Below are 40,501 nucleotides of genomic sequence, written 5' to 3'. Positions count from 1 at the left end.
GGGTGCCGGGTCGGTGGACCTCGCCGGAGCGGCTGCGCCGGTGGGTGCCGGGTCGGTGGACCTCGCCGGTCCCGTTGCGCTGGCGGATGTCGGTTCACAGGGCCTCGCTGGGCTTGCAGCGCCGGTGAGTGCTGGTCCACAGGACTCCGCCGGACCCACTGCGCTGGCGGATGTCGGTCCACAGGGCCTCGCTGGGCTTGCTGCGCCGGTGAGTGCTGGGCAGGTGGACTTCGCCGGGCCCGTTGCGCTGGCGGATGCCGGTCCACGTGACCTCGCTGGGCCCTCAGCTCCGGTGGGTGCCGGGTCGGCGAACCTCGCCGGACCCGCTGCGCCGACGGATGCCGGTCCCCGCCACCTCCCCGGCCGGACGGACCCTGCCGCGCTGGCCATCACCGGGCCGCGGGATCCCGCCGAACGCTGGGTGGCCCGACACTGGCGAACCGTCCTCGGCGCCGAACCCAGCGTCCACGAGCACTTCGGCGGCGACCTCGCGCAGGCCCGCCGGCTGCGGGCGATCTTCGCCGAGCACCTCACCGCCGTTCCCGGCCACGACCGGCTCTTCGCCACCCCGACCGTCGCCGGCATGGCCGATCTCCTGCGGGCCGAGCTCGAAGGGCACGGTGGCGGGCCCGTGCGGCTGCTGCGCGATGGTGTCACCGGGCCGCCCGTCTTCCTCTTCCACCCGGCCGGCGGCACCGCGAGCGTCTACCGGGAACTCGCCCGGCTGCTCCCCGAAGGCCCGCCGGTCTACGCGTTCGAACGCCTCGACGAACAGCACACCGTCGAAGGCAAAGCCGCCCGGTACGCCGAGCTGATCCGGGACATCCAGCCCGCCGGCCCCTACCGGCTGGGCGGCTGGTCGTTCGGCGGCTGTCTCGCCTTCGAGACCGCACGTCACCTGGAAAACGCCGAACTCGTCTTCCTCATCGACACCATCCTGCCGCTGCCCGCCACGGGCACCGCGGCCGACGCACTGCTCGACCGCTTCGACCGGTTCGCCGGCCACATCTCGCGGACCTACGGCGTGCCCTTCGACGTTCCCCGCGAAGAACTGGCGCGGCTGGACGAGGACGCGCAGATCCGCTGGGTCATGGCCAAGCTCGCCGAGCAGGTGCCGGACATGGGCGCCGGCGTCCTCAAGCACCAGTACGCGTCCTATGTGGACGCGCGGGTGGCCGAGCGGTACACGCCGGAGCGCTACGACGGCCGGGTGGTCCTGCTGCGCGCTCAGGACCCGCATCCGCTCACCACCGCGCTGGACCCGCGGTACCTGCGCACCGACGACGCGCTCGGCTGGGACGCCCACTGCGGCGCCCTCGAAGTCGTGCGGGTGCCCGGCGACCACGTGTCGATGATCGATCCACCGCACGTGGCCGTGCTGGCCGAACGGCTCGGGGCGGTGGTGCGGTGATGGACGAACTGACCCCGACCACCGCCTTCCGGATCGCCGATCTCGCCGCCCGGCAGGACGAAGCCGTGCGGATCGCCGAAAAGCGGGCCGTCGACCGGCAGCACGCCAAGGGGAAGCTGACCGCGCGCGAACGGATCGGGCTGCTGCTGGACCCGGGCTCCTTCGTGGAGGTGGACCAGTTCGCGCGGCACCGGTGCGCGGAGTTCGGAATGGACGCGAACCGGCCGTGGGGCGACGGCGTCGTCACCGGGCACGGCACCGTCGACGGCCGCCAGATCTGCGTGTTCTCCCAGGATTTCAGCGTCTTCGGCGGCAGCCTCGGCGAGGTGTCCGGGGAAAAGGTCCTCAAGCTGATGGACCTGGCCATGACCATCGGCTGCCCGGTCGTCGGGATCAACGACTCCGGCGGCGCCCGGATCCAGGAAGGCGTCGTCTCGCTGGCGTACTACGCCGAACTCGGCCGCCGCACCGCGCACGCCTCCGGGGTCATCCCGCAGATCTCGATGATCATGGGCCCGTGCGCCGGCGGGGCGGTCTACGCACCCGCGATGACCGACTTCACCGTGATGGTCGACGAAACCTCGCACATGTTCGTCACCGGCCCGGACGTCGTGCACGCCGTCACCGGTGAGCGCGTCACCGCGCAGGAACTCGGCGGGGCGGCGGTGCAGAGCGAGGTCGCCGGCAACGCCCACCACCGGGCCGCCGACGAACAGGACGCCGTCGACTGGGTGCAGACGCTGCTCGGCTACCTGCCCGCGAACAACCTCGACCCCGGGCCCGCGTACGCCGACGAAACCAGCCCCGGGCTCACCGCCGCCGATCTCGAGCTCGACCGGCTGGTACCCGACTCGCCGCACCAGACCTACGACATGGCCGAGCTGATCGCCGCGCTGGTCGACGACGGCGAGTTCACCGAAGTGCACAGCGCCTTCGCGCCCAACATGATCTGCGCCTTCGCGCGGGTGCAGGGCCGCACGGTCGGCGTCGTGGCGAACCAGCCGCGGCACCAGGCCGGCGTGCTCGACATCGACGCGTCGGAAAAGGCCGCGCGGTTCGTGCGCTTCTGCGACGCCTTCTCGATCCCGCTGCTCACCCTGGCCGACGTGCCCGGCTACCTGCCGGGCACCGAGCAGGAGCGCGGCGGGATCATCCGCCGCGGGGCCAAGCTGATCTACGCCTATTCCGAGGCGACCGTGCCGAAGGTGACCGTGGTGGTCCGCAAGGCCTACGGCGGCGGCTACGCGGTGATGGGCTCCAAGCACCTCGGCGCCGACGTCGTGCTGGCCTGGCCCACCGCGGAAATCGCGGTGATGGGCGCCGAAGGCGCGGTGCAGGTGCTCTACCGGCGCGAGCTGGCCGCTCTGCCACCCGAAGAACGGGAGGCCGCCCGCCGCCGGTTCACCGACGAGTACCGCAAACGCCACGGCGGCCCGTACCTGGCCGCCGAGCGCGGGTACGTCGATCAAGTCGTCACGCCGTCGCAGACCCGCCTCCAGGTGGCGCGGGCCCTGCGGATGCTGCGCACCAAACGCCAGAGCCTGCCGGCCCGGAAACACGGGAACATCCCCCTCTGAGGAGTCCATATGAAGCGGATCGCCTTGCTGGCGCTGTCCGTCGTCCTCCTGATCGCCGGTGCCGGCGTGGCGCCCGCCCAGGCGAGCCCGGCCGTGGCCGACGACGGCGCGAAGGTCGTCCAGGAGACCTGGGTGGACGCCCGGACCGTCGACCTGCAGATCAGCTCGCCGGCCCTGGGCACCACCGGGATGGTGCGGCTGATCGTGCCGTCCGGCTGGGCCGCGCAGCCCACGCGGACCTGGCCCGTGCTGTACCTGCTGCACGGCTGCTGCGAGCCGGTCGACTACCGCTCGTGGGACCAGTTCACCGACGTCAAGGCGTTCACCGCGGCCAAGGACGCCCTGGTCGTGATGCCGACGGACGGGGCGGCCGGGATGTACACGAAGTGGTGGAACTTCGGCCTCTGGAACACCCCCGACTGGGACACCTTCCACACCGCCGAAGTGCGCCAGATCGTCGAGCGCGGCTACCACGGCGGCACGCGCCGCGCGGTCGCCGGGCTGTCGATCGGCGGGTACGGCGCGATGGCGTACGCGTTCAAGCACCCGGGGATGTTCGGCGCGGCCGCGTCCTACAGCGGGGTGCCGAACACGCTCTACCCGGGACTGCCGGTCTGGATCATCAGCATCCTGGCGCGCGCCGGCGTCTACAACTACCTCAACCTCTGGGGCGACGCGTTCGGCCTGCCGGCGATCTGGTCGGCGAACAACCCCTACGACCACGTCGACCAGCTGCGCGGCACCGCGCTCTACGTCTCCTGCGGCAACGGGCAGACCGGCCCGCTCGACCCGCCGAATCAGGCGGACTTCCTGGAGTCGACGGCGGAGATGTCGTCCCGCAGCTTCACCGACCGCCTGCGGACCGCCGGGATCCCGGTGACCGTCGACTACTACGGGGCCGGCACTCACAGCTGGCCGTACTGGCAGCGGGCCTTGCACCAGTCCTGGCCGGTCCTGGCCGGCGCGCTCGGACTCCCGGCCTGAGCGCATTCCCTTTCCCCGATGGAGGTTGTGGTGAAGCATGCCCGATGTCGTGCCGTGCTTTCGGCGCTCCTGACCTGCTGCCTGGTGGCACTGGGCGTCGCGGCCGCGAGCCCGCCCGCCGGCGCGGCACCCCTGCTGCCCGGACCGTTCGACGACTCCTTCTACACCCCGCCGTCGCCACTGCCGGCCGGGAAACCGGGTGACGTCATCCGGTGGCGGCCGGCGGTGCCGTTGCTGAACGCCCTCAACGCCGACGCCTGGCAGGTCATGTACCTGTCGACCAACGCGCTGGGGAGCCGGAACGCGGTCACCGGGACGATCCTCGTGCCGAAGGGCGTGGACCCGGCCAAGGCGCCGATCGTCGGCTACGCGGTCGGCACGCAGGGCCCGGCGTTCAAGTGCACGGCGTCCAAGGCGATGGAACGCGGCACGCTGTACGACCAGCCCGCCATCAACGACTCGCTCTCCAGCGGCTACGCGGTCGCGGTGACCGACTACGAGGGCTATTCGCCGGCGACCGTGCCGACCTACATCACCGGGCAGTCCATGGGGCCCGCGGTGATCGACTCGGTGCGGGCGGCGCAGGATCTGCCGGCCACCCGGCTTTCCCGGGGTGCCAAGGTGATCTTCCAGGGTTACTCGCAGGGCGGCGGTGGATCGATGTGGGCCGGGGAGAAACAGCCCACCTACGCCCCCGAACTGAACGCCGTCGGCGTCGTCGCGGGTGGGGTGCCGGCCGACCTGACCGAAGTCGCGAAGGGCCTCGACGGCTACCTCGGCTTCGGGTTCCTGGCCTTCGCCGCGGTCGGGCTCGATGCCGCGTACCCGGAGCTGAGGCTGGATTCCTTCCTCAACGACACCGGTCGCCAGCAGCTGGCCGACGCGAAGAAGAACGCGTGCACGGCGGAACTGCTGCTGAACTACTCCTTCAAGAAGATCAGCGACTTCACGACGTCGAACCCGCTGGGGACACCGCAGTGGCAGGCGCGGCTGGCGCAGAACAAGCTCGGCGCCCACCCGCCGCGGGTGCCGGTGTTCCAGTACCACGCGAGCACCGACGAGATCGTCAACACCCCGCAGGCGGAGGCGCTGCACCGGGCGTACTGCGCGGCCGGGGTGCGGGAGCAGTGGACCACCTACGTCGCCGAACACGCCACCGGAATCCTGGCCGGCAACGCGGATGCGCACCAGTGGATCGTGAAGCGGTTCAACGGGGAAACCGCCCCTTCGAACTGCTGAGGAAATCCGGGAAGGCCACCTCGGATTTCCGAGGTGGCCTTCCCGGATATTTCGTGGAATCAGACCTTGCCCGCGACGAACCCGGCCGCGTCGTTGGCCTGGTTGCCGTAGCTGAGGTGGGCCAGGATGTTGGTGCCGCCGAACTGGCAGATCGGGTCGCCGAGGGCGCAGTAGTCCTTGGTGCGGCTCTGGTAGGTGCCCGTGACCGAACGGCCGATCGCGCGGATCGGGTTGCCGAACAACACGATGGCCGCGATCCGCGGCGCCAGGTCCGCGGGGATGGTGGCGACGATCGGGCCGCCGACGACGGCGCCGTCGCTGCTGATGCCGATCGAGTTGTCGACGACGTTGGCGCCCTGGGAGTAGCCGACGAGGACGAACCGCTGGGACGGGCAGGCCGCGGCCTGCGACCGCACGTGGTTGACCAGGTCGGTGTTGCCGCGCTGCACCGACGCCGGTTCGCCGAGGTCGGCCGGGTAGTCGACGCGGTAGCTGCTCACCGACCGCGGGCGCAGCCGGCTCTGCACGGCCGAGAAAACCGGGTCGCCGACGATGAAACCCAGCGTGCCGGGTTCGCCCGTGCCGCGAGCCACCGGGACGTCGATGTCGGTGCACGGCGCCGCCGAAGCGACCGGCGCGGCGGCCACGGTGAGCCCGGCGACGGCGAAGCCCACCGCGGCGGCGGCGGAAAGCAGGCGTTTCTGGGGGACGCGAATCATGGCTGATCACACCTCGTTGTGGGAAAAGGGGTCGGCAAGCGCTTTCCGTGGGGGACGGAAATGCATGCGGCGCTTGCGGTGATCGCAGCGTCGCAGTGGTTGCCGAACCCGGCAAGAGGTGATTTCCCGGTGCGCCGGGAATTGTTCAGCCGGTGACAAACGGTCCGAGGTGGACGCTCAGGTGGCGCACTGCCCGGCCGGGTGCGGAGCCCCCGAAGGACGGTCGAGGCGCTCCAGCAACGCGGGATCCAGCCCGCGCAGCGCGGCCATCACGAACCCGGCGGCCAGCTCACCCGCGGCGATCGGGTCGAGCCCGGGGGAGTGGGACACGTGCATCGCGGCCCGCCCGACCAGGCCCACCATCATCGCCCCCAGCAGGTCCGCGCCGGGGCCGACCGGGCGCCCGTGGGCGAGCAGGTGGTCCCGGACCTGGCCGACCACGTGGGTGGCGATCGAGTCGGCCAGCGCGCGGCGCTCGTTCGACATCTCGTCGACGGCCGAGTCGAACAGCAGCCGGAAACTCTCCGGGTGGGCGCCGGCGTAGGCGAACATGGCCATCACCGACAGCCGGACGCGCTCCTCCAGGGGGCGGTTGTTCGCCGTTTCGTACGCGCTGATCACCCAGGCCCGCAGCGCGGCGACCTCGCGCCGGACGGTGGTGCGGAACAGGGCCGCCTTGTCGCCGAAATGCGCGTAAAGCGTGGGCTTGGTGGAGTCGGCGCGGTCCGCGATCAGCCCCATGGTGGCCTGGGCGTACCCCCGCTCGGCGAACACCGCGCGGGCGGCGTCGAGCAGCTCGTCGTCGGTGGGCCGGGCGGCCGGGCTGCGGCGAGCGCTGGATCGATCAGGAGGACTCTGCCGGCTCATGGAGGTGTACTGTAACGGCTCCTTGCTTTACTGTCCGGTAAAGCACGCTCCGTGATATCCGGGGCTTCGCCCCGGCCGGGGGGTCCGCCACCCGGACCCCCGAAGAGTTGCGATCGCCGTCCCCCGGTGGAGGAACCCTGGTGTCCCGCGACAGTGCCCGTCAACCCGTCCCCGCTCCCCGGGACGCCGGCGACGAGGTTCTCCGGCGCAAAGAGCTCGCCGCGCTGATGCGTCCGGCGCTCCCGGCGCTGGTGGACGGAATCGTCCGGGAGGTGCTGCGGGCCGTCCCGATCTACGCCCGGCCGGGCGACGGGACCTACGGCCGCAAGACCCGGCACGGCGTCGAGTGCGCCGTCGCGCTCTTCGTCGACCTCGTCGAGGATCCACTGGCCTCGCGCGACCGGCTGTACGAGACGTGCCGCCGGCTCGGCGCGGGCGAGGCCCGCGAAGGCCGCACCCTCGACGACCTGCAGGCCGCCTACCGGGTGGGCACCCGGGTCGGCTGGCGCTGGATCATGCGGCTGGGCCGGCGGCAGCGGCTGTCCTCCGCGGTCATGGCGCAGCTGGCCGAGATGCTGTTCGGCTACGCGGACGAGCTCGCCCGGATGTCGAGCCGGGGGCACCGCGAGGCGTGGGCGGAACTCGAGGGCACCCGGGCGGGCCTGCGGCGGCGGCTGCTGCGGCTGCTGACCGGCCCGGGTACGATCCCGGACGCGGTCCTCGCCGAGCTCGCGTCGGCAGCGGGCTGGCCGGTGCCCCGCGAGGTGGCGGCGGTGGCCGCCGAGACGACGGTGAGCACCTCCTGGGGCTCCGACGTCCTCGCCGACCTCGACTCCCCGCAGCCGCACCTGCTGGTGCCCGCCCCGGTCGACGCGCGGACCCTGACGCGGCTCGGCACCCGCGTCGCGGTCGGGCCGCCGACGGACCTCGGCGCGGCGGAGCACTCCCTGCGCTGGGCGCGCACCGCGCTGCGGCTGGTGGCGGACGGCGCGCTCCCGGACCGGCCCGTGACCTGGTGCACCGACCACCTCACGGACCTGTGGCTGCTGTCGGACTCGCCGCTGGCCGAGCAGGTCGCCCGGCAGGAGCTGGCCCCGCTCGGGCAGTTCCCGGAGCGGACCCGCCGCCGGCTGGGCGAGACCCTGCTGTCCTGGCTGCAGAACGGCGGCAACTCCGAGAAGATCGCGGTCGACCTTTCGGTGCACCCGCAGACGGTCCGCTACCGCGTGCGTCAGCTCAAGCAGGCCTTCGGTGAGCGCCTCGACGACCCGGACGCGCGGTTCGCCATGCAGGCCGCGCTGCGCGCGTCGGGCCTGCGGGTCACCCGGAACGAGTTCTCCTCTCCCGACGAGTAGGCGGCTTCCCGGCTCGGCTCCCGACCTTGTCCCCAGCGAGAACATGTTCTAGTTTTGGGGACGGAAGGTGGTGCGCCGGTGAAAACGGAGCTGGGCTTGGCCGGGACGGTGGTCCTGATCACCGGGGGCGTCCGCGGCGTGGGCCGGGGGATCGCCGACGTGTTCCTCGCCCACGGGGCCCGGGTCGTGGTCTGCGCCCGGCGGGAAGCGCCCACCGAGGCGGAGTTCGCCGCGTGCGACGTCCGCGACGAGACGCAGGTGGCGGCGCTGGTCGAGGGGATCGTCGAGCGGCACGGCCGCCTGGACGTGGTGGTGAACAACGCCGGCGGGGCGCCGTACGTGTCGGCCGCGGAGGCGTCGCCGAGGCTGCACGAGAAGATCGTGCAGCTCAACCTGCTGGCGCCGCTGCTGGTCGCGCAGCACGCCAACGCGGTGATGCAGCGGCAGGATTCCGGCGGCTCCATCGTGATGATCTCCAGCGTGAGCGGCACCCGTCCCTCACCGGGAACGGCGGCTTACGGCGCGGCGAAGGCCGGGCTGGACAACCTGACCGCGAGCCTGGCGGTCGAGTGGGCGCCGAAGGTGCGCGTGAACGCCCTGGACGTCGGGATGGTGCGGACCGAGCAGGCGCACCTGCACTACGGCAGCGAGGCGGCGGTCGAGGCGGTCGGGAAGACCGTCCCGCTCCGCCGGCTCGCCGAGCCGGCGGAAATCGGGCACTGCGCCGCGTTCCTGGCCTCCGGCCTGGCTTCCTACGTGTCCGGCGCGACCTTGCGCGTGCACGGCGGAGGTGAGGTCCCGGCGTTCCTCGCCGCGGCCGACGTCAACCATCGGGAGGATTCGTGAGCGGGTTGTGCCAGGACCGCGCGGTCGTGGTGACCGGCGCCGGCCGCGGCATCGGACGGGCGCACGCGCTGGCGTTCGCCGCCGAGGGCGCGCCGGTGGTGGTGAACGACGTCGACGGGGACGCGGCCGCCGGCGTCGTCGCCGAGATCGGGGCACTCGGCGGGAAGGCGGTGGCCGACACCTCGGACGTGGCCGACTGGGCCGGGGCCCGCGAGCTGATCGGCGCGGCGCTCGCGAACTTCGGCCGCTTGGACGTGCTGGTCAACAACGCGGGGTTCGTCCGGGACCGGATGCTGGTCAACCTCGCCGAGGACGAGTGGGACGCGGTCGTCCGCGTGCACCTGAAGGGGCATTTCGCGCCGTTGCGGCACGCTGCGGACCACTGGCGGGCCGAGGCGAAGGCCGGGCGGACGCCGAGTGCGCGGGTGATCAACACCAGTTCGGGTGCCGGGTTGCTGGGCAGTGTGGGGCAGGGCAACTACTCGGCCGCGAAGGCGGGGATCGCCGGGCTGACCGTGGTGGCCGCCGCGGAACTCGGTCGTTACGGCGTCACCGTCAACGCGATCGCGCCGGCCGCGCGGACCCGGATGACCGAAGCGGTGTTCGCGTCGATGGCGCGTCCGGACGAAGGTTTCGACGCGATGGCACCGGAAAACGTCTCGCCGCTGGTCGTGTGGCTGGGCAGCGCGGAGTCCGCGGACGTCACCGGCCGGGTGTTCGAGGTCGAGGGCGGGAAGGTTTCCCTGGCTCAGGCGTGGCGGCACGGCCCGGCCGTGGACAAGGGCGAGCGCTGGGACCCGGCGGAGCTCGGCCCGGTCGTGAAGGAACTGCTCGAGCAAGCGCCCGAGCCCGAACCGGTCTACGGAGCGAGCTGATGGGCATCCTGACCAAGCGCGACGGCCACGTCGAGGTCGTCACGGTCGACTTCCCGCCGGTGAACGCGCTGCCCGTGCAGGCCTGGTTCGACCTCGCCGACGCCATCACGCAGGCGGGTCGTGACCCCGAGGTGCACGTCGTGATCCTCCGTGCGGAAGGCCGGGGGTTCAACGCGGGCGTCGACATCAAGGAGATCCAGCGCAGCGCCGGGTATGACGCGCTGGTCGGCGCCAATCGAGGGTGTTACGCGGCTTTCGGCGCGGTCTACGACTGCGCGGTGCCGGTGGTCGCGGCGGTGCACGGCTTTTGTCTCGGCGGCGGGATCGGCCTGGTCGGCAACGCCGACGTGATCATCGCTTCGGACGACGCGACCTTCGGGGTCCCGGAAGTCGAGCGCGGCGCCCTCGGCGCGGCGACGCACCTGGCGCGGCTGGTGCCGCAGCACCTGATGCGCACGCTGTACTTCACCGCCCGCAAGATCACCGCGGCCGAACTGCACGCCCACGGCTCGGTCTACCAGGTCGTGCCGCGCGCGGAGCTGGACGAGGCCGCCCTCGACGTCGCCCGGGACATCGCGAAGAAGGACCCGAGGGTGATCCGGGCGGCGAAGGAGGCCCTGAACGGCATCGACACCCAGCAGGTGCACCGCAGCTACCGCTTCGAGCAGGGCTTCACCTTCGAACTGAACCTGCTCGGCGCGTCCGACGAAGCCCGCGAGGAGTTCTTGAATGGCCGATAAACGCACGACCGCCGACGACGTGGCGGCCGAGCTGGAGGACGGCATGACCATCGGGATCGGCGGCTGGGGTTCCCGGCGCAAGCCGATGGCGCTCGTGCGGGCGATCCTGCGCACCCCGGTCAAGGACCTGACCGTCGTCTCCTACGGCGGCCCGGACGTCGGCCTGCTCTGCGCCGCGGGCAAGGTGAAACGGGTCGTGTTCGGGTTCGTCACCCTGGATTCGATCCCGTACGACCCCTGGTTCGGCCGCGCCCGCGAGACCGGCGCGATCGAGGTCACCGAGTACGACGAGGGCATGTTCGGCACCGCGCTGTCGGCGGCGATGCAGCGGCTGCCGTTCCTGCCGACCCGCGCCGGGCTCGGCTCCGAAGTCATGCGCGCCAACCCGCACCTGCGCACCGTGCGCTCGCCCTACGACGACGCCGAAGAGCTCGTCGCGGTGCCCGCGCAGCGGCTCGATGTCGCGCTCGTGCACCTCAACCGGGCCGATGCCCGGGGCAACGCCCAGTACCTCGGCCCCGACCCCTACTTCGACGACCTGTTCGCCCTGGCCGCGGACAGGTGCTTCGTGTCGGTGGAGAAGGTCGTCGAGACGGCCGAGCTGACCGCGGGTGGACCGGTGCAGTCGCTGCTGCTCAACCGCGGTGCCGTCGACGGCGTCGTGGCGGCGCCGCGCGGAGCGCACTTCACCACGGCGGTGCCGGACTACGGCCGGGACGAGCGGTTCCAGCGGCATTACGCGGCCTGCGCCAAGGATCTCGACGCGTGGCCGGGCTTCGTGGACCGGTTCCTCTCCGGCGGCGACGAGCAGTATCTGTCCGAAGTGGACAAGTTCGAGGCGGAGGCGGCATGAGCGCGACCCGGGCCGAGATCGCCGTGGTGGCGGTGGCCGAGCTGTTCCGCGGCGACGGCGAGATCGTGGCCAGCCCGATGGGCTTCATCCCGCAGCTGGGCGCGAAGCTCGCGCGGCTGACGTTCGAGCCGGACCTGCTGATGTCCGACGGCGAGGCCTACCTGATGACGACCGACGGCGTCGTCGAAGGCTGGCAGCCGTTCCGGAAAATGCTGGACACGATCGTGCCGCACGGACGCCGTCACGTCGTGATGGGGGCGAACCAGATCGACCGGTACGGCAACCAGAACATCTCCGCCATCGGCGACCACGCCCGCCCGAAGAAGCAGCTGCTCGGCGTGCGGGGCGCGCCGGGCAACACCGTCAACCACCGCACCAGCTACTGGGTGCCCCGCCACTCCACCCGCGTGTTCGTGGACGCGGTCGACGTGGTGTCGGGCGTGGGATACGACAGTGCGGCGAAGGCGGGGCCGTCGGCCGAGAAGTACCACGACGTGCACCGGGTCGTTTCGAACCTGGGTGTGTTCGACTTCGCCACGCCCGATCACGCGATGCGGGCGGTGTCGCTGCACCCGGGCGTCACCCGTGACGAGGTCACCGCCGCGACCACCTTCGCGGTCGATCTGTCCACAGGGGAGACGAGCCGGGAACCCACCGCGGACGAGCTGCGCCTGATCCGGGAAGTGCTGGACCCGAAGAGCCTGCGGGACAAGGAAGTCCCGGCGTGAAGACGGCCCTGACCCGGCTGGTGGGGGTCGAGCACCCGATCGTGCAGACCGGGATGGGCTGGGTCGCCGGGCCGCGGCTGGTCTCGGCCACCGCGGAAGCCGGGGCGCTGGGCATCCTGGCGTCGGCCACGATGACGTACGGCGAGCTGGAAGCGGCGATCGCCGAGGTCAAGAAGCGGACGGAGAAGCCGTTCGGCGTGAACCTCCGCGCCGACGCGGCCGACGCCGGCGAACGCGTCGACCTGCTGATCCGCGAAGGCGTGAAGGTCGCTTCCTTCGCGCTCGCCCCGCGGAAGGAGATGATCGCGAAGCTGCGGGACCACGGGATCGTCGTCATCCCGTCGGTCGGCGCCGCCCGGCACGCCGAGAAGGTCGCCGCCTGGGGCGCGGACGCCGTCATCGTCCAGGGCGGCGAAGGCGGCGGGCACACCGGGGGCGTGGCCACCACCCTGCTGCTGCCCTCGGTCCTGGACACCGTCGACATCCCGGTCGTCGCCGCCGGCGGCTTCTTCGACGGCCGCGGGCTCGCCGCCGCGCTCGCCTACGGCGCGGCCGGCGTCGCGATGGGCACCCGGTTCCTGCTGAGCAAGGAGAGCACGGTCCCCGGCGAAGTCAAGCGCCTCTACCTCGAACAGGGGCTCACCGGGACCGTCGTCACCAAGCGTGTCGACGGCCTCCCGCACCGGGTGCTGCGCACCGACCTCGTCGAGCGGCTCGAACGCACCGGCCGGATCCGCGGCCTGGCGCAAGCGGCCCGCAACGCGCTGCGGTTCCGGAATATCACCGGACTGTCCCCGGTTGCCATGGTCAAAGAAGGCCTGGCGATGAAGCACGGCAACGATCTGACGTGGAGCCAGCTGGTCATGGCGGCCAACACCCCGATGCTGCTGCGGGCGGGGCTGGTCGACGGCCGGACGGACGCCGGAGTGCTAGCGTCGGGACAGGTGGTGGGCATGATCCACGACCTGCCCACGGTGGCGCAGATCGTCGAAGGCGCAGTGGCCGAGGCGGGTGAGATCCTGCGGCGGCTCGGCCGGCAAACGGGAGGATGAGAGAGCGGTGTTGAAGGTCGGATACAAGGCTTCGGCGGAGCAGTTCGGGCCGAGGGACTTGGTCGAGTACGCCGTCCGCGCCGAAGAGGTCGGCCTTGATTCGGTGTGGGTGTCCGATCACTTCCTGCCGTGGCGGCACGAAGGCGGCCACGCTCCGTGGGCATTGGCGTGGATGCCGGCGGTGGCCGAGCGGACGAAGCGGGTGCAGATCGGCACGAGCGTGCTGACTCCGACGTTCCGGTACAACCCGGCGGTGATCGCCCAGGCGTTCGCGACGATGTCGCTGCTGTCGAACGGCCGCGTCATCCTCGGGGTCGGCACCGGCGAGGCGCTGAACGAGATCGCGGTGTCGGGGCGGGAGTGGCCGGAGTTCAAGGAGCGTTTCGCCCGGCTGCGTGAGTCGATCAAGCTGATCCGTGAGCTGTGGACCAGCGACAACGTGAACTTCAAGGGCGACTACTACGAGCTGGTGGACGCCAAGATCTACGACCGGCCGGAGCAGCCGGTGCCGGTGTACGTCGCCGCCGGTGGCCCGGTCGTCGCCAAGTACGCGGGCCGGGCGGGAGACGGGTTCATCTGCACGTCCGGCAAGGGCATGGAGCTCTACACCGACAAGCTGATGCCGGCGGTCAAGGAAGGCGCGGAGGCGGCCGAAAAGACCGTCGAGGACGTCGACCGGACGATCGAGATCAAGCTGTCCTACGACCGCGACCATGAGAAGGCGCTGGAGAACACGCGGTTCTGGGCGCCGCTTTCGCTGTCGGCGGAGCAGAAGCACAGCGTCTCCTCGGCCGAGGAGATGGAGCGGCTGGCCGACGAGCTGCCGATCGACCAGGTCGCCAAGCGGTGGATCGTGGCGTCGGACCCGGACGAGGCGGTGGCGCAAATCAAGCCGTACCTCGACGCGGGCCTGAACCACCTGGTGTTCCACGGCCCGGGCCACGACCAGGAGCGGTTCCTGACCCAGTTCTCCGAGGACGTGCTGCCGAAGCTGCGCGCCCTCGGCTGAGTTCACAGCCGTTCGATGATGGTGACGTTGGCGGTGCCGCCGCCTTCGCACATCGTCTGCAGGCCGTAGCGTCCGCCTCGGCGCTCCAGCTCGTGCAGGAGCGTGGCGAGGAGCTTGGTGCCGGTGGCCCCGATCGGGTGGCCGAGGGCGATCCCGCCCCCGTTCACGTTGACCCGGCCGGGGTCCGCGCCGGTTTCGTCCAGCCAGGCCAGGACGACGCTCGCGAAAGCTTCGTTGACCTCGAATAGGTCGATGTCCTCGATCTTCAGCCCGGCGTTGCGCAGCGCGTGCGCGGTTGCCGGGATCGGGCCGGTCAGCATCCACACCGGGTCCGCGGCGCGCACCGACAGGTGGTGGATGCGGGCCCGCGGCGTCAGGCCGTGGTCCTTGACGAACGTCTCCGACGCCAGGATGGCCGCGCTCGCACCGTCGGAGATCTGGCTGGCCACCGCCGCCGTCAGCCGCGAACCCTCGCTCAGCGGCTTCAAACCGCGCATCCGTTCCAGTGACGTGTCCCGGCGCGGGCCCTCGTCGTGCCGGAAGCCGTCGACCGGGGCGATCTCGGCGTCGAACCGGCCTTCGTCGATCGCGGCGAGCGCTCGCCGGTGGCTGCGCAGTGCGTATTCCTCCATGGCCGCGCGGCTGATGTCCCAGTGCTCGGCGATCATGTCGGCGCTGCGGAACTGCGACACCTCGGCACTGCCGTAGCGCTCCTGCCAGCCCTTCGAGCCGGAGAACGGGTCGTCGAAGCCGTACTCGCGCCCGGCCAGCATCGCCGCGCTGATCGGGATGCGGCTCATGTTCTGCACGCCCCCGGCCAGCACCAGGTCCTGGGTGCCGGACATCACGGCCTGCGCGGCGAAGTGCACGGCCTGCTGGCTCGACCCGCACTGCCGGTCGATCGTCACGCCGGGCACGTGGTCGCCGAACCCGGCGGCGAGCCACGCGGTGCGCGCGATGTTGCCCGACTGCGGGCCGAGGGTGTCGGTGCAGCCCAGGATGACGTCGTCGACCAGGTCCGGGTCGACGCCCGCGCGCGCGACGGCGGCCTTGATGACGTGCGCGCCGAGGTCGGCCGGGTGCCACCCGGACAGTGCGCCGCCGCGCCGGCCGACGGGGGTGCGGACCGCGTCGAGGAGGAAGGCTTCGGGCACGGGGGCTCCTAGGGGTGCTGGCTGGAGACGGAGACGACTTCGCCGGTGAGGTAGCTCGCGTAGTCGCTGGCGAGGAAGACCATGACGTTGGCGACCTCCCACGGTTCGGCCGCGCGGCCGAACGCTTCGCGCTTGGTGAGGTCTTCGAGGAGTTCGTCGCTGGTGACCTTGGCGAGGAAGGGGTGCATGGCGAGGCTGGGGGCGACGGCGTTGATCCGGACGCCGTGTTCGGCGGCGTCGAGGGCCGAGCAGCGGGTGAGGGCCATGACGCCGGCTTTGGCGGCGGCGTAGTGGGCCTGGCCGGCTTGGGCGCGCCAGCCGATCACCGAGGCGTTGTTGACGATCGCGCCGCCACCGCCTTGGGCGACGAACTGCTTCAGGGCCGCGCGGGTGCAGCGGAACGTTCCGGTGAGGGTGATGTCGAGGACGCGTGACCATTCCTCGTCGGCCATGTCGATGATCGACTTGGTGCCGCCGAGCCCGGCGTTGTTGATCAGCACGTCGATGCGTCCGAAGTGGTCGACGGCGCCGTCGATGAGGGCTTGGACCTGGTCTTCCTGGGTGACGTCGCAGGGGATGGCGTGGACTTCGCCGAGTTCGGCGGCCTTCTCCTTGAGGCGGCGTTCGTGCCAGTCGCTGATGACGACGTGGGCGCCTTCTTCGAGGCAGCGTTTCGCGACGGCGGACCCGATCCCGGTGCCGGCCGCCGCGGTGACCACGACGACTTTGCCGGTGAGAAGGTCGTGGCCGGGTGGGTAGGACGGGATCACGGGCGGGCCTCCCGGGGCAGGCCGAGGACGCGCTCGGCGATGATGTTGCGTTCGATTTCGTCGGAGCCGCCGTAGATGGTGTCGGCCCGGGTGAACAGGAACAGCCGCTGCCACTCGTCGAGTTCGTCCCCGTCGGAGGTGAGGGACCGCGCACCGCGGGCACGCATGGCCAGTTCGCCCAGCCCCCGGTGCCACTGTGCCCACAAGAGCTTGCCGACGGCGACTTCCGGCCCGGCGGCCTGGCCGAGGGTGCGCAGGGCGTGGGCGCGCAGCACGCGCAAGCCGATGCGGGCGCGGGCGAGGTCGGCGCGCAGGAGCGGGTCGTCGTAGGTGCCGAGGCGTTGGGCTTCGGCGGTGATGTCGTCGAGTTCGCGGCGGAACCCGATCTGCTGGCCGAGGGTGGAGACGCCGCGTTCGAAGCCGAGGGTGGCCATCGCAATCTTCCAGCCCTCGCCGGGTTCGCCGACGACGAGGTCGGCGGGGGTGCGGGCGTCGTCGAAGAAGACTTCGTTGAACTCGGAGGTGCCGGTGAGCTGCTGGATCGGGCGGATGGTGACGCCGTCCTGGCGCAGGGGAACCAGCAGGTAGGACAGGCCGTGGTGGCGCTGCGAACCGGGTTCGGTGCGAGCCACCACGAAGCACCAGCCGGCCACGTGGGCGAGGGAGGTCCAGATCTTCTGGCCGTTGATCACCCATTCGCCGTCGCGCAGCACCGCGGTGGTGGAGACGGCGGCGAGGTCGGACCCGGCGCCGGGCTCGGAGTAGCCCTGGCACCACAGTTCCTCGACGGCGACGATCTTGGGCAGGAACCGCTGTTGCTGTTCCGGGGTGCCGAACGCGATGAGCGTGGGGCCGAGCAGCTGTTCACCGATGTGGTTGACCCGGGCCGGGGCCCCCGAAGCGGCGTATTCCTCGTGGAAGGCGACCTGCTCCGCCAGGGACAAGCCCCGGCCGCCGTGCTCGACCGGCCAGCCCACGCAGGTCCAGCCCGCCGCGGCGAGGTGGCGCTCCCAGGCGAGGCGCAGGTCGAACTCCTCGTGCTCCCGCCCCGGGCCGCCGAGGCCGCGCAGACGGGCGAACTCGCCGGTCAGGTTGCCGGCGAGCCAGTCCGCGACCTCACGGCGGAATCGCGACGGTTCCACGCACGCCTCCTTGCTGCCGGGCCGGTCCGGCACCTAGGGTAATGAGAACACGTTCTACTTTGTCGGTCCAGAGGAGGCTGTGGTGGGACAGACCACGATCCCGGCCGTCGTCCGTGATGCCGCCGCGAAGTTCGGATCCGCGGAAGCACTGGTCGACGGCTCGGTGCGGCTCGGCTACGACCAGCTTCTGGAACGTGTTCAAACGGTCGCACGGGCGTTCGCCGCGTGCGGGGTCCAGGCGGGCGACCGGGTCGCGGTCGCCCTGCCCAACACCTGCCACTGGGTCTTCGCGGCGCTCGGCGCCCTCTACGCGGGCGCGGCCCTGATCCCGGTCAACACCCGCTTCACCGCCACCGAAACGGTCGACCTGCTCGTCCGCGGCCGGGCCACGGCGCTCGTCGTGGCCGCCGACTTCCTCGGCACCGACCGCCACGCCGCGATCCGGGAGACCGGTGCCGCGCTGCCGGACCTCGGCACGGTCGTCCGGGTGCCGCTGCAGGAGCCGCACCGGCCGGTCGAGGGGACGCTGGGCTGGGACGAGTTCCTGGCCCGGGCCGAGCGGGTCTCGCCGGCCGAAGCCGAGGCGCGGGCGGACGCCGTCGGCCCGGACGACGTCAGCGACATCCTCTTCACCTCCGGCACCAGCGGCCGCTCCAAGGGCGTGCTGTCGGCCCACCGCCAGACGGTCGAGGTCGCCGCGGCGTGGGCGGACTGCGGCCAGGTCACCGCGGACGACCGGTACCTGGTGATCAACCCCTTCTTCCACAGCTTCGGCTACAAGGCCGGCATCGTGGTGGGCCTGCTGACCGGCGCGACGATCGTCCCGCAGGCCGTGTTCGACGTCCGCGCGGCGCTGAAGGCGATCGAGCGGGAGCGGATTTCCGTGGTGCCGGGCGCGCCGACGGTCTTCCAGTCGCTGCTGCACGAGCCGCGCAAGGGCGATCTGTCGTCGCTGCGGCTCGCGGTCACCGGGGCGGCCACCGTGCCCGCGTCGCTCGTGCGCCGGATGCGGGCCGAGCTCGGATTCGAAACCGTGCTGACCGCCTACGGCCTGACCGAAGCCGTCGTGGTGACGATGTGCCGTCCGGGCGACTCCGCGGAGCTCGTGGCGAGCACGTCGGGCCGGGCGACGGCGGGCTTCGAAGTGGCGGTCCAGGGTTCGCCGGGGGAGATCGTGGTGCGCGGGCCGAACGTGATGCTCGGGTACCTCGACGACCCGGAGGCGACGGCGAAGGCCGTCGACGAGCGGGGCTGGCTGCACACCGGTGACGTCGGCGAGCTCGACGCCGGCGGCAACCTCACCATCACCGGCCGGCTCAAGGACATGTACATCTGCGGCGGCTTCAACGTCTACCCGGCCGAGGTCGAACACGCCCTGACCGAGCTGGCCGGCGTCCGCGACGTCGCCGTCGTCGGCGTCCCGGACGAGCGGCTCGGCGAGGTCGGCAAGGCGTTCGTCGTCGGAGCCGGGCTGACCGAGGAGGCGGTCATCGCCTTCTGCCGCGAGCGGCTCGCCAACTACAAGACCCCGCGGTTCGTCGAGTTCCTGGACGAACTGCCCCGCAACGCTTCCGGCAAGGTGCTGAAGCGGCTGCTGACCGAGGAGACGGCATGAGTGAATCGGTGGTCCGCTACGAACGGCGCGGGCCGGTCGCGGTGGTGACGATGAACCGGCCGGAGTACCGCAACGCCCAGAACTCGGCCATGACCTACGCCCTGGACGACGCCTTCACCGACGCGGTGAACGATCCCGAGGTCAAAGTCATCGTGCTGGCCGGCGAAGGGAAGCACTTCTCGGCGGGGCACGACATCGGCACGCCCGGGCGCGATGTGGACGTCCCGTTCGACCGGCGGGCGGTGATGTGGTGGGACCACACCGATCGCGTCGGGGGTGATCAGCGGTTCGCGCGGGAGTCCGAGGTGTACCTGGGGATGTGCCGCCGGTGGCGGGAGATCCCGAAGCCGATGATCGCCAGCGTCCAGGGCGCTTGCATCGCGGGTGGGCTGATGCTGGCCTGGGTGTGCGACCTGCTCGTGGCTTCCGATGACGCGTTCTTCGCCGATCCGGTGGTGCGGATGGGCATTCCGGGGGTCGAGTACTTCGCGCACCCGTGGGTCCTCGGGCCTCGCGCGGCGAAGGAGGTCCTGTTCACCGGCGAGCGCTTCACGGTCCAGCAGGCGAAGGAATGGGGCATGGTCACCCGGATCGTGCCGCGTGCCGAACTGGAAGAGCGCACGCTGGAGTTGGCCGAGAAGATCGCCGGGATGCCGTCGTTCGGGTTGGCGCTGGCGAAGAAGGCGGTCAACCAGGCCGAGGACCTGATGGGTCTGCGGTCCGGCATGGACTCGGTGTTCGGCCTGCACCACCTCGCGCACGCCCACAACGCGGAGACCTCCGAGGATTCCCTCGGTGGGCAGTCCGCGCGGTCGATGCGCGACGCGAACAAGGGGGCCTGATGGACCTCGACATCGACGAGGCGTCGGCCGCCTTCCGGGACGAGGCCCGGGAATGGCTCGCGACACACGTCCGCTCGCTGCCGTCGATGGACACCGCGGAAGGCTTCGAAGCCCACCGCGCGTGGGAAGCCGAGCTCGCGGAGGCGCGCTGGTCGGTCGTGTCGTGGCCGGCGGAGTACCACGGCCGGGACGCGTCGATGCTGCAGTGGCTGTTGTTCGAGGAGGAGTACTACGCCTCGGGGGCGCCGGGGCGGGTGTCGCAGAACGGGATCTTCATGCTGGGCCCGACGTTGTTCGCGCACGGTACGCCGGAGCAGCGCGACCGGATCCTGCCCGCCATGGCGACCGGCGAGCAGGTGTGGGCGCAGGCGTGGTCGGAGCCGGAGGCGGGCAGCGACATCGCCGCGTTGCGCAGCACGGCGGTCCGCACCGGCGGCGGCTGGCTGCTGTCGGGCCAGAAGACGTGGAGTTCCCGAGCCACTTTCGCCGATCGTGCGTTCGGGCTGTTCCGGACCGATCCCGAAGCCCAGCGTCACCACGGCTTGACGTACTTCATGGCCGATCTGAAGGCCGAGGGGGTCACCGTGCGGCCGATTCCGCAGCTGGACGGTGAGCCGGGGTTCGCGGAGATCTTCTTCGACGACGTGTTCGTGCCCGACGAGGACGTGATCGGGGAGGCCGGGCAGGGCTGGCGGGTGGCGATGACGACGGCGAACAACGAGCGCGGGCTGTCGCTGCGCAGTCCGGGCCGGTTCCTCGCCGCGGCCGATCGCCTGGTGGACCTCTGGCGGTCCCACGGCGCCGCGGAGTCCACAAAGGACCGGGTGGCGGACGCCTGGATCGGGGCGCGTGCCTACCAGCTCTACACCTTCGGCACCGTGAGCCGCCTGACCGAGGGCGGCGAGCTGGGGCCGGAGTCGAGTGTGAACAAGCTGTTCTGGTCCCACCTCGACGTCGAACTCCACGAAACCGCGCTCGACGTCCTGGGCCCGGAAGCGGAGACGAACGCGGACTGGGTCGACGGCTACCTGTTCTCCCTCGCCGGCCCCATCTACGGCGGCACCGACCAGATCCAGCGCAACACGATCGCCGAACGGCTGCTGAAGCTCCCGAGGGAGGCCCGCCGATGAGATTCCTGCTCTCGCCGGAGCAACGGCAGTTCGCCGCGACGCTGCACGAGCTGCTGGGCGGGGCGGACACCGCGGCCGCCGCCCGGGCGTGGGCGGCGGGGGAGCACGACCGCGGCCTCAAGCTCTGGCACGCCCTCGCCGACGTCGGCGTCTTCGCGCTGCTGGTCGACGAGGAGCACGGCGGTCTCGGTGCCGGCCCGGTCGACCTGGTGGTCGCCTGCGAAGCGCTCGGCTACCACGCCGTCCCCGGCCCGCTCGCCGAGTCGGCCGCGGTCGCCCCGGCGTTGCTGACCGGGCACCGGCTCACCTCGCTGGCCGAGGGCGACCTCGTGGCCACCGTCGTCGCCCCGCCGGAAGTCCCCTTGGCTCTCGACGCCGACATCGCGGGCGTGGTCCTCGACCTGACCGGCGCGCACCTCACCGGCGCCGGGGCCGAGCCCGTTCGTTCGATCGATCCGCCGCGGCGGTTGTTCCGGGTCCCGGCCGCGGCCGGCCGGTCGGGCGGCCTCGCGTTCGACCGCGGTGTCCTCGCCGTGGCCGCCCAGCTCCTGGGGGCGGCCCAGTGGCTCCTCGACACCTCGGTGGCGTACGCCAAGCAACGCAAGCAGTACGGCCGGGCCATCGGCGAGTACCAGGCGATCAAGCACCTCCTCGCCGACGTCGTCACCCGCCTGGAACTGGCCCGGCCGCTGCTCTACGGCGCGGCCGTGGCCGGGGAGACCTTCGCCCGCGACGTCTCGGCGGCGAAGGTCATGGCCGGGGACGCCGCCCTCCTCGCGGCGCGGACCGCCCTGCAGGTGCACGGCGCCATCGGTTACACGGCCGAGCACGACCTCGGCCTCCGGCTGACCAAGGTCCGGGCCCTCGCCGGGGCCTGGGGGACCGGGTCGTTCCACCGCGCGCGGGTCCTCCGATGACCGACCCGATGGAGACCGAGGAAGCCCGGGCGCTGCGAGACGCCGTCCGGGCCCTGCTGACGCGCCGGTCGGGGCCGGAGGCGGTGCGGGCCGCGCTGGAGTCGCCGCTGGGCTACGACGACAAGCTGTGGTCGACGCTCTGCGAACAGATCGGCGTCGCTGCTCTGGCGATCCCCGAGCGCTACGGCGGCGCGGGCGCCGGACTCGCCGAGGCGTGCGTCGTGCTGGCGGAACTCGGCCGGACGCTCACCCCCGCGCCGATGCTCGGCTCGGCGGTGCTGTCGGCTCAGGCCCTGCTCCTGACCGGCAACGACGAAGCGTGCGAACGGCTGCTGCCGGGCATCGCCGCGGGCACGACCCTGGCCGCGCTGGCCTGGTCCGGCGCGGACGGCCGGTGGACACCGGCCCTGAGCGCGTCGGACGCCGGCCTCGACGGCCGCGCCTGCTACGTCCTGGACGGCGACGTCGCCGACGTCCTGCTCGCCGTGGCCCGCACCGACGACGGGACCGGCCTGTTCGAGGTGCCCCTCGACGGGGTCCGCCGGGAGCGGGTCACCAGCCTGGACCCGGGCCGGCGCCTCGCGGTCGTCGAATGCGCTGCGGCACCCGCCCGCCGCCTTGACACCGGCGGGTTCGCCGAGCCACTGCGGCAGCTGCGGGCCACGGCGACGGTCGCCGTCGCCGCGGAGCAGGTCGGCGCGGCCGCGCGGGCGTTGGAGCTGACGGTCGAGTACACGAAGCAACGCCGCCAGTTCGGCCGCCCGATCGGATCGTTCCAGGCGCTGAAGCACCGGATGGCCGACGTGCACGTCCACGTCGAGGCGGCGCGCTCGGCGCTCTACGCAGCCGTGGTGGACGGCGACGCCGAGGCCGTCGCGACCGCGAAGGTGGTGTGCGGCGAGGCGTTCGAGCACGCGGCCGCGGAGATGATCCAGCTGCACGGCGGGATTGCGATCACCTGGGAGCACGATGCTCACCTGTACTTCAAGCGGGCGCATGGGACCGCGCTGCTTTTCGGTGATCCGGGCTCGTGGCTCACCCGCTGAGCCGGGTGGTTGAGTCGGGTAGTGCGCGGTTGGCTTCGTCCGGGCCGCGGGTGACCAGGCGGCAGGCCGGGCAGGCGGCGAGGTGCTCGGCGGCCGCGTTCGCCGGGGATTGCCCTGCTTTCGGCGATCCGGGCCTCCGGCTCAGCCGGTGCGCAGGGTGGCCGGCCGGGTGGTTCGCGGTTGGCTTCGGTCAGGCCGCAGGCGACCAGCCGGCGGGCTCGGCAGCTGGCGAGGTGCTCGGCCGCGGGCTTCCCAGGCCCGCGGGATCAGCCGGTGAGCCGGGCGGCCGAGCCGGGTAGTTCGCGGTTCGCCTCGTCCAGACCACGCACGACCAGCCGGCAGGCCGGGCAGCCGGCGACGTGCTCGGCGACCGTGTTCGCCTGGGATCGCTCTGCTCTTCGGTGGCACCCGCGGGCTTCCCGGGCTCGCGGCCCAGCCGGTGAGCCGGGCGGCTGATCTTTCAGGCCGCGGGCGACCAGCGGGAGGCCCGCGAGCAGGCGAGGTGCTCGACGACCGCGTTCGCCCGGGACCGCCTGCTTTTCGGTGATCGGGCCCACGGCTTAGCCGGTGAGCCGGGCGGCCGAGCCGGGAAGTTCGCGGTTCGCCTCGTCCAGGCCGCGCGCCACCAGCCGGCAGGCCGGGCAGCCGGCGACGTGCTCGGCGACCGTGTTCGCCTTCCGCGGCGGCAGGGCGCCGCGGACCCAGGCGCCCATCCGGCGGCGGGGTTCGCGGCAGCTCGGCTCGTCCGGCTCGGGCACCTGGACCTGCAGGTAGGCCTGCCGCAGCCCTTCGCGCGCCCGCATGGCCAGCGCCGCGACGCTGTTCGGCGACAGGCCGAGCGAGGGTGCTACCTCCGTCGGGGTGCCGCCCTCGGCCTCGGTCCGCCACAGCACCGTGCGCCACCGGCCGGGCAGGGTGCAGTAGGCCGACCACACCAGCCGGGCGTTCGACCGGCGGAGGGCGAGTTCGTCGGCGCCTCCGGCGGGGGCTTCGGGGAGCGTGGCCCGCAGCTCCACCCGGCTGCGCTGCTTGCTCCACCGCGCCACCAGGTTGCGCAGGGTCACCACGAGGTAGGGCCGCAGATCGCCGTGCGGCCCGCCGCCGGCGCGCACGACGGTCAGCACCCGGGCGAACGTCTCGGCCACGAGGTCGTCGCGCTCGGCGGGCTGCCGCGCCCACGCTCCGGCGGTCCGCCACAGCGGCTCGGCGTGCCGGCGGAAGAGCCGCCCGGCGGCCTCGAGATCCCCGGCCCGCAGGGCGGCGAGCAGCACGGAGTCCGGCTCGTCGTCGGCTGGTTCCATGGCGGTCTCCCCGGGTCAGGTACGCTCCGTGCCATCGGGTACCCAAAGTGAAGAGGACATCCATGTCCGTAATCGCCGGTCGGCCCGATCGGGTGGTTAAGCTCGGCCGGCGATTATCGGCACTTCAGGAGGGCAGGCCGGGTGGACGACCGAAGGTGGCAGCGGGATCGGCCGGTCCTCGCCCGTCTCCGTGACGAGTGGACCGCGGCGCTGACCCGCGCCGGGATTTCCGCCGAGACGCTCGCCATCGAGTTCGAACCCTCGGCCGAACCCGGGCCCGGCATCCTCTGGAACTGGTGGGTCGAGTTCTCGCTCGGCGACGTCACCTTCGACGCGATGATCGCGGACGGACTCGACACGATGGCGTTCGAGGACGAGACCGGCTACTTCGACGACGACGTGGCGCCGGGCGACGTGCCGGACTACCTCGCCGGCCGGGTCCGGGGCCTCAAACCGCGAAGACCTGGGCGTCGTCGGCGAAGGCCTTGAACTCCAGGGCGTTGCCGGCCGGGTCGAGCAGGAACATCGTCCACTGCTCGCCGGCCTGCCCCGCGAAGCGCACGTACGGCTCGATCACGAACTCCGTTCCCGCTGCCCGCAGCCGGTCGGCGAGGGCCTGGAACCGCGGCACGGTGAGGATCAGCCCGAAGTGCGGCACGGGCACGTCGTGGCCGTCGACCGGGTTGTGGACGCGCTCCGGCCCGGCCGGGGCCAGGTGCGTGACGAACTGGTGGCCGTGCAGGTTCCAGTCGACCCACGTGTCCGCGCTGCGGCCCTGTTCGAGGCCGAGGACTTCGCCGTAGAACCGCCGGGCCGCGGCCAGGTCGTCCACCGGCATGGCCAGGTGGAACCGGGGGATGGACGGGGTCATCGGGCTCCTTTCGTCGAGACTCATGTCGGAATGTTAACATTAGGACATGAGTGGTTCGCTGGTTCCCGCCCGGCGCCGCGGGCTGGCCGACGAGGTCGCGGACCGGATCCGCGACGCGATCTTCGACGGCGTCTACGCCCCCGGCAGCCAGCTGCGCGAAGTGGAGCTGGCCCAAGTGCTGGGCGTCAGCCGCGGGCCGGTGCGGGAGGCGTTGCTCAGGCTGGAGCGGGAAGGTCTCGTCCGCAGCGAGTGGCACCGCGGTGCCACGGTGACCGCCCTGTCCGGCGAGGACGTCGCCGAGCTGGACAGCCTGCGGGCGGCCCTCGAGCACCTCGCCGTCGAGCTGGTGGTCGAGCGCGCCGCCGACGATGCCCTGACCGCGCTCGAGGCCGTGGTGCGGCGCATGGAACGAGCGCACGACGAGCACGAAATGGTCCGGTGCGACCTCGAATTCCACGACGCGGTCTACGCGGCCACCGGCCACCGGCGGCTGCTCGAGGCCTGGCAGGCGATCCGCTCGCAGGTGCACCTGTTCCTGCTGACCCGGATCGGCGTCGCCACCGACGGCTACCTCGCGGGCATCCCGGCCGAACACCGGGAGCTCGTCGCAGCCCTGAGCGCCCGGGACCGCGAGACGGCGCTCGCGCTGTTCGCCGAGCACCGCCGCCACGCCTTCGAAATCCTCAATGGACGGACGACCCAGGACGTCAGAGCACCAGGTCCGCCGCCGTCTTGATCTCCTGGGCTTCGCTCGTCGACTCCAAGCCGCCAAGAGGATCGGCGGCCTCGAGGTCGCCGAACGACAGACCGGTCAGCTCGGCGATCCGGCGGACCGGCACCTGGTACGTGCGGTAGGCGCCGTAGTCGAACTCGACCGCCGCCTCCAGCCCGTGGATGAGCTCCTCCTGGCTCAGCAGGTACGCCGTCGCCGAGAGGGCGCCGCCGGACTTGACCATCGCGACGACCTTCCAGAACTGGCGCGGCAGCTGCACCCCGCGGTACTGGTCGTCGTCCGCGGCCAGCACCGGGCCGGTCACCACGTTGACCTTGAGGTCGAAGTTGTCCGCGTTGGTCAGTACGTAGTCCTCGAGCCCGGCCCAGGTCGTTTTGTTCTGGTTGAAGTCCTTGTGCTGCGGCGAGCAGTTCGTGAAGTGGAACGTGTCGTCGTTGCCCAGCTGCGCGATCGCCTCCGTCGTGCCCCACGCCGGGTCGAGGCGGCGGACCAGGTGCCCGCGGTCCAGGGGGTTGTCCCGGTAGATCTCCTCGCCGATCTGCTCGGTCACGGCCACGCGCGGGTCGAGCGACCAGTGGTCGGCTTCGCGCCGCAGCGACCGGCTGGTGCGCCCGTCGATGTTGACCGCGGTGAACATCGCCAGCCGCCGCTCGCGGTGCATGACGACGCTGAAGTGGTGGTACGGCAGGACGTACTTCGGCTCGCCGGTGGCCTGCCGGTTGAGCGCGGCCAGCGGGAGGAGCGCGTCGGACAGGCCGGGCAGCGGCACGGCGTGCCCGGGCAGGAAGGCCGGGTCGTAGCCTTCGCGGTTCGAATAGTCGGGATCGATCCGCACCGTGGCCGCTTCGGCGCGCAGCCGGATGTCGAACGGCATCGAGAGCGACAGGACCGGTGCGGCGCCGTCGGCGGCCGGCCGCGCGCGCTCGGGGCGGGTGGCCAGCCGGTCGAGCAGCGCCTGCTGCGCCGGCGCGAACCGCTGGTCCCGCAGGAACTTCAGCAGCTTGCTGACCCGGATGCCTTCGTTGAGGAAACCGCCGTACTCGGCGTGGCCCGCCGCCGGGACGCTCGCGTGGTGCAGCGCCACGATTTCCCACTGGTCGTTGAACACCGGCGAGCCGGACGACCCGGGTTCGGTGTCGGTTTCGTAGTGCAGGAATTCTTCGAGCACGTCGACGACCCGGTTTTCCCGCAGCGCGACCTGTTTCTTGCCGCCACCGGGGTGCTGCACGATGGTGACGAAGTCGCCGACGATCGCCTTGCCCTCGCTGGCGATCAGCCGGTTGAAGCCGAAGGGGCGCAGCTCGTCCGCGGTCGCCTTCACCGCGACCAGCGCGAAATCCAGCTCCCGGTCGGCGGCGAAGAACCGGTCCGGGTCGAGGGTGAAGGCCCGCACCGGCCGGGGCAGGCCGTCGATGCCGTCCTGGTAGTCGAACTCGATGACGCTGAACCCGGCGGCCTCGGCGTCCGGCAGCACGTGGTGGTTGGTCAGCAGCAGCTCCGGCGACACCAGCGATCCCGTGCCGTAGCCGACGAGCCGGCCCTGGGCGTTGCGGATGTTCACCCGGCCGACGGCGGCCGACGCCGCGACGCCGCCTTCGAGGTAGCCCACGCCGAGCAGGTCGTTCGTGAGGACGATGCGTTCGAGGATCGCGCCGGCGGCGGTCATCGCCGCCGGGTCCCCGGCCGCGATCGCCGCCGGGCTCACCGGCCGGATGTCGGGGTAGTAGCGGCCGAGCCGGTCGATCCGGGTGGCCACGCGGCTCGGCTCGTCGGCCTCGGCGATGCCGCCGGGCTTGCGCAGCAACGCGATCTTGGCCTGCCGCGGCCCGGTACGCTCGGCGGCCCGCGCCGCCGCGGCCTGTTCCTGTTCGGACTGCGGGTCCGTTTTGACGTCCACGATGCCTCCCGGCGGGCGGGGTCGGAAACACCGCGTTAGTCGCGCTTCCGGAGGGCGCGTTACACGATTTCCGGCGCGTCGCCGGGAATTCTTTTTCACTCCACTTCGCGGTATTTTCCCGCGATCGAAGCTATTCCCGAAAATCCCGCACCGGAAGCACGATCGCCGACGCGTGCGCGGGGTCGTGGTGGACCTCCTGGTCCGCGGCGCGCAGCGTCACCGCGGTGGCGTGCGGCTCGCCGGTGCCGGGATTGCGGGCGTAGCGCGGGAAAGCACCGCTGGAGACCTGGACCCGGATGCGGTGCCCGCGCCGGAACCGGTGCGCCGTCGGCCACAACCGGACCGTGACGGCGGCCGGTTCGGCCGCGTCGCGAAGGCTGGTGAGGCCGTCGCAGACGTTGACCGAGCGCCCGTCCGGATCGACGTCGCAGAGCCGGACGAAGACGTCGGCGAACCGCAGGCTCGAGCGGAACCAGATCTCCGCGCTGACGTCCCCGATCACTTCGACGTCTTCGCCGAGCACGTCCGTGGTGTAGGTGAGGACGTCGGCGCGGGCTTCGAGCGCCGCGTTGTCCACCCGGCCCGCGTCGGGGGCCATGCGCACGCCACCGGCCGCGGGCGTCGGGTCCGCCGGGTCGTAGCGGTAGCGGTCCGGTGCCGACTCGCCGGGCACGTCCGTGGCCAGCGTGCCCCCGGCCTGCAGGTGGAACCGTTGCGGCGCATAGCCTTCCGGCGGCCACGAAGCGAAGTCGCGCCAGGCTTCCTCGCCCATGACGAACAGCCGGACCGGCGCCCGCGGCGGCGGTTCCTCGCCGCGGGCGTGCGCGAGCCCGAACTCGAGGGTTTCCCGGATGGAGACGCCCGCGCCGGTGAGCAGGTCGCCGGCGTGGGTCCACGGCCCGACCGTGAGCCGCGGCCGCCGTCCGGCGTCCTGCAGGGTCCGGAAGTCGCGGAGCTGGCCGGGCAGGAAGATGTCGTACCAGCCGCCGACCGAGCTGACCGGCACGGTGACGTCGGCGACGCGGTCCCGGTGGTCGAGCGCCGCCCACCGGGGGCTCGTCTCGGGGTGGGCGAGGACGTCCTGGATGTAGTCCGAGCGGTAGCCGATGGCGACGACGTCGGCCTGGGCGAGCGGCAGCGTGTTCAGCGCCTGCTGCACTTTCTTCGCCTGCCGGCGTTGCCGGAGCAGGGCGAAGCGGCGCTCCTGGGTCGCGACCTGGACACCCCAGCCGAACGGCGTCTCCAGCGAAAGGCCGTCCTCTCGCAGGAATTCCAGCGTCAGGCCGGACTCGGTGACGTGCGGGACCATCGCCTTGACCTGCGGCGGCAGGCGATCGGCCACGGCCCACTGCACGTACCCCAGGTAGCTGGGGCCGGTGAGCACGATCGCGTCGCCGAACCAAGGCTGCTTCACGACCCAGTTCAGCGTTGCGAGGCCGTCCTCGCGCTCCTGTCGCAGCGGATCGAAGGGACCGCCGGAACCGAAGCCGCCGCGGGTGCTCTGGATCAGCACCTGGAAGCCGCGCTCGGCCAGCGGGCGGGCCAGGATCGCCCCGAACACGCCCCGGCGGCCGTAGGGGCTGCGCAGCACCGCGGTCGGCAGGCCGGCACCCCCGGTGCGCGGCGCCCAGTGGTCCGCCAGCAACTCGGCGCCGTCGGCCATCGGGACGCGCAGGTCCCGCTGGACGGTGAGGCGCCGGGTGGCCGGCGCGGGCAGCTTCAGCAGGCGTTCGACAAGACGGCTGATCATCGGCCGGCCTCCTTCGTGATCATCGCGGTGACGACCGTGCGCATCCGCGCCAGCCGGCCGGCGAACTCTTCCGGGTCGAGCGGGTCCGGCCCGTCGACGACCCACGTGTTGACGAACGCCCCCGCGCCTCCGGTCAGGAAGGTGGCCAGGTCGTCGATCCCCGCGGCGTCGAGGTGACCGCCGAGTGCGTGGCCGAGGTGCTCCCGGTTGAGCGGGAGGAACAGGCCGGTCAGCGCCTTGTTGAGGGCGTACGCGGACGCCCCGGTCAGCAGGGCGCGGTAGAAGCGCCGGTGGGCGGCGAAGTGCCGGCCCAGTGCCAGGAACGATCCGTGCTCGTCGGTGGCGGACGCCAGGCCGTCGAGGTCGCCGAGCAGTTCGCGCCGCACGAGGTCGAGCGCGGCCTCCAGCAGTAGCGTGTCGCGGTCGCCGAACTGCTGGTACAGCACCTGGCGGCTGACGTCCGCGGCCTCGGCGATCTCGGACACCGGGACGGCCGTGGAGTCGCGTTCGGATACGAGCTCGACCGCGGCGCGCATCAGCGCCGCGCGCGACCGGCGCACCCGCCGGTCCTTCACGGGGGCTTCGGTCGTCCAGTCACCGGGCACAGCGTCGATAATGGACAGGTGTCAAGAAAATAGCAAGTGTTCGGTAATTCGGCGCCCGTCAGGGATGCGAGGATGCGGCCATGTCTTCGACCATGCGGGCCTTCGTGCTCACCGGGCCGGGCGAGTGCTCGGTGCAGGAGGTCCCGGCGCCGCGGGCCGTCGCGGGCGAGGTCGTCGTCGACGTCGACCGGGCGGGCGTCTGCGGCACCGACGTCGAGTTCTTCACCGGCGAGATGACCTACCTGCACCAAGGACACTCGGCGTACCCGATGCGGCTCGGCCACGAGTGGGCGGGCACGGTCACCGAGGTGGGGGCGGGCGTGGACCCGGCCTGGCTCGGCCGCCGCGTCATGGGCGACACGATGCTCGGCGACCGGACGTGCCGCCGCTGCCGCCGGGGGCACCAGCACACCTGCGAGCGGCGCCAGGAGGTCGGCATCCGCGGCGGCCGGGCCGGCGCGCTGGCCGAACGGCTCGCCGTGCCCGCCTGGTCGCTGCACGCCCTGCCCGCCACGGTGGACGCCGTGCTCGGTGCGCTCGTCGAACCGGGCGGCAACGCCCTGCGCGCGGCCCGCGCGGCCGGCGCCGGTACGGGCGACCGGGCGCTGGTGCTGGGACCGGGCACGATCGGGCTGCTCACGGCGATGTTCCTGCGCGCGGCGGGCGCCGAAGTGCACGTGCTGGGCGTCGGGTCCCCCGACTTCCCCCGCAGCCTCGGCTTCGCGGACACGTGGACCCGGGAAACGCTGCCGGACCTGCCCTTCGACGCGGTCGTCGACGCGACCGGCGCCGCCGGCGCACCCGCGCTGGCGGTGGAGCTGGTGGAGCCCGCGGGCCGGGTCGTCTACATCGGACTGTCCGGGCGGCCCAGCCACCTCGACACCCGCGAGCTGGTGCTGAAGGACGTCACGGCGGTCGGCGTCCTGTCCGCGTCGCCGGGCCTGGCCGAGACGATCGCCGCGTACGCGAGCGGCGCCGTCGACCCGCGGCCGCTCGTCGCGGCGACCGTGGGCCTGGGTGAGGTCGGGGCCGTGCTGGCGGGGGAGCGGATCGGCGGCGCGGGACCGAAGGTCCACATCGACCCGCGCCGCTGACCCTCAGAGCTGCTTGAAGTCAGAGCTGTTCGAAAAACGCCAGCAGCGCGGTGTTCACCTCGTCCGGGCGTTCCATCTGCACCCAGTGCCCGGCGCCCGGGACGTCGACGACGCCGCGCAGATCGGGCGCGGCCTCGGCGATGCGGCTGGTGTCGGTGAACGCGCGGGTGAGGTCGCCGTCGCCGCACAGGTAGAAGGCCGGCGGCGTGATCGGGGTGTCCCGCCACGCGGCCAGGAGGTCCCAGTTGCGGTCGATGTTGCGGTACCAATTGAGCCCGCCGGTGAACCCGGAGCGGCCGAAGGACTCGACGGCGGTGTCGACGTCCTCGTCGCTCAGCCAGGCGGGCAGCGCGGCCGGTTCGGTGAAGCGATCGAGGAAGCCCTCGCCGTCCCGGACGATCGGTGCTTCCGCGCTCCCGCCGAGCAGTTTGCGGAACGTCGTGCGCAGGTCCGCGCCCAATTCGGCCTCGGCAACGCCGGGCCGCTGGAAGTAGATCTGGTAGAAGCCGTCGCCGAACCGCTCGCGCAGCAGGCTCAGCGGCGGCGCGGGAGCCCGGAGGGTGGGCGGCACGCTGAGGCCGGCGACGCCACGGACGACGTCCGGGCGCAGCAGCGCGGTGTGCCACGCGACGGGCGCGCCCCAGTCGTGGCCCACCACGATGGCCTCCCGCTCGCCGAGGGCGTGGATCAGCCCGACGACGTCTCCGGCGAGGTGCAGGAGCGTGTACCGGTCCGCGTCCGCCGGGCAGTCGGTGCCGCCGTAGCCACGCTGGTCCGGCGCCACGACGTGGTAGCCGGCGTCGGCCAGCGGCGCCATCTGGTGGCGCCACGAGTGCGACGTCTCCGGCCAGCCGTGCAGCAGCAGCACCAGCGGGCCGGCGCCCTGTTCGGCGATCCGCATGCGGAGGCCGCCGACCTCGATGGTCCGGTGCGTGAGCATTCGTCTTCCCCTGTTCGCCGTCGTCCACTCAGGACGGTACGGCAGGGCGCGCCGGGCGGCCGCCCGGCGGCGCCGTTTCCGCAGATCGCGGAACCGTTGGTGTGACGGGGTTCTCAGGCGGGCGGCCGGGGTTCGGCGAGCGTCGTGGGCCGGGTGCGGCCGCGCAGGGTGACCTCCCCGGTCGCCGTCCACCGGGCGGCCTCGTCCGCGGCCGCGGACTCGACGGCCGTCCACGAGGCGAGCAGGCGGCCGGCCGCGTTCTTGGCCAGTTCGGTCAGCCGGGCGGCTTCGTTGACCGGGTCGCCGATCACCGTGTACTCGAAGCGGCGCGGGTCGCCGACGTTGCCCGCGACCGCGTCGCCGGTCGCCACGCCGATGCCGGCCGGGCCGTCCGGCACCTCGGCGGCCAGCCGGGCCGCGATGGCGCGGCCGGCGGCCAGCGCGCAGGTGGCGTGGTCGCCGAGCGGCGCGGGTGCCCCGAACACGGCCAGCGCGGCGTCGCCGACGAACTTGTTGACCAGGCCGTGGTGCCGGTCGACCTCGTCGACCACCACCGCGAAGAACCGGTTGAGCAGGCCGACGACCTCCTCCGGCGGGCGGCTCGCGGCCAGCGTCGTCGACCCGACGAGGTCGACGAACAGCACCGAGACCGTGCGGACCGTGCCGCCCAGCCCGGTCGACGTGCGCATGGCCTCGACCGCGACCTCGTGGCCGACGTGCTTGCCGAACAGGTCGCGCAGCCGTTCGCGTTCGGCCAGCCCGGCCGTCATGTCGTTGAACCCGGCCTGCAGCAGGCCCAGCTCGGTGCCGTCGTAGACCGGGATTTCGACGCTGAAGTCCCCGGCGCGGACGCGCCCGAGCGCGTCGCGGACCGAGGAGATCGGGTTGACCACCGAGCGGGCGGTGAACACGGTGACCAGCAGCCCGAAGCACAGCACGACCAGCCCGAGCGCGATCACCGACACGGCGAGCTTCGTGGTGGAGACGTCGCCGCGCACCCAGGCCAGCACCGCGGTGACGACCAGCCCGGCCACCGGCACCCCGGTGCCCAGGCACCAGAACAGCAGCATCCGCCGGTTGACGCCGCCGCTGACCGGCCGCGGCGGCGCGGTGCCCGCCAGCGCGAGCGCCACGTACGGCCGCAACGCGAATTCGCCGAAGAGGTAGGCGATCGCGCAGACGACGACCGCGGCGAACGCGACCACGAGGAACTCGGTGAGCACGACCTCCGGCTGCACGAGCGCGGCGAGCCCGCCGAAGAGCAGCGTCGCGATGCCCCACAGCACGGCCTGCACGAAGGTCAGCCGCAACGGGACACGCAGGCTCGCGGCGCGCTCGGCTTCGGTCGGACGTCGTCCGTCGGCCGCCCAGCGCAGGGTCCGGAGGGCGCCGCGGGTGCCCCAGAGCGTGCCGGCGACGACCGCCGAGACGACGTACACGGGTACTGCGACCGCCGTGACCCGGACCAGCTCGCCGGACATTCCGGGCGTCGGCATGAGCAGCGCCGCGAGCCCGACGACGACCAGCGCGCCGATCACGTTGGTGGCGATCAAAGCGGCCGTGAGCAGGCCTTGGACGCGCCGGCGCAGCGCCGTGGCGTGCTGGTCCAGTGGTCCGAGCAGGCCGGAGCCGAACGGCTCCGCCGGGGCGCGTCCTGGGTTCACCAGCTGAGTGTACGGTCGTTCACTGAAGTGACCGGAGACGGGTGCCACGAGTATGTGTTACGGTTGGTAACAGTGAACTTCGGTAACACCTGACGAGGAGGTCGGTCGTGACGAGCATCAGCGAATCGGGCGTGTCGGATCGGGAGACCGTCGCGCGGCGGCTGCTCGACTCGTCGGAGCAGCTGTCCTACGACCCCGTCAAGGAGGTCGACTGGGAGACGCCGCTGGACACCGGCTACCACGGCGCGAGTCCGGAGTGGAGCACGCTCTACGGCACCTCCTATTGGGCCGACCTGACTCCGGAGCAGCAGCGCGAGCTGACCCGCCAGGAGGCGGCGTCGGTGGCCAGCACCGGGATCTGGTTCGAAATGATCCTCCAGCAGATGATGCTGCGCGACTTCTACGCCAAGGACCCGACCGACCCGGCGTTCCAGTGGGCGCTGACCGAGATCGCCGACGAGTGCCGGCACTCGATCATGTTCGCCCGCGGGGCGGCGAAACTGGGGGCGCCCGCCTACCGGCCGCGCCGGTTCGTCGTCGAACTGGGCCGGGCCTTCAAGGCCACCGCGAGCGGGGAGGCCGCCTACGCGGCGATCCTCGTGGCCGAAGAGGTCCTCGACGTCATGCAGCGCGACTGGATGCGCGACGAGCGGGTGGTGCCGTTCGTGCGCACCATCAACAACATCCACGTCGTCGAGGAGTCGCGGCACATGAAGTTCGCCCGCGAGGAGACCCGCGAGCGGCTGAAGGGTGCCGGGTGGCTGCGGCGGCAGGTCAATGCCCTGGTCGTCGCGATCGCGTCCTACTTCATCGTGACGAGCATGGTGAACGGCAAGGTCTACGAGAACGCCGGGCTGGACGGCAAGCGCGCGCGGCGCGAGGCGAAGGCCAACGAGCACCACAAGTCGATGCTGCGTTCCAGCTGTTCCGGGCTGATGGAGTTCCTGCACTCGGCCGGGCTGCTGACCAAGCCCTCGCTGTGGTTCTACAAGCGGGCGAACCTGATCTGACATGGCGTTCGCGATCACCCAGACCTGCTGCACCGACGCGACCTGCGTGTCGGTCTGCCCGGTCAACTGCATCCACCCGACGCCGGACGAGCCGGACTTCGGGACGACCGACCTGCTCTACATCGACCCGGACACCTGCATCGACTGCGGCGCCTGCGCCGACGCCTGCCCGGTCGACGCGATCTTCCCGGCCGGCGACCTGACCGGGCCGCTGCGGGCGTACGAGGAGATCAACGCGGAGTATTACGCGGGCCGGGACGTCCTGGCGGACGTTTCGGTGGCGCCGAACTTCCACCGGTGGTCCCCGCCGTCGTTCGGGCGGGTGCTGCCGAGCGACTTCGCGCCCTTGGACGTCGCCGTCGTCGGCACCGGCCCGGCGGGGATGTACGCGGTGGAAGACCTGCTGCTGCACACGAACGCCCGCGTGACGCTCATCGACCGCCTGCCGGTGGCCGGTGGGCTGATCCGCTACGGCGTCGCGCCCGACCACCCGTCGACGAAGAAGATCGGCGAGACGTTCGCGCGGTTCCACGACCACCCGCGGCTGCGCCTGCGCCTCGGCGAGCCGGCCGGCCCCGGACTGGCCGATCGCCACGACGCGGTGATCTACGCGGTCGGCGCGACCGAGGCCCGGCGCCTCGGCGTCCCGGGTGAAGACCTGCCCGGCAGCTTGCCGGCCGCGGCGGTCGTGGGCTGGTACAACGGCCACCCGGACGTCGAGCCGGACGCCATCGATCTTTCGGCGGAGCGCGTGGTCGTCGTGGGCACCGGCAACGTCGCCCTGGACATCGCCCGCATCCTCACCGCCGAACCGGACGCCCTCGCCGCGACGTCGATCGCGCCGGAAGCGCTGGCCCGCCTGCGCTCGGCCAAGGTCCGCGAGGTGGTGGTGCTGGCCCGCCGCGGCCCGGAGGCGGCGGCCTACACGCGCCCGGAGCTGCTGGCCCTCGCGGCTCGCGGCGGGTTGGTGGTGGACGCGCACGACCCCCGCGTCGCGGCGGCGATCGAAGGTGCCTCGGCGGGCGGGAAGGCGGCGTGGCTGCGGGGCGTGCCACGCGAGAAAGTCGACTGGTCGACACCGCCCCCGGAGGGTCGCCGCATCGTGCTGCGCTTCCACTCGGCACCGGTGGCGTTCGGGGGCGACAGCGAGGTCCGCGCGGTGGTGACGTCGGGGCCGGAGGGTGAGGTCGAGATCCCGGCGGGCCGTGTGGTCCGGGCGGCGGGCTTCCGCGGAGTTCCGGTGCCGGGCCTGCCGTTCGACGAGCAGGCGGGCATCGTCCCGAACGAGGCGGGCCGGGTCACCGGGCGGCCGGGGGTGTACGTGGCGGGGTGGATCAAGCGTGGACCGTCGGGCGGGATCGGCGCGAACAAGGCCTGCGCACGCGAGACGGTGGGGACATTGCTGGAGGACGCGGTAGCCGGGCGGCTGCCGGTGCGGCGCCGGGGAATGAGGTTGTTCGGCCGCGCCTGAGCCGGCCGCGGGTGCGGCGCGGGGAGAGCGGAGCGAGGCGGCGGGGCCGGGCGGCCTCGCGGTTCGGGCTGCCCGGGACCCGGGAGCCGGGCTAGACTGAACCCGAATCAAAGTCTGATTCAGGTTGGAGGCCGTATGACCGGCCCGGAGCCCATCGAAGCGGGTGTCCGCCTGCGGCGGGTGCCCCGCCAAGCCCGTTCGCGGCAGAAGCTGGCCCAGGTCCTCGCGGCCGCCGACCGGCTGCTGGCCGCGGATGGCGTCGAGGCGCTGACGACCACCCGCGTTGCCGCCGAGGCCGGTGTCTCGGTGGGCGCGCTGTACCAGTACCTGCCGGACCGCGACGCCATCACCGAAGCACTGGGCGAGGTCTACCTCGCCCGCCTCGAAGACCTCATGACGTCGTTCGCCGAGCGAGCGGCCGAGGAGACCTGGGCGGATCCCGTCGGCCTGCTCGTCGACGCCTTCGCCGGGCTCTACCGCGCCGAGCCCGGGTTCCGCGCGCTGTGGTTCGGCCGCGGCCTCACCGACGGAACCCGGGAAGCCGACCTCGCGCACAAGCGCGTGATGGCCACCGGCGTGCACCGCATCCTCGTCGCGCAGCACCTCCTGCGTGACGACTACGAAGCAGCGGTGGCGTGCCGCACGGCGTTCATCGCCGCCGACGCCGTGATCCAGGAGGCCTTCCGCCGCGACGGTTCCCCCGAGCTCCTGGAACCGGTCAAGACGATGCTCCGGGCGTACCTCGGGCAGCAGCCCCGCCCGTAGTTCCCGTGGTGGCGACCAGGAATTCCTCGCCCCGCACGACCCGGAGCCCGTCGGTGCGGCCCGCGAAGTACCGCGCGTCCAGCTCGGCCCCCGAAACGTGGACGACGTCGCGGAACCCGGCTTCGCGGGCCATCGCCAGCATTTCGGCGGGGGAGAACGAGCTGAGGAACGGCGTCCCCGCCGCCGCGGCCCGGCTCGCGGTGGCTTGGTGGCGGGCGCGTTCGCCCTCGTCGAGCAGGCCGGCCGGCAGCATGAACGTCATCGCGAGCGTGGATCCCGGGGCGAATCCGGCGATCCGGCGCAGCGTGGCCGCGTTCGCCTCCTTGGTGAGGTACATGCTGACGCCGGTCGACGCCACCACCGCCGGTTCGTCCGGCGCGAAGCCCGCGGCCGCGAGCCGCTCCCACCACGACGCCGTCTCGAAGTCGACCGGCACGAAGTGCAGCCAGTCCGGCGCGCCCAGGCCGAGTTCGGCCAGCCGGGCGCGTTTCCACGCCTGCGGGCCCGGCTGGTCCACTTCGAACACCCGCAGCCGGGCCGCGATTTCCGGGCGCCGCTGGGCGAAGGTGTCGAGCCCGGCCCCGAGGATCACGTACTGGCCCACACCCCGGCCGGCCTGCTCGGCGACCAGGTCTTCGACGAACCGTGCCCGGGCCACCATGCCGGCCCGGTAGCGGCCGGCGGTCGCCGGGTCCATGTCGTCGCGGTGCCGCCAGCGCTCGCCCGGGTCCGCCAGCCGCAGGCCGAGTTCGTCGGCGAAGACGTGCGGCGGCGGATCGACGGCGACGTGCAGGGCCCGCCACAGCGCCGTGCGCACCGCCGTGCTGTCCGGCGCGGCCACGTCAGGCCGCGCCCGGCGCCGACAACGTCCACGTCCGCCCGTCGGGGTCGCGGACGGTCATTTCCCTTGTCCCGTAATGGGTTTCCTCGAAGGGGGTGACCACCTCGACGATGTCGCCGGCTTCGAACTTGTCCGCGTCCGGGACCTTGAACACGATCTGCGTCCGCGGTTCCCGGTTCTCGGGCACCTCGGCGATGAACAGCCGGGGGCCGTCGCCGTTGCGCAGCTGCCCGGAGTTGTGGTCGGTCGCGAAGTCGATCTCGTAGCCCAGCGCCTGGAAGAACTTGGCCGCCTTGCCCCAGTTGTGCGTCTCCAGGTACATCGCCTCGATGCCCTCGGTCGTCATGTCAGTGCTCCTCTTCGGGATCGGTCGCGAGGTAGGCGCGCAGTGCTTCGGCGACGAGCGCCGAGAGCGACTGCTCCGTCTCGATGGCTCGGTGCTTGACCTGCCGGATCAGGCCGATCGGCAGGTACACGTTGAACTGCTTGACGTCGTCATCGCCCACTCGCCAAGGCTAGCATGCTAGCAAGCTAACTCCGCAAGTCCCGTCGACCGCCCCTTGACGTGGCGTCGCGAGACGTCAACAATTCAGACGCAGCGCGAAATGTTAGCGCTAACAGTTTTCGACGACGAAGTCGGAGTCCTGTCATGAAGCTGCGCCTCGGATTGTCCGCGCTCGTGCTGATCGCCGGAATCACCCCCGGATTCGGGGTCGCCTCGGCGAGCACGACCACCGCGGAGGTGGCCGTCCCGCCGCCGGCGATGGGCTGGGCGTCGTGGAACACCTTCGCCGCCAAGATCGACTACACCACCATCAAGGCGCAGGCCGACGCGCTCGTCTCGGCCGGGCTGAAGGACGCCGGCTACAGCTACGTCAACATCGACGAAGGCTGGTGGCAGGGCACCCGCGACAGCGCGGGGAACATCACGGTGGACACCGCCGAGTGGCCCGGCGGGATGAAGGCGATCGCGGACTACCTGCACGGCAAGGGACTCAAGGCCGGGATCTACACCGACGCCGGCCGCGACGGCTGCGGCTACTACTTCCCGACCGGCCGCCCCGCGGCGCCCGGGAGCGGCAGCGAGGGCCACTACCTGCAGGACATGCTGCAGTTCCAGCGCTGGGGCTTCGACTTCGTCAAGGTCGACTGGTGCGGCGGCGACGCCGAGGGTCTCGACCCGAAGAGCACCTACCAGGCGATCAGCGACGCCAACAAGGCCGCCACCGCGCAGACCGGGCGCTCCCTCACGCTCTCGATCTGCGACTGGGGCAAGAAGAACCCGTGGAACTGGGGTGCCGGGACGGCCCCGATGTGGCGCACCAGCACGGACATCATCTACTACGGCCAGACGGCGGACCTCGGCCAGGTGCTGACCAACTTCGACCAGGCGCAGCACCCCGTTTCGCAGCACACCGGGTACGTCAACGACCCCGACATGCTGACCGTGGGCATGCCCGGCCTCACCGACGCGCAGGCCCGCACGGAGATGAGCCTGTGGTCGGTTTCGGGCGCGCCGCTGCTGGCGGGCAACAACCTCGCGACGATGAGCGCGGCCACGAAGGCGATCCTGGCGAACCGGGAGGTCATCGCCGTCGACCAGGACCCGCGCGGCCTGCAGGGCGTCAAGGTCGCCGAGGACGCCGCCGGGCTCCAGGTCTACTCGAAGGTCCTCAGTGGATCCGGCAAGCGCGCGGTGGTCCTGCTGAACCGGACGTCTTCGGCGGCGACGACGAACGTCCGCTGGGCCGACCTCGGCCTGACGCCGGCCACGGCGCACGTCCGGAACGTCTGGGGCGCCACCGACGCGGGTGATTTCGCCACCGGCTACGGCGTGAACGTCCCGGCCGACGACTCGGTGCTGCTGACCGTCCAAGGCACCGACGCGGCGTCGGCGAGCTACCCGGCGAGCGGCTCCCGGTTCACCGGCGTCACCGCCGCCGCGACCGGGCTCGCCGTCGCGACCTTCACCTACCGCGCGACCGCCGCGCAGACCGCGACCCTCGCCGTGAACGGCCAGCAGCCGACGGTCCTCGCCTTCCCGGCCACCGGTGGAGCGCCGAAAACCGTCTCCGCCGTCGTGTCCCTGGGCAAGGGCAACACCAACACCCTGACGCTCTCGGGGACACCGCCGCAACTCTCGGACGTCGCCATCCTGCCGCTGCCCGGCAGCACAGGCGTCCAGCTCGCCGGTGGCCAATCCGGACGGTGCGTGGACGTCGACGGCAACGGCATCACCAACGGGATCCAGGCCCAGCTGTGGGACTGCGCCGCCGGTCCGAACCAGACCTGGGCACCGGTGCGCGGGCAGCTCGTCGTCAACGGCACCAAGTGCCTCGACGCCTACGACAGCGGGACCACCAACGGCACCGGCGTGGTCGTCTGGGACTGCAACGGCCAGCGCAACCAGCAGTGGACGTTCAACGCGAACGGGACCATCACGAACGCGGTGTCCGGACTGTGCCTGGACGCGAGCGGCGCCGCCACCGCGAACGCCACGAAGATCATCCTCTGGACCTGCGGTGGCGGCGCCAACCAGCAGTGGACCCGCCGCTAGTGTCGCGCGTCGCAGGTTGTTTGACGTCCGGGAAGAGCGCCCCAATGTGGCCTTCGGTGCGTTGAACGCACCGAAGGCCGCCTTGGGTGCGTTCAACGCAACCAAGGCCACAGTGGGGCGCTCGGGGACCG

At 72.1% G+C, this 40,501-nt stretch carries 38 protein-coding genes and 1 pseudogene; 24 read left to right on the top strand and 15 right to left on the bottom strand.

Annotated features, from left to right (window positions below; translation table 11 throughout):
• Window positions 1–118: 118 nt before the first annotated feature.
• The 4 genes and pseudogenes from AB0M30_RS22805 to AB0M30_RS22790 form a co-directional block, all read left to right on the top strand.
• Window positions 119–1,411, top strand: a pseudogene (locus AB0M30_RS22805) (thioesterase domain-containing protein); the annotation flags it as partial.
• Complete coding sequence (locus AB0M30_RS22800; RefSeq protein WP_364586686.1) at window positions 1,411–2,988, top strand: acyl-CoA carboxylase subunit beta; 1,578 nt, start codon at window positions 1,411–1,413, stop codon at window positions 2,986–2,988. The pseudogene AB0M30_RS22805 and the gene AB0M30_RS22800, both read left to right, overlap by 1 nt.
• A 9-nt stretch (window positions 2,989–2,997) precedes the next feature.
• A complete protein-coding gene (locus tag AB0M30_RS22795; RefSeq protein ID WP_364586683.1) occupies window positions 2,998–3,972 on the top strand; it encodes an alpha/beta hydrolase family protein in 975 nt (324 codons plus the stop codon).
• A gap of 30 nt (window positions 3,973–4,002) precedes the next feature.
• Window positions 4,003–5,211, top strand: coding sequence for a lipase family protein (locus AB0M30_RS22790; protein WP_364586680.1), 1,209 nt, complete (start codon window positions 4,003–4,005; stop codon window positions 5,209–5,211).
• Window positions 5,212–5,270: 59 nt separating this feature from the next.
• On the opposite strand, the gene AB0M30_RS22785 is transcribed toward AB0M30_RS22790, so the two are convergent.
• The gene (locus tag AB0M30_RS22785; protein WP_364586677.1) at window positions 5,271–5,930 is read right to left on the bottom strand and encodes a cutinase family protein; all 660 of its coding nucleotides are present in this window, start codon (window positions 5,928–5,930) and stop codon (window positions 5,271–5,273) included.
• 177 nt (window positions 5,931–6,107) lie between these two features.
• Window positions 6,108–6,797 carry a TetR/AcrR family transcriptional regulator gene (locus AB0M30_RS22780; RefSeq protein WP_364586674.1) on the bottom strand — a complete coding sequence of 230 codons (690 nt, stop codon included), beginning with the start codon at window positions 6,795–6,797 and terminating at the stop codon, window positions 6,108–6,110.
• A 140-nt stretch (window positions 6,798–6,937) separates the two neighbouring features.
• Between AB0M30_RS22780 and AB0M30_RS22775 the strand changes: the two genes are divergently transcribed.
• From AB0M30_RS22775 to fgd, 8 genes are all read left to right on the top strand, one after another.
• The gene (locus AB0M30_RS22775) at window positions 6,938–8,152 is read left to right on the top strand and encodes a helix-turn-helix domain-containing protein (protein ID WP_364586670.1); all 1,215 of its coding nucleotides are present in this window, start codon (window positions 6,938–6,940) and stop codon (window positions 8,150–8,152) included.
• 78 nt (window positions 8,153–8,230) lie between these two features.
• Window positions 8,231–8,998, top strand: a complete 768-nt coding sequence (locus tag AB0M30_RS22770) for an SDR family oxidoreductase (RefSeq protein WP_364586667.1) — start codon at window positions 8,231–8,233, stop codon at window positions 8,996–8,998.
• Window positions 8,995–9,873 carry an SDR family oxidoreductase gene (locus AB0M30_RS22765; protein ID WP_364586665.1) on the top strand — a complete coding sequence of 293 codons (879 nt, stop codon included), beginning with the start codon at window positions 8,995–8,997 and terminating at the stop codon, window positions 9,871–9,873. Before AB0M30_RS22770 ends, AB0M30_RS22765 begins: the two co-directional genes overlap by 4 nt.
• Entirely contained in the window at window positions 9,873–10,613 is a 741-nt protein-coding gene (locus tag AB0M30_RS22760; RefSeq protein WP_364586662.1) for an enoyl-CoA hydratase family protein, read from the top strand. The genes AB0M30_RS22765 and AB0M30_RS22760 overlap by 1 nt, the downstream gene beginning before the upstream one ends.
• Window positions 10,603–11,466, top strand: coding sequence for a CoA-transferase (locus AB0M30_RS22755; protein ID WP_364586659.1), 864 nt, complete (start codon window positions 10,603–10,605; stop codon window positions 11,464–11,466). The genes AB0M30_RS22760 and AB0M30_RS22755 overlap by 11 nt, the downstream gene beginning before the upstream one ends.
• A complete protein-coding gene (locus AB0M30_RS22750) occupies window positions 11,463–12,194 on the top strand; it encodes a CoA-transferase (protein ID WP_364586656.1) in 732 nt (243 codons plus the stop codon). Before AB0M30_RS22755 ends, AB0M30_RS22750 begins: the two co-directional genes overlap by 4 nt.
• Window positions 12,191–13,246, top strand: coding sequence for a nitronate monooxygenase (locus AB0M30_RS22745; RefSeq protein WP_364586653.1), 1,056 nt, complete (start codon window positions 12,191–12,193; stop codon window positions 13,244–13,246). Before AB0M30_RS22750 ends, AB0M30_RS22745 begins: the two co-directional genes overlap by 4 nt.
• A gap of 7 nt (window positions 13,247–13,253) precedes the next feature.
• Window positions 13,254–14,255 carry a glucose-6-phosphate dehydrogenase (coenzyme-F420) gene (gene fgd / locus AB0M30_RS22740; RefSeq protein ID WP_364586650.1) on the top strand — a complete coding sequence of 334 codons (1,002 nt, stop codon included), beginning with the start codon at window positions 13,254–13,256 and terminating at the stop codon, window positions 14,253–14,255.
• Between the two features lie 2 nt (window positions 14,256–14,257).
• Here the strand turns inward: fgd and AB0M30_RS22735 are convergent, their stop codons facing one another.
• From AB0M30_RS22735 to AB0M30_RS22725, 3 genes are read right to left on the bottom strand one after another with little or no spacing between them, the layout of a single operon-like run.
• Window positions 14,258–15,409: an acetyl-CoA C-acetyltransferase gene (locus AB0M30_RS22735; RefSeq protein WP_364586647.1), complete on the bottom strand. Its 1,152-nt coding sequence runs from the start codon at window positions 15,407–15,409 to the stop codon at window positions 14,258–14,260.
• Between the two features lie 8 nt (window positions 15,410–15,417).
• Entirely contained in the window at window positions 15,418–16,179 is a 762-nt protein-coding gene (locus AB0M30_RS22730) for an SDR family oxidoreductase (RefSeq protein ID WP_364586644.1), read from the bottom strand.
• Window positions 16,176–17,321 carry an acyl-CoA dehydrogenase family protein gene (locus AB0M30_RS22725; RefSeq protein ID WP_364586641.1) on the bottom strand — a complete coding sequence of 382 codons (1,146 nt, stop codon included), beginning with the start codon at window positions 17,319–17,321 and terminating at the stop codon, window positions 16,176–16,178. Before AB0M30_RS22725 ends, AB0M30_RS22730 begins: the two co-directional genes overlap by 4 nt.
• A gap of 82 nt (window positions 17,322–17,403) precedes the next feature.
• On the opposite strand from AB0M30_RS22725, the gene AB0M30_RS22720 reads away from it, so the two are divergent.
• The 5 genes from AB0M30_RS22720 to AB0M30_RS22700 are packed head-to-tail and all read left to right on the top strand — an operon-like array spanning window position 17,404 to window position 22,871.
• The gene (locus tag AB0M30_RS22720; protein ID WP_364586639.1) at window positions 17,404–18,936 is read left to right on the top strand and encodes a FadD3 family acyl-CoA ligase; all 1,533 of its coding nucleotides are present in this window, start codon (window positions 17,404–17,406) and stop codon (window positions 18,934–18,936) included.
• Window positions 18,933–19,778 carry an enoyl-CoA hydratase gene (locus AB0M30_RS22715; RefSeq protein ID WP_364586636.1) on the top strand — a complete coding sequence of 282 codons (846 nt, stop codon included), beginning with the start codon at window positions 18,933–18,935 and terminating at the stop codon, window positions 19,776–19,778. The genes AB0M30_RS22720 and AB0M30_RS22715 overlap by 4 nt, the downstream gene beginning before the upstream one ends.
• A complete protein-coding gene (locus tag AB0M30_RS22710; RefSeq protein ID WP_364586633.1) occupies window positions 19,778–20,908 on the top strand; it encodes an acyl-CoA dehydrogenase family protein in 1,131 nt (376 codons plus the stop codon). The genes AB0M30_RS22715 and AB0M30_RS22710 overlap by 1 nt, the downstream gene beginning before the upstream one ends.
• Window positions 20,905–21,825 carry an acyl-CoA dehydrogenase family protein gene (locus AB0M30_RS22705; RefSeq protein ID WP_364586630.1) on the top strand — a complete coding sequence of 307 codons (921 nt, stop codon included), beginning with the start codon at window positions 20,905–20,907 and terminating at the stop codon, window positions 21,823–21,825. Before AB0M30_RS22710 ends, AB0M30_RS22705 begins: the two co-directional genes overlap by 4 nt.
• Window positions 21,822–22,871 carry an acyl-CoA dehydrogenase family protein gene (locus AB0M30_RS22700; protein WP_364586627.1) on the top strand — a complete coding sequence of 350 codons (1,050 nt, stop codon included), beginning with the start codon at window positions 21,822–21,824 and terminating at the stop codon, window positions 22,869–22,871. The genes AB0M30_RS22705 and AB0M30_RS22700 overlap by 4 nt, the downstream gene beginning before the upstream one ends.
• A gap of 560 nt (window positions 22,872–23,431) precedes the next feature.
• Here the strand turns inward: AB0M30_RS22700 and AB0M30_RS22695 are convergent.
• The gene (locus tag AB0M30_RS22695; protein ID WP_364586624.1) at window positions 23,432–24,172 is read right to left on the bottom strand and encodes a sigma-70 family RNA polymerase sigma factor; all 741 of its coding nucleotides are present in this window, start codon (window positions 24,170–24,172) and stop codon (window positions 23,432–23,434) included.
• 141 nt (window positions 24,173–24,313) lie between these two features.
• On the opposite strand from AB0M30_RS22695, the gene AB0M30_RS22690 reads away from it, so the two are divergent.
• The gene (locus AB0M30_RS22690; protein WP_364586622.1) at window positions 24,314–24,661 is read left to right on the top strand and encodes a hypothetical protein; all 348 of its coding nucleotides are present in this window, start codon (window positions 24,314–24,316) and stop codon (window positions 24,659–24,661) included.
• Here AB0M30_RS22690 and AB0M30_RS22685 read toward each other — a convergent pair.
• Window positions 24,621–25,043, bottom strand: a complete 423-nt coding sequence (locus AB0M30_RS22685) for a VOC family protein (protein WP_360172046.1) — start codon at window positions 25,041–25,043, stop codon at window positions 24,621–24,623. The genes AB0M30_RS22690 and AB0M30_RS22685 overlap by 41 nt on opposite strands.
• A gap of 46 nt (window positions 25,044–25,089) precedes the next feature.
• Between AB0M30_RS22685 and AB0M30_RS22680 the strand changes: the two genes are divergently transcribed.
• On the top strand, window positions 25,090–25,779 hold the full coding sequence (locus AB0M30_RS22680) for a GntR family transcriptional regulator (RefSeq protein WP_364586619.1): 690 nt from the start codon (window positions 25,090–25,092) through the stop codon (window positions 25,777–25,779).
• Here the strand turns inward: AB0M30_RS22680 and AB0M30_RS22675 are convergent.
• The 3 genes from AB0M30_RS22675 to AB0M30_RS22665 form a co-directional block, all read right to left on the bottom strand.
• Window positions 25,751–27,673, bottom strand: a complete 1,923-nt coding sequence (locus tag AB0M30_RS22675; RefSeq protein WP_364586617.1) for a DNA/RNA non-specific endonuclease — start codon at window positions 27,671–27,673, stop codon at window positions 25,751–25,753. The genes AB0M30_RS22680 and AB0M30_RS22675 overlap by 29 nt on opposite strands.
• A 130-nt stretch (window positions 27,674–27,803) precedes the next feature.
• Window positions 27,804–29,423, bottom strand: coding sequence for a CocE/NonD family hydrolase (locus AB0M30_RS22670; RefSeq protein WP_364586614.1), 1,620 nt, complete (start codon window positions 29,421–29,423; stop codon window positions 27,804–27,806).
• On the bottom strand, window positions 29,420–30,028 hold the full coding sequence (locus AB0M30_RS22665) for a TetR/AcrR family transcriptional regulator (protein ID WP_364586611.1): 609 nt from the start codon (window positions 30,026–30,028) through the stop codon (window positions 29,420–29,422). The genes AB0M30_RS22670 and AB0M30_RS22665 overlap by 4 nt, the downstream gene beginning before the upstream one ends.
• A gap of 80 nt (window positions 30,029–30,108) precedes the next feature.
• Here AB0M30_RS22665 and AB0M30_RS22660 point away from each other — a divergent pair, with 80 nt between their 5' ends.
• The gene (locus tag AB0M30_RS22660) at window positions 30,109–31,122 is read left to right on the top strand and encodes an alcohol dehydrogenase catalytic domain-containing protein (RefSeq protein ID WP_364586608.1); all 1,014 of its coding nucleotides are present in this window, start codon (window positions 30,109–30,111) and stop codon (window positions 31,120–31,122) included.
• A gap of 19 nt (window positions 31,123–31,141) precedes the next feature.
• On the opposite strand, the gene AB0M30_RS22655 is transcribed toward AB0M30_RS22660, so the two are convergent.
• Both AB0M30_RS22655 and AB0M30_RS22650 read right to left on the bottom strand, forming a co-directional pair.
• Entirely contained in the window at window positions 31,142–32,062 is a 921-nt protein-coding gene (locus AB0M30_RS22655) for an alpha/beta hydrolase (protein ID WP_364586605.1), read from the bottom strand.
• A 113-nt stretch (window positions 32,063–32,175) separates the two neighbouring features.
• Window positions 32,176–33,726 carry an adenylate/guanylate cyclase domain-containing protein gene (locus AB0M30_RS22650; protein ID WP_364586602.1) on the bottom strand — a complete coding sequence of 517 codons (1,551 nt, stop codon included), beginning with the start codon at window positions 33,724–33,726 and terminating at the stop codon, window positions 32,176–32,178.
• 107 nt (window positions 33,727–33,833) lie between these two features.
• On the opposite strand from AB0M30_RS22650, the gene AB0M30_RS22645 reads away from it, so the two are divergent.
• The 3 genes from AB0M30_RS22645 to AB0M30_RS22635 all read left to right on the top strand — a co-directional run bounded on the left by AB0M30_RS22645 (window position 33,834) and on the right by AB0M30_RS22635 (window position 36,972).
• A complete protein-coding gene (locus AB0M30_RS22645; protein ID WP_364586599.1) occupies window positions 33,834–34,736 on the top strand; it encodes a diiron oxygenase in 903 nt (300 codons plus the stop codon).
• A gap of 1 nt (window position 34,737) precedes the next feature.
• Window positions 34,738–36,207 carry an FAD-dependent oxidoreductase gene (locus tag AB0M30_RS22640; protein ID WP_364586596.1) on the top strand — a complete coding sequence of 490 codons (1,470 nt, stop codon included), beginning with the start codon at window positions 34,738–34,740 and terminating at the stop codon, window positions 36,205–36,207.
• A 135-nt stretch (window positions 36,208–36,342) separates the two neighbouring features.
• Entirely contained in the window at window positions 36,343–36,972 is a 630-nt protein-coding gene (locus AB0M30_RS22635) for a TetR family transcriptional regulator (RefSeq protein ID WP_360171488.1), read from the top strand.
• Here AB0M30_RS22635 and AB0M30_RS22630 read toward each other — a convergent pair.
• The 3 genes from AB0M30_RS22630 to AB0M30_RS22620 are packed head-to-tail and all read right to left on the bottom strand — an operon-like array spanning window position 36,926 to window position 38,319.
• Window positions 36,926–37,813: a class I SAM-dependent methyltransferase gene (locus AB0M30_RS22630; RefSeq protein ID WP_364586593.1), complete on the bottom strand. Its 888-nt coding sequence runs from the start codon at window positions 37,811–37,813 to the stop codon at window positions 36,926–36,928. The genes AB0M30_RS22635 and AB0M30_RS22630 overlap by 47 nt on opposite strands.
• Window position 37,814: 1 nt before the next feature.
• Entirely contained in the window at window positions 37,815–38,159 is a 345-nt protein-coding gene (locus AB0M30_RS22625) for a VOC family protein (RefSeq protein WP_364586590.1), read from the bottom strand.
• A gap of 1 nt (window position 38,160) precedes the next feature.
• The gene (locus AB0M30_RS22620; RefSeq protein ID WP_013225262.1) at window positions 38,161–38,319 is read right to left on the bottom strand and encodes a CopG family transcriptional regulator; all 159 of its coding nucleotides are present in this window, start codon (window positions 38,317–38,319) and stop codon (window positions 38,161–38,163) included.
• A gap of 143 nt (window positions 38,320–38,462) precedes the next feature.
• On the opposite strand from AB0M30_RS22620, the gene AB0M30_RS22615 reads away from it, so the two are divergent.
• Window positions 38,463–40,370 carry an RICIN domain-containing protein gene (locus AB0M30_RS22615; protein WP_364586587.1) on the top strand — a complete coding sequence of 636 codons (1,908 nt, stop codon included), beginning with the start codon at window positions 38,463–38,465 and terminating at the stop codon, window positions 40,368–40,370.
• Window positions 40,371–40,501 lie beyond the last annotated feature (131 nt).

The sequence above is a fragment of the Amycolatopsis sp. NPDC051716 genome (assembly GCF_040681595.1).
Taxonomy (GTDB): domain Bacteria; phylum Actinomycetota; class Actinomycetes; order Mycobacteriales; family Pseudonocardiaceae; genus Amycolatopsis.
The sequence above is the reverse complement of the archived record's forward strand: the minus strand, read 5'-3'. Positions and strand labels throughout refer to the sequence as shown.

Coding starts and splice junctions, on each gene's coding strand:
- AB0M30_RS22800 (WP_364586686.1), top strand. CDS start 1,411: ATGGACGAACTGACCCCGACCACCGCCTTCCGGATCGCCGATCTCGCC.
- AB0M30_RS22795 (WP_364586683.1), top strand. CDS start 2,998: ATGAAGCGGATCGCCTTGCTGGCGCTGTCCGTCGTCCTCCTGATCGCC.
- AB0M30_RS22785 (WP_364586677.1), bottom strand. CDS start 5,930: ATGATTCGCGTCCCCCAGAAACGCCTGCTTTCCGCCGCCGCCGCGGTG.
- AB0M30_RS22780 (WP_364586674.1), bottom strand. CDS start 6,797: ATGAGCCGGCAGAGTCCTCCTGATCGATCCAGCGCTCGCCGCAGCCCG.
- AB0M30_RS22760 (WP_364586662.1), top strand. CDS start 9,873: ATGGGCATCCTGACCAAGCGCGACGGCCACGTCGAGGTCGTCACGGTC.
- AB0M30_RS22755 (WP_364586659.1), top strand. CDS start 10,603: ATGGCCGATAAACGCACGACCGCCGACGACGTGGCGGCCGAGCTGGAG.
- AB0M30_RS22750 (WP_364586656.1), top strand. CDS start 11,463: ATGAGCGCGACCCGGGCCGAGATCGCCGTGGTGGCGGTGGCCGAGCTG.
- AB0M30_RS22715 (WP_364586636.1), top strand. CDS start 18,933: ATGAGTGAATCGGTGGTCCGCTACGAACGGCGCGGGCCGGTCGCGGTG.
- AB0M30_RS22710 (WP_364586633.1), top strand. CDS start 19,778: ATGGACCTCGACATCGACGAGGCGTCGGCCGCCTTCCGGGACGAGGCC.
- AB0M30_RS22705 (WP_364586630.1), top strand. CDS start 20,905: ATGAGATTCCTGCTCTCGCCGGAGCAACGGCAGTTCGCCGCGACGCTG.
- AB0M30_RS22700 (WP_364586627.1), top strand. CDS start 21,822: ATGACCGACCCGATGGAGACCGAGGAAGCCCGGGCGCTGCGAGACGCC.
- AB0M30_RS22695 (WP_364586624.1), bottom strand. CDS start 24,172: ATGGAACCAGCCGACGACGAGCCGGACTCCGTGCTGCTCGCCGCCCTG.
- AB0M30_RS22685 (WP_360172046.1), bottom strand. CDS start 25,043: ATGACCCCGTCCATCCCCCGGTTCCACCTGGCCATGCCGGTGGACGAC.
- AB0M30_RS22680 (WP_364586619.1), top strand. CDS start 25,090: ATGAGTGGTTCGCTGGTTCCCGCCCGGCGCCGCGGGCTGGCCGACGAG.
- AB0M30_RS22670 (WP_364586614.1), bottom strand. CDS start 29,423: ATGATCAGCCGTCTTGTCGAACGCCTGCTGAAGCTGCCCGCGCCGGCC.
- AB0M30_RS22660 (WP_364586608.1), top strand. CDS start 30,109: ATGTCTTCGACCATGCGGGCCTTCGTGCTCACCGGGCCGGGCGAGTGC.
- AB0M30_RS22655 (WP_364586605.1), bottom strand. CDS start 32,062: ATGCTCACGCACCGGACCATCGAGGTCGGCGGCCTCCGCATGCGGATC.
- AB0M30_RS22640 (WP_364586596.1), top strand. CDS start 34,738: ATGGCGTTCGCGATCACCCAGACCTGCTGCACCGACGCGACCTGCGTG.
- AB0M30_RS22635 (WP_360171488.1), top strand. CDS start 36,343: ATGACCGGCCCGGAGCCCATCGAAGCGGGTGTCCGCCTGCGGCGGGTG.
- AB0M30_RS22625 (WP_364586590.1), bottom strand. CDS start 38,159: ATGACGACCGAGGGCATCGAGGCGATGTACCTGGAGACGCACAACTGG.
- AB0M30_RS22615 (WP_364586587.1), top strand. CDS start 38,463: ATGAAGCTGCGCCTCGGATTGTCCGCGCTCGTGCTGATCGCCGGAATC.